Source organism: Nonomuraea sp. NPDC052116 (genome assembly GCF_040680035.1).
Taxonomy (GTDB): Bacteria; Actinomycetota; Actinomycetes; order Streptosporangiales; family Streptosporangiaceae; genus Nonomuraea; species Nonomuraea angiospora_A.
Window position 1 is genome coordinate 55,538 of sequence record NZ_JBFAWA010000009.1, and the last position, 54,155, is coordinate 109,692.

Here is a 54,155-nt window from a genome sequence, read left to right on the forward strand (position 1 = left end):
AAGAAGGAGTGACCCGGGCTTTTGTCAGGACGCGTCGCGCGGGTCAGCACGGGCGACTCCGCGCGCCTGCTCCCAGCCTGGCCCACTGGTTCCCATCGCTCCGAACGGCGTGAGCGCCGGGCTCAGCGGGGGATCGGCAGCGTGCGATCGGGGCGATCCGCCCGGTACGCCTCGCCGTCCGGGTAGACGCGCCACGAATCGCCCCGCCGCAGCAGGATCGGGCTCGTCCACGCCTCGTCCGGCGCCGGGAGGTGGAGGTGCCGGACGCGTTCCGCCGTGTCCCAGATCAGCAGCCCGCGAACGTCGCCGAGGAGATCCATCTTGACGGGGTCGTACAGAGGATGGCTCCACAGACCGCCCACCTCGGCGTGCACGAAGCGGTCGTCCAGCCACGTGACGTGCTCCTCGCACAACGGACCCCAGTCCCGCTCACACGGCACGGGCACCGGCTCGCCGTCGACCCACAACTGCGCGCCGATCCAGTCGGGAGCGCGGATCGTCAGGGCCTGGCGCCGTAGGCCGGGCGCGAAGGCGACGCGGACCACGCCCTTGCCCGCGGTGTCGAGGAAGTTGTACGCGCACCGCTCGTCCGTGAACTCCCAGCCGATCTCCCCGTACTCGGCGGGCGTCACCCCGGTGGGCGGAGCCGGGTAGGTCCGCCCGCACCTGTCACCGTCCCGCGCGGCGACCCGGCGGTGCCCGTCACCGCCGTGGCCGAGGCGGCGGCCAGGTCGGCCGGCGTCAAGGAGACGGCCGAGCCCTGGCCGTTCGAGGAGGCCGCGCGGGAGCTCGGGGAGGGCTTCGCCCAGGCTCTGGCGATCAGCCAGCGCGTCAGCGCGACCCGTACCCGCGAATTGCTCGGCTGGCAGCCCTCCTGCCCCGGCATCGTCGCCGATCTCGTCGAGGGTTCCTACGCCTGACGCGTCCTCCCATCCCGGACCGGCCGGACGAACCGACGGCCCGGTGGGGCGCCGTCGGGAACGAGGATCGGCCGAAAGTGCCGTCGCGCGACCGCGAGCCCCTACCGGTGGTCGATGTCCGCACCGGGCTCCGTCCCCAGGATGAGGTGCATGCCCTATCGAGATCACGCTCCGGGACCGGTCCGAGGTCCCGGAGCCCCTTCCACCCGCGCCGGGACGACGGCCTCCCCCGGCCGGCCGCGTATCGCCGCGCTCGACGTCCTGCGCGGGTTCACGCTGTGCGAGATCCTGCTCGCCAACATCCAGTTGATAGCCAACGGCGGCAGAGCCGTCACGACGCAGCCCATGGGCGACTGGGACCCGTGGCTCGGGCTCCCGATCTTCTCCCTGCTGTTCGGCATCGGGTTCTCGCTGCTGCTGGACTCCGCCGCGAACCGCGTCCCCCGCCCGCGGCTCGTCCTGCTGCGCCGGCTTCTGGCGCTGCTCGCGATCGGCCTCGCGCATTCGCTGCTGTGGCGGGGCGAAATCCTGACCTCGTACGCCATCGTCGGCCTGCTGGTGCTGCTGCCCTCCACCTGGCTGCCGCGGTGGGCCGTGGCCGGTCTCGCCCCGGCGCTCGTGGCGGCGGCGCTGATCGGCGGCGGGGGCGGCGGGCCCCTGATGATCGCCGGGCTGTTCCTGCTGGGCTCGGCGCTGGTCCGGTACGGGATGATCGAGAAGATCGAGCGGTCCACCCGGGGGCCGCTCCTGCTGGGGCTGGCCTTGGCGGCGGGCGCGGCCTCAGCCCTGTGGGCGCGGACCGGGACGGGCACGCCGTCCTTCGTGTCCGGCCTGGCCGATCTGCTGCTCGCCGGCGTGTACGTGTGCACCCTGCTGGTCCTGCTCAGAACGCCGCTGCGACCGGCGCTGGCGGTCCTCTTCGCACCACTGGGCCGGATGGCGCTGACCAATTACCTGACCGCCACACTCCTCGTGCTGGCGGCCGGTCACCTCCTCGGCCTGCCGATCGGCCGATCCCTGACGGCGGCGTACACGACCGCGGGAGTCATCCTCGCCGCCCAGTGGCTGTTCGCCACCCTCTGGCTGCGCCGCCACCGCCAGGGTCCCGTCGAGTGGCTCTGGCGCTGGGTCACCTGGGCCCACCGCTCAGCCCTGCGCATCCCCGCGAACCGAGCCCACTAGCCCGCGATGAGGGCGTTGGCCTCCGTGATGAGTTTCTGAGCGGCCTCGTCAGGCGTCATCCGGCCGAACAGGACCTCATTCGTGTACCGCGTGAGGATGGCCTCGATGGCGCTGGCGCGCTTCGGCGGGGCGGCGGGCGAGTCCGTGAGCTCGCCCTTGACCTTGTCGAGGAAGGCCAGCGTCTTCTTGTCGGTCTCCGGAAGCTTGTCCCTGACCGCCGCCAGCACCTTGGAACTGGCCGGCAGGCCGCGGTCGCTGAGGATGATCCCGCCCGCCTCCGGGTCGTTGATCATGAAGTCGATGAACTTGGCCGCCGCGGCCTGATGCTCGGACTTCGCCGAGGCGGTGTAGAACATCGCGGGCTGCAGGAACATGCCGCCCGCGGTGGCGCCCTGCGCCTTCGGCATCCGCAGCAGGTCCACCTCCTTGCCGCCGGACGCCTTGTTGATCGAGCCGAGCTGGTTGCTCCACCACATCCCCATCGCGCCGTTGCGGGTGGCGAACAGCGACCGGTCCTCGCTCTGGGTCGCGAGCTCGATGCTCTTGGCGGCGTCAGGAGAGCCCTTGCTCCTGATCAGCTTCTGGTGGACCGCCCACCACGCCTTGAGCGTCCCGGGCGAGACGCCGATCTTGTTGCCCTTGTAGAGGGACTCGCCCCGCTGGGCGGCGAAGATCTGCAGGAACGCCGGGTTGAAGGCCTGCTGCGTGCCGTAGACCTTGCCGCCGGTGCTCGCGGTGATCTTCGCCGCCAGGTCGACGTATTCGTCCCAGGTCCACGTGGTGTCGTCGGGCAGGTTCTGCCCCGCGTCCTTGATCGCCTTCGGGTCCACGACCAGGGACCAGGCGTTGACGCCGGTGGGGATGGCGAACTGCTTCTCGTCGATGGCGCCGGTGGCCAGCACCTTGGCGTCGATGTCGGCGGTGTCGACCGCGCTGGACAGATCGGCGAGCGTGCCGCGTTCGGCGTATTCCCGCAGGCCGCGGATCTCGAGGGTGATGACGTCAGGCGTCTCGTCGCTCGCGACCTTCGTGGCCAGCGTGTCGTAGTAGGTGCCGAAGCCGGAGAACTCTTCCTCGATGTCGATGTCCGGGTTCTTCGCCTCGAACCTCTTGATCGCCTCTTGCGTCATCTTCTGCCGCGCGTCACTGCCCCAGTAGGAGAAACGTAACGTGATCGCGCCGTCGGCGCCTTCGCTGCCGCAGGCCGCGGTGATCGCCAGCACAGCAGTGGCCAGCAACGCTGCCGTCCACGTCTTCTTGCCAGAGCCCACGGCTCTACCTCCTGGGGGGTTGAGGGGTGCAGGACCTGCAGCGGCCCTAGGGCGGTCACTCCACGGGTCCGGCCGGGAAGAAGTCGAAGCCCAGCCTGAGCGCGCTGATCGGCATGGCGAGCACCGGAGCTCACGACGACCCTCCACCGGAGTCAGAGAATCACGCAAGATTACCGGCGCGGTGAAGCCGCCGGAAGTTGTTGAGGAGGAGGAAGTGGCCGAGGTGGTCGTTCTGTAACACGTTCCATGCCGGGGCGGTGAGTTAGGGTGACTCGCGTGAGCCCGCGTGAGGTGGCCGCCGGCCGATTATCGCGCCTGGTGGCGCGCGCCCGCTCGGTCGCACTCGCCGGGAGAGTGAGCGGACGCCCGGCCCCGCTGGTCGAAGTGGCCGGCCTGCTGCTCGTGATCCTGCTCTTCGCACGGCTTCACGCCGCCGCCGGGAACGACACGGCGGCCGCCACCGCCAACGCTCTGGCCCTGCAGTCCATGGAACGGGCCCTCCACCTGGACATCGCGCTGAGGGCGAACCAGTGGCTGACCGAGCATCCCGCCCTCATCCAGCCGGCGGTGTACTACTACCGCCTGTACTACCTCGTGGTCATCGGCGTGCTGGTGTGGGTCTTCGTCCGGCACGCCGCCGTCTACGCCAAGGTCCGCTGGACCCTCGTCGCGATGCTCGTCCTCGTGCTGCCCGTCTACTGGGCGGTGCCCATGTCGCCCCCACGGTTCGCCCTGCCAGGCGTCGTCGACATCATCGCCGAGCACGACCTCCTGGGCGGCCACGCCTCACGCGAGATCGGGAACGGCCAGAACCTGACGGCGATGCCGAGCATGCACGTGGGATGGTCGTTGTGGTGCGCGTACGCCGTGTGGTCCGCGCTGCGGGCCTCCCACCCAGGGCCGGCGTTGCTGGCGTGGATCTTTCCGCTGGGTATGGTCGCCGTCGTGCTCACCACGGGCAACCACTACGTGCTCGACATCGCCGGGAGCGTCGTGCTGCTGATCGTCTCCATCGCGGTCGTATCGGCATGGGGCCGCCTGGCCGAGCGCCGGCGGACAGCCGCGACGGACGCCGCTCAACCATGAGAAAGGGTGTCACCCTGACGAGTGACACCCTCATCGACCAGCGAAATCTGGTCGGGACGACAGGATTTGAACCTGCGACCCCTTGACCCCCAGTCAAGTGCGCTACCAAGCTGCGCTACGTCCCGGTCGTGTCGGCCGCTCCCTGCGGAGCGGGACGTCATAACCTTAGCGCACATCGGAGGTGCACGCGTACACGGAGAGCTGGGGCGGAGGGGGCCGAGTGGGGCGGAAACCGACCATCGATCGGCGGGAGCTGGCCAGGTTGGCGGCCGAGGGGATGAACGTGCAGGAGCTGGCCGCGCACTTCGGGGTCAGCGAGTCCGGGGTGCTGCAGGCCAAGCGGGCCGCCGGGCTGGCCAAGCCGATGCTCGACCACAGCCGGGCCGTGCCGTGGAAGCTGGCCCGCGAGCACTCCCAGTCCGGGCCCGCCACCAATCTGCGCAATCTGTCGGCGGCCGCGCAGGGGAAGCCGCCCGCGGCCGAGCGGCTGAACACGGCTCTGCGGTGGGCTCAGCGGCTCGTCGACGCGGGGCTCGACGTGCGGTACGACGCGGCCGAAGGGTTCAGCGAGATCCCCGCCGCACCAACGGGCTCACATGTCGCAACCGTGCTGGCCGCGGCCAGGGAGGCGCTGGAAGCCCGCTGAGGCGGGGAGTTTCGACCCACCTGTTCGAGGGCAGTCGCTGGTCTCAAGACAGAGACCGGAGGCGAACAACATGACCACCTTAATCTGGGTGGCCGTCGTCGCGGTCGTGGTGGTGGCGCTCGTCGCAGTGGGCTACGCCGTGCTGCAGCAGAGGCGCCGCGACCATCTCCGCGAACGTTTCGGACCGGAGTACGAACGCATAGTCGCCGAGCACGACACCCGCCGCGACGCCGAGCAGGAGCTGCTCGACCGGGAGCGCCGGCATGCGGAGCTCGGCATCCATCCCCTGACGGAAGAGTCGCGCGACACCTACGCGAACCAGTGGACCGAGGTGCAGGAGCGCTTCGTCGACGCGCCCGGGTTCGCGGTGACCGAGGCCGATCAGCTGGTCACCGCGGTCATGGCGGAACGGGGTTACCCGACGGAGGACTTCGAGGCGCGCCTGTCCACGCTGTCGGTGGGGCACGGGAAGACCCTCGACCACTACCGGACGGCCCACGAGATCAGCGGGCGCGCGGCCAGGAAGGAGGCTTCCACGGAGGACCTGCGGCAGGCCATGGTGCACTATCGCGCGCTGTTCGAGGAACTGCTGCAGGAGACCACACGAGGACGGTGAACGAGGATCATGAGCACCCCCAGCACCCCCAGGAGCGGCAGCGGGGAGGAGCGCGCTCAGCGCGATGAGCACCTCCAAGCCGACGAGCTCCCCGATGAGAACCCCGGCGAGCGCGCCGATGAGTACGCGGACGATCGCAAGCTCGCCGACGACGGCTCGGACGACGTCCGTGTCGCGGGCGATGACCGTGTTCCGGGCGACGTTCCGGGCGACGTCCGTGTCGCGGGCGACGGCGAGCCGGAGAGGCACAGTCCGCGTGCCGGCGACGAGTACGCCGCCGCCGTGCCCGGCGCCGTGACGCCGCCCACAGCCGAGTACGACGCCGAGTACGACGACGGCACGTACCGCGACCCCTACGCCAGGACCGGCGGGGACACAACGGCCGGACCGGACACCAAGCCGGGCGAGATCCCGGCGCACGCCGCCCCCGAGGACGTCGTCCTGTTCGACCAGGACCCGGACCAGGTGCAGGCCCGCTGGCGCGACCTGCAGGCGTCGTTCGTCGACGACCCCGGCGAGGCCGTGCGGCGCGCCGACGGGCTGGTCGGCGAGGTCGTCGACGCCCTCACCAGCAGCCTCGCCACCCGTACGAACGGTCTGCGCGACCGCTGGAAGGACACCGAGGCCGCCGACACCGAGCAGATGCGCCTGGCGCTGCGCGACTACAGGAGCGTCCTGGAACGCCTGCTCGCTCTCTCCGGCCGACAAACCCAGCCCCAAACCCATATCCAGACGACCCGGACCCAGCTCCAGACCTGGGGAAAGAGGTGACGACATGCTCGCGGTAGTCGCAGCGATCATCTTCGGACTGGGGTTCCTGCTCGACCTGGTCGGCGCCCGGATCCCCGGCGGGTTCTCCGGCATGACGTTCGTCCTGCTCGGCCTGACACTGCTGGCCCTGCATCAGGCAGGGGTCGGCACGGCCGGAATCCGTACCGGTTACAGCAACTGGCGTGGCCGGGCGCGCAGGTAGGAGCCGGCCAAGGGCCCAGCCGGTCAAAGGCCCCAGCCGGTGAGGCCCAGAAAAGCGGGAGGTCGCCGAGGACGGCGGCCTCCCGTCACTCCTTGCCGGGGAAGCGCATGATGACGGTGCTGCCGCCGTTCCCGACCCGCAAGGTCAGGTCCGCCGACACCAGGCGGGCCACCCACAGCCCCATCCCGCCCACCGCGCCCGGTCTGGGCCCGGGTTTCCAGGCGCCCCCGTCGTGCACCTCCACGATGAGGTCGCCGTTCACCGTCCAGGTACGCATGGAGGCCCGGTCGGCCCCGTGGGTGACGGCGTTGGTGGCGACCTCGTTGACCGCGATGACGAAGTCCTCGATGACGTCCTCGTGCATGCCGGCGTCGCGGGCCTCGTCCTCAGCGAACTGCCGGACCTGCGGCAGGTCCGGCAGTCGGAAGCGGAGCTCCTTCACGGGCGCGCCGGGCGGCGGGCTCGTGTAGCCCGACTGAGGCTCTCCGTCCTCGTTCACCCGGCGACCTTCTTCTCAGCCGACCAGCTCGGAGCGCAGCTGGTCGAGAACCTTGCGGAGGATACGTGAGACGTGCATCTGGGAGATCCCGAACTCGGCGGCGATCTCGGCCTGCGTCATGTTGCCGAAGAACCGCAGCAGCAGGATGTGCTTCTCGCGGGAGGGCAGCGCGTCGATGAGCGGCTTGACGGCCTCCCGGTCGACCATGGTGCTCAGCGTGTCGTCGTCCTCGGGGATGACGTCGCCGAGGGAGGCGGCGTCGTCGTCGGTGCCGAGCGGCGCGTCGAGCGACAGGGTGCTGTAGGCGGCGGAGGCGTCGAGGGTCAGCAGGACGTCCTCCTCGGTGATGTTCATCTTGGCGGCCAGTTCGGCCACGGTGGGCGACCTGCCGAGGTCCTGGCTGAGGTCGGCGACCAGGCGGTTGAGCTCCGAGCGGCGCTCCTGGTAGAGCCGCGGCACCCGGATGGCCCAGGTGCGGTCGCGGAAGTGGCGCTTGACCTCGCCGGTCATCGTGACGACCGCGTAGCCCCGGAACGCGTGGCCGAGGGTCGGGTCGAAGCCGTTGACGGCTTTCATCAGGCCGACGTACGCGGCCTGGAGGAGATCCTCCAAAGGCTCGCCGCGGTAGCGGTAGCGCCGGGCGATCTCCATGGCGAGCGGCCGGTGCATCTCGACGATGCGCTCTCGCAGTCGCTCTCTGTGACTGTCGGGGGTCTCTTCCCTGACCATTTCGGCCAGGAGCTCTTCCGCTGTCATCTCCTCGAGGACGTATTCCTGCACAGCCATCGCTGCTCCTCATATGGGTCGCAGGCGCCCTCCACCAGCAAAAAAGCCCAGGCAGAGGCACGCCTCGCTCAACTCTCGAGACGAAAGCCCGCTGCTGGACTCCGCATCAAGTGTCCCCCGTATCGCGGGAAGTATTCCTCCCTCCTGTGGTGACAGTAGGGTTGCTCCGTGACAATGCCGGATAACGGTGAGGGCCCTGTGGCGGCCCTGACCCTGACGTCGTCGACGGTGGACGAGATCACCGTGATCAAGGTCGACGGCGTCCTCGATGCCACGACCCGCGAGCAGTTCGCCGACTACCTGTCCCTGGCGGGGTCGGACCTGATTCTTGACCTGGCCGGGGTCACGTTCATGGACTCTCGCGCGCTCGGGCTGATCGTCCACCACTGGCAGACGAGCCTGGCGTCGGGCGCCAGGTTCGCGCTCATCGGGGTCGAATACTCCAAGTCCAAGGTGATGTGGATCACCGGGCTGGCGCAGCGGCTGCCCCTCTACGACACGCTCGACGACGCGCTGGCGGCCATCGGCTGAGGGCGGGGGCAGGGCGGCGGCAGGGCCGCGGAGGTCAGCGCCTCGACTTGCGCTGGTGCTCGTCGACCAGAAGCCTGGCGAGGTCGGCCACCTTGACCTGGTGGTGCTGGGAGATCTTGCGCAGTTCCTCGAACGCGGCCTCGGCGGTGCATCCGCTGGTCTGCATGATGATGCCCTTGGCCTGGTCGATCACCGCCCGTCCGGCGAGGGCCTCCTGGAGCTGCGCGGCGTCCGTACGCACCTCCTCGAACTCCCACATGTTGGCCATGGCCACCCCGACCTGCTCGGTCAGCATGTCGGCCAGCGAGTGGGCGCTCTGGGGGGAGAACGCCCCGGGGCGTACCGAATAGAGGCCGACCAGCAGCAGGGCGGGCGCCACGTCGATGGGGACGACCAGCACGGAACGCACGCCCCAGCGGCTGGCCAGCGCGTCGTAGCGGGGCCAGCGGGGCTCGTTGAGCACGTCGGCCACGCCGGCGCGGCCGCCGCTCTGCCGGGCCTCGACGGACGGGCCCTCGCCGAGCGCGCGTTCGCCCTCGACGAGCATGATCAGCTCGCTGTGGGAGCCGGACACCAGCACCCGGTGGTCACGCCAGTGCTCGGCCGAGGCTCCCGAGCAGCCCGGTACGCCGGCGGCCAGCGCCGTGGTGAGGTCGCGCAGCACGCGTTCCGTGGAGGTGTCCTCGCCCAGCCGGCCCAGTGCGGCGAGGTCGCGGGCGAGACCGGGGGTGATCATCGCAGTTGATTTCATAGCAGCAAGCCCCTACCCGATATGGCCTCCCATATCCCTTGTGACGTAGCGTCAGAGGGTGACCATGCCGGACCTCGAACAAGCGCTGGACGCGCTGGCCGGACGCGTGTCGTCGCTTCGCGAGGCGCGGACCGCCTATCCCGCCGACCTCGCGCCCACGCTCGACGCCGCCCTCGCCGAGCTCGACACCGCAGCCGAGCTGCTGGCCGAGGCCCGCGAGGCGCTGCAGAAGGCGCCCAAGCGGGCGGGCGGCAAGAAGGACGGCGCGCAGCGGGAGCTGAAGCTGCTGCGCCAGGTGTTCCGGGCCTTTCCGGTGCCGGTCATCGTGCTGGACAGCGGCGGCGTGGTCAGGCGGATCAACCCCGAGACCTCGCAGATGCTCGGCAGCCCCGACGGCTACCTCGTGGGCCGGTCGTTCCCGCTGCTGGTGGACGTGTCGCGGCGGGCGGCGTTCCGGTCACATCTGACGGCGGTGCTGCAGACGGGCCAGCCGTCGGCGTTCGAGACGCGGCTGGCGCATCAGGGGCGCACGCACACCGTCCAGCTGGCGCTGACCAGGATGACCATGCCGGGCGAGCCGCAGCAGATGGTGGCGGCGGTGGCGCTGCCGACCGAGGTGCAGCTGTCCGAGCCGGGCGCTGGGCGGCCCGAGCAGTCCGACGGGGCGCTGCTGCTGGCGGCGGCCAAGCGGCAGGACCTGCTGGTCAAGATGGCCAATCTGCTGCTCGATGAGGAGGCGCTGCTGCGCCCGGTCGCGCTGCCGAGGGCGACGCGGCTGCTGGCGGCCGAGTGGGCCGACTGGGTGATCGCGGACATGGTGCGCGGCGGGGTGCCGCGCCGCTCGGTCGTGGTGGCGCCGAAAAACCATCCACTGGGCGATCTGGTCCGCCAAGTGGAATCCGCGGATCCGGCGGGCAGCCAGGTCGTGATGCAGGTGCTGGAGCGCGGCTCCGGCGTGGTGCAGGAGATGCTGGACGACGACGGCCTGCTCGGGTTCTGCGCGGACGGGCCGCTGCTGACGGCGATGGGCGCGGGCTCGATGCTGTGCGTGCCGATCGGCTCCGGAGACGGCGTGCTCACGCTGGTGCGCGCGCACGACCGGCGTCCGTTCGCGCTGGCCGACCTGGCCGTCATGCAGGAGGTGGGGCTGCAGCTCGGGCTGGCGGTACGGGCCCAGACCAGCTTCCAGACCCGGTCGCGGGCGGCGGACGCGCTGTCGGCGAGCGTGGCCCCCCGCAAGCTGCCCGACGTGCCCGGCTACGAGGCGGCGGCCGTCTACCATCCCGGGGCGTCGGTGGGCGCCGAGTTCTACGACGTGTTCCCGGTGTCCTGCGGGTGGGGGTTCGCGCTGGGCGGCGCCGTCGGCAAGGGCGAGGAGGCCGCGTCGGTCAGCGCGATGGTACGCGGCGGCCTGCGCGTGCTCGGCGTCTGGGAGTCCGACCCCGACCTGGTGATGCGCAAGGTCAACGAGGCCCTGGTCGCTCAGGGCACCGGCATGTTCGTGATGGCCGTGGCGGGCTTCGTGAAAGGGCGCGAGATCAGGCTGTCGTCGGCCGGGCACCATCCCGCCGCGCTGCTGCAGGCCGACGGCGGCGTGCGCTTCGCCGCGGGCGGCGGCGTGCCGCTGGGCCTCGCGCCGGAGGCGGAGACCGCCGTGGAGCGGCTGACGGTGGCCGCGGGCGAGACGCTGGTGCTGTATTCGGAGGGGCTGATCTCCTCCAGGAGCGACCAGGGGGAGCCGTACGGCGAGGAGCGGCTGGCCGACGTGCTCGGCCGGTGCGCGGGGCAGTCGCCGTCCACCGTGGTCAAGGCGCTGGAGGCCGACAGGCACGCGTTCTCGGGCGGTCAGGTGTGGGACGAGATCGTGATCGTCGCGCTCCGGGGCGTCTGACCTGCGAAGTCAAGATGTCTGTTTTTGGGGGGTTTCCGAGCGAGTCAAACCTGGGTATGGTCAGAAGCGTAGACATGTGCCTAAGACGCAGGCGCACCTTTCAGTCTTTCTTCGCTGAGGTGTGCCATGAATATCGCGATCGTAGCTTCCGCCGAGAGCAACCGGCGTGACCGCATCCTTTCCGTCGCCCGTGAGCTCGGCCGCGAACATCACGTCACCGTCTACTCCCGTCGTGACAGCATTGAGGGCAAGCCCAAGACGCGGGTGGCCCCGGGGGTCACGTTGGAGCAGATCGACGTGGGCCCGGCTCAGGAGTTGTCGGCCCACGACATCGTGCCGTACCTGAACGACGTCGGCGAGCACCTGATGCGGCGGTGGAGCCAGGACAGGCCCGACGTGATCCACGCGCATTCGTGGACCGGTGGGCTGGTCGCGGTGGCGGGCGCCAACGGGCTGGGGGTGCCGGTCACGCAGACGTTCCACACGGTCGACGCCATGCACAAGGAGCTGGAGCTGGCCCTCGGCCGCCGGGCCAGCGCGGTCATCGCGGGCTCCGGGGACGAGGAGTCGGCGCTGATACGGCTGGGCGTGCCGCGCAACCACATCGCCGTCGTCCCGTACGGCGTCGACACCGAGCGCTTCCAGCGCCGCGGCGCGGTGGCCACGAAGGGCACGCGCAAGCGGCTCCTGCACGTCGGGCCGCTGACGGTGGATCGCGGCGCGGACACCATCGTGCGGGCGCTGCCGGGGCTCGGCGACGTCGAACTGGTCATCGCGGGCGGCCCCGAGCCCGAGGACCTCGACACCGACCAGGACGCCCGCCGGCTGCGCGCGCTGGCCGAGCAGCTCGAGGTCGCCGACCAGGTGACGCTGCTGGGCCAGGTCAAGCGGTCCACCGTGCCGAAGCTCATGCGCAGCGCGGACGCCGTGGTGTCGGTGCCGCGCGAGGCCGTGACGGGCATCGTCGCGCTGGAGGCGATGGCCTGCGGCGTACCGGTGATCGCCTCGGCCGTCGGCGCCCACCTGGACTCCGTCATCGACGGCGTCACCGGGCTGCTGGTGCCTCCGGACCGGCCCGCGCGCACCGCGCGGCTGGCCCGCGAGCTGCTGTGGGACCCCACCCTGCGGACCGCGCTGGGCTACGCCGGCGCCGACCGGGCGCGCTCGCGCTACTCCTGGGAGCGGGTGAGCCAGGAACTGGTACGGGTGTACGAGGCGGCCTGCGCCTGAAGCACCGAAACCCCGGCAGGCGGCAGCAGCCGCCTGCCGGCACCATGACCCGGCACCATGACCCGGCACCATGACCCGGCACCATGACATGGTCAGGATCCGCAGAGCCGGGCGGCCTTGAGCCCCAGGTGCACGGCCAGGCGGTCGTCGCCGTCCGAAAGATCCCGGTGGGTGAGGCGCTCGGCCTTGCCCAGCCGGTAGTAGAGCGTCTGGCGGTGGATGCCGAGCTCGGCGGCCGTCTTCTGGGCGTGGCCGCCGTGGTCGAGGTAGGCCTCCACGGTCTCGGCCAGCTCGCCGTCCAGGACCGCGGTCTCGGCCGCCAGCTCGCGCAGGTCCGCCTGGCCGAGCCTGGCCAGCAGGCGGTGCACGCCCAGGTCCTCCCAGCGGGCGACGGGCGCGTACCGGGGGAAGTGCTCGGCGACGCGCAGGGCGTGGCGGGCCTCGCGCCAGCTCAGCCAGGCGTCGGCCGGGTCCGCCCGGGGCGCGCCGATGCCGGCGGCGGTGCCGTACGCGCTCTGCAGGGTCTGCGCCACCTCGCCCGCGAGGTGGGCGGGGGCGAGCAGGGCGACGGGCGAGCCGGGGCGGGCCAGGACGCCGCGCGGCAGCGTCCAGAGGGCGGCGAGGCGCTCGGCCGACTCGCGTACGGCGATCGCCGCGACGGGGCCCGGCACCTCGATGGCCGCGCCCGCCCGCTCGGACGGGTCGGCAGAGAAGAGGGAGAGCAGGCCGCGGCCGAGGTCCTGCCGGCTCCTGGCCTCCTGGGCGAGGGCGGCGGCGGCCCTGGCCACCAGCGGCGCGACGGGTTCGAGCGCGGTGAGCGAGCCCGAGTCGAGCAGCCAGAGATAGCCGTAGGCGACCTCGCCGTGGCGCAGCGGCCAGCACACCCTGGCCAGGACCCCGAGCTCGGCGTCGGCGGGGATCCGGATCGGGCCGGGGGCCTTGGCGATGCCGTAGCGCTCGAAGTAGTCGCGCACCTCTCCGGTGGCGCGCCGGCGCAGGATCGACTCCTGGCGGACCGTGTCGATGTCGCCGTGCTGCGCCCCGTACGCCAGCAGCCGGAACGAGCGGTCCTCCAGCGTCGCGGACGCCCCCAGCCGGGCGGCGATCTCGTCGACGATCTCTTGCAGGTCTGCCGTGTTGTGCATTTGTATGACAGCCTGCCACATCGGCCGTTACGCACGTCGATGGCCCCCGCTGAGCTGCGTTTTTAGACTTGAGGCATGCTGGGTCAAGTGCTCCTCGCCGCGTCCGGGAGCGGCGTCGTACGTCGTGCCGTGTCGGCCTTCCCGCTCACCAGGAAGGTGGTCGATCGGTTCGTCGCGGGCGAGAGCGTCCAGGAGGCCCGCGACGCCATCGAGCGCCTGCGCGACATGAAACTCGCCGTCACCGTCGACCACCTCGGCGAGGAGACGCGCGACGCGCGGGCCGCCGAGGCCACCGCGGACGCCTACCTCACGCTGCTCGACGCCGTCAGGCCGCTCGACCTCGGCGTCCGGGGCGAGGTGTCGGTGAAGCTGTCGGCCGTGGGGCAGCGGCTCGACGACGCGATGGCGCTGGAACACGCCCGCGAGATCTGCGCCGCGGCGGCGCGCAACGGCTCGACCGTCACGCTCGACATGGAGGATCACACCACCGTCGACTCGACGCTGACCATCCTGCGCAAGCTGCGCGAGGACTACCCGTCGACCGGTGTGGCGATCCAGGCCTACCTGTTCCGCAGCGAGGCCGACTGCCGCGACCTGTCCGCCGAGGGCTCCCGGGTGCGCCTGGTCAAGGGCGCCTACCGCGAGCCCGCCTCCGTCGCCCACCAGGGCCGCGGCGCCGTGGACAAGGCGTACGTGCGATGCCTGCGGATCCTCATGGCGGGGAAGGGGTACCCCATGGTGGCGACGCACGACGATCGCATGATCGCGATCACGGAGGTGCTCGCCGACCGGTTCGGGCGGACGATCGGCGACCACGAGTTCCAGATGCTCTACGGAATCCGGACCGACCTGCAGGAGTCCCTGGCCGGGGCCGGCCACACGGTCCGCGTCTACGTCCCCTACGGCGACGACTGGTACGGCTACTTCATGCGCCGCCTCGCGGAGCGCCCCGCCAACGTCGCCTTCTTCCTTCGCGCCCTTGGGGGTAAGTAATGGATGCCATCAGCAACGTCCCCGTTCCTGCCAACGAGCGCATCTACGGGTACGCGCCGGGCAGCGCCGAGCGGTCGGCGCTGGAGGACCGCATCAAGGACCTGGCCGGGTCGTCGATCGACCTGACCATGACGATCGACGGCGAGCAGCGCCTCGGCGCGGGCGCTCCCATCGACGTGGTGCAACCGCACAACCACGCTGCCGTCCTGGGCCGTACCAACGACGCTACGGCCCGGGACGTGCGGGACGCCGTTGACGCGGCGCTGCGGGCGGCGCCGGCGTGGCGGGCCCTGTCGTTCGACGAGCGGGCGGCGATCTTCCTCAAGGCCGCCGACCTGCTGGCCGGGCCGTGGCGGGCCACGCTCAACGCGGCGACCGTGCTGGGCCAGTCGAAGTCGGTACAGCAGGCGGAGATCGACTCGGCCTGCGAGCTGATCGACTTCCTGCGCTTCAACGTGGCCTACGCGCGCCAGCTCTACGCCGACCAGCCGATCTCGTCGCCCGGCGTGTGGAACCGGATGGAGTACCGGCCGCTCGAAGGCTTCGTGCTGGCGATCACGCCGTTCAACTTCACCGCCATCGCCGGAAATCTGCCGACTTCTGCGGCTTTGATGGGGAATGTCGTCGTCTGGAAGCCGTCGCCCACCCAGCAGTTCGCCGCGCACTTCACGATGCGGCTGCTGGAGGCCGCCGGGCTGCCTCCCGGCGTGATCAACATGGTCACCGGCAACGGCCAGGCCGTCTCCGAGGTGGCGCTCGCGCACCCGGCCCTGGCCGGGATCCACTTCACCGGCTCCACGGCGACGTTCCAGCACCTGTGGAGCACCATCGGTCAGAACATCGCCTCCTACCACGGCTACCCGCGCCTCGTCGGCGAGACCGGCGGCAAGGACTTCGTGCTGGCCCACCCGTCCGCCGACCCGGCCGTCCTCTCGACGGCGCTGGTCAGGGGCGCCTTCGAGTACCAGGGGCAGAAGTGCTCGGCGGCCTCGCGGGCGTACGTGCCGCGCTCGGTCTGGAACCGGATGCGCGACGACTTCGTGGCCACCGCCGAGTCGCTGACCGTGGGCGACGTGTCGGGCGACCTGTCGACGTTCATGGGCGGGGTCATCGACGCCCGGGCCTTCGCCAAGCACAAGGAGGCCATCGACCGGGCGCGGGCGGCCGCGAACATCGACGTCCTCACCGGCTCGTACGACGACAGCGTCGGCTACTTCGTCAAGCCGACCATCCTGGAGTCGGCCGACCCCACCGACGAGATCTTCGTCAAGGAGTACTTCGGGCCCATCCTGGGCGTGCACGTCTACGAGGACCGCGACTTCGACACGGTGCTCGACCAGATGGAGGGCATCGCCCCGTACGCGCTGACCGGCTCGATCATCGCCCAGGACCGCTACGCCATCGCGTCGGCGTCCGACCGGCTGCGCTTCGCGGCGGGCAACTTCTACGTCAACGACAAGCCGACGGGCGCGGTCGTGGGCCAGCAGCCGTTCGGCGGCGCCCGCGCCTCGGGCACCAACGACAAGGCGGGCTCGATCTTCAACCTGATCCGCTGGGTGAACGCCCGCACGATCAAGGAGACGTTCGTCCCGCCCACCGACCATCGTTATCCGCACATGGGCTGATTTTTCAGCCCATCAAGCCCATGAGCCCCCCGGTCCTGCCCCGGGGGGCTCATGGCGTAATGTGCAATATTTGTGTCGTTGACGCCTTGACAGGCCCGCCACCAGCATGAAGACATGCAGCGACGGGTTCTCATGGTGGTCTTCCCCGGCTTCCAGCTGCTCGACCTGGCCGGGCCGTCCGACGTGTTCGCGACGGCGGCGCTGCTGGCGCCCCAGGACGGATACCAGGTCGAGGTGGCGGCCGTGCGGGCCGGTCCCGTGCCCTCGGGGAACGGGATCGCCGTCACGGCCCGCGCCCTCGGCGAGGTCACCGGGCCCGTCGACACGCTGATGGTCGTGGGCGGGATGTCGGTCCCCGAGCAGCTGGGCGACCGGGAGCTCGTCGAGGCCGTCGCCCGGCTGGCCGCGGGCGCGCGGCGGGTCGCGTCCGTGTGCAACGGGGCGTTCCTGCTGGCCGAGGCCGGGCTGCTGGACCACCGGCGGGCCACCACGCACTGGCTCGCCGCCGGCGAGCTGGACGCCCGCTACGCGTGCGTCGAGGTGGACGCCGACCCCCTCTACATCGAGGACGGCAACGTCTGGACCTCGGCGGGCGTGCTGTCCGGCGTGGACCTCGCGCTCGCGCTGGTGGCCAGGGACCACGGCCACGCGCTCGCCCGCGACGTCGCCCGCGGCCTCGTGGTGTACCTCCACCGGCCGGGCGGGCAGAGCCAGTTCAGCACCCCGATGCGGGCCATGACGCCGCGCAGCGAGCCGCTGAGGGAGCTGCAGGCCTACATCGACGCGAACCCCGCCGCCGACCTGAGCGTCCCCGCGCTCGCCGGCCGGGTGGGGATGAGCGAGCGCCACTTCTCCCGCGTCTTCACCGAGCAGACCGGCCTGTCACCCGGCCGGTACGTCGAACGCAGCCGCGCCGAGGCCGCCAGGCGGCTCCTGGAGGTCACCGCCCACCCGCTGGACCGGGTGGCCAGGGAGTCGGGGCTCGGCACGCCGGAGACCCTCTACCGCGTCTTCCGCCGCCACTGGCGGATCTCACCCGGCGACCACCGTCGCAGGTTCCGATCGAAGGAGAAGTAAGCGATGCATGTGGCGATCCTGCTCTATCCCCGTTTCACCGCGCTCGACGCGGTCGGGCCGTACACGGTGCTGGCCTTCGCGCCCGGCTGGACGGTCACGTTCGTCGCGGCCGAGCCCGGGCCGGTCACCGACGACCGGGGCACGCTCACCCTCACCGCCACGGCCTCCTACGAGGACCTGCCCCACCCCGACGTGATCGTGGTGCCGGGCGGCCCGGGGACGTTCGACGTCATGTCCGACGAGGCGCTGCTGGGCTGGCTGCGGGAGGCCCACGAGCACAGCCGGTGGACGACCTCGGTGTGCAGCGGCTCGTTCGTCCTGGCGGCCGCGGGGCTGCTGGAGGGGCTGACGGCGACCAGCCACTGGGCCCTGCTCGACATGCTGCCGCAGTACGGGGCCGAGCCGGTGAGCGAGCGCGTCGTCACCCAGGGCCGGATCGTGACCGCGGCGGGGGTGTCGGCGGGGATCGACATGGCGCTGACGCTGCTGGCGCAGGCCACCGACGAGACCACGGCGCAGTCGGTGCAGCTCGTGATCGAGTACGACCCGCATCCGCCGTTCGACGCCGGGTCGCCCAGGACGGCGCCGGAGGGCCTGACCGAACTGGCGCTCAAGCTCATCAGCTGACCCGCTACGACTGCACGGCCAGCTTCACCGGCGCCACGCCGTGGGTCGCCCAGTGGACCGCGATCTTCCGCACCACGGCCCGGGAGAGGTATGTCTCCTCGCCGTCCTCGATCCACAGCCGTTCGCCGGCCTTGTCGAGGATCACGTGGCCGAGGACGCATCCCGTGCCCTCGGAGTACTGATACCGGGCCTGGCCGGCGTCCTCGCCGACCTTCTCGATGAGAGCGTAGAGCGCCACGGCGGCCAGTGTACTGGTCCGCCTCAGGGCCGCCCGGGCTGTGGGCGGTCCTGAGGCGTGCCCTCCTCCGCCGGCCCCTGACCGGCTCTCACCGGCAGCACGTCGAAGTGGATGACCACGCGTCCCGTCGACGGATCGCGGGAGTCCGGCGACGCGATCTCCCTGCGGTCCGACAGCGCGCGATACCGCTCCAGCACCTCGAACACCTCGTCCCGCAGCGCCGCGCTCTCCTCCGGCGTGAGCCGCAGCGACCGCCGCCCGTAGCCGCTCGCGCGCACCCACTCCTCGGGCGCCCGCGCCTCCTCCTCGCGCCACCGGGCCAGCTCCGCGCCGCGCTGGCGCACCAGGTCGTCCAGCAGGAACTCCATCGCGCTGGCCGTCTCGGGGTCGGAGCCCGGCTCCCCGAAGGTGAACCCGCCGGGCGTGATGCGCCAGTACTTCTCCTTGCCGCGCCCCATCCCCGGCACGACCTCGATCATGCCGTGCCCGGCCAGCTCCCTCAGGTGGTAGCTCGTGGCGCCGGTGTTCTGCCCGAGCAGGGCGGCGAGCTTGGTGGCCGTGGAGGGGCCGTGCTCGTCCAGCAGCTCGTAGATCCGCAGCCGCAGCGGGTGGGCGAACGACTTCAGGGCGTTCGCGTCGAGCGTGCGGGCGGAGAAGCTCTTGCTCTGCATGCTATGCAAGCCTATCTTTGCAAAGAAAACTATGCACACTTTCCCTTACACACTATCGGAGTGAGCCGTGGGGCGTTCGTTCGGATTTCTCTTGTCCTCCACCGCGCTGTCGAACCTGGCCGACGGCGTGCTGAAGGTCGGGGCGCCGCTGCTGGCCGTGTCGATGACCCGTTCGCCCACGCTGGTGTCGCTGGCGGGGGCGGCCGCGACGGTGCCGTGGCTGCTCCTCGCGCTGCACGCCGGGGCCCTCGCCGACCGGCTCGACCGCCGCCGCATCATGGTCGTGGCCAACGTCGCCCGGGCCGCGATCCTCTCCCTCGCCGGGCTCGCGGCCCTGCTCGGCCTGCTCGACCTGTGGGTGCTGCTGGCGGCCGTGCTCCTGGCCGGGGTGGCCGAGGTCTTCGCCGACGTCTCGGCGCAGTCGATCCTGCCCATGACCGTGCCTCAGGGCCACCTGACCAGGGCGAACGGCCGTGTCTCCACCGCCCAGATGATCGGCAACGACTTCGTCGGGGCCCCGCTGGCGGGCCTGCTCGTCGTGACCCTCCCCGCCGTCGTCTTCGGCGCCCCGGCCCTCCTGTACGGCGCCGCGGGCCTGCTGTTGCTGGGCATGCGCGGCACGTACCGGATGGACGTCCCTCGCGCGCAGGGGCGGCGGCCGCTGCGGCGGGACATCGGCGAGGCGCTGCGGTACCTGTGGTCCCACCGGGTGCTGCGCAGCCTGGCCATCACGGCCGGGCTGCTCAACCTCGCCAACGCCGCCTACTTCGCCGTCTTCGTGCTGTGGGCCGTCGGCGACGGGTCGCGGATCGGGCTGGAGCCGGGCGAGTACGGCCTGATGACGACCGCGTTCGCCGTCGGGGCGCTCCCGGGGTCCCTGCTGTCGGGGTGGGTCGCGGGGCGCTTCGGGGAGTTCCGCGCGCTCGTGGGGTGCTGGCTGACGACCAGCCTCCTGCTCATCGTGCCGGTGGTCGTGCCCTCCCCGTGGACGCTCTACCCGACGGCGGTGCTGTGGGGCGTGGTGGGCGCGGCGGGCAACGTCCTGGTGATCTCGGCGCGGCAGCGGCTGATCCCGGCCGAATTGCTCGGAAGGGTCAATTCGGCATACCGCCTCGTCGGCATGGGCGGGATGCCGCTCGGGGCGGCTCTGGGAGGCGTCGTGGCCGAGTTCGCGGGGCTTGGCGCCGTCCTCGTGGGCGCCACTGGAGTATGTTTGGGGGGTGTCGGACTGGTGTGGCGCGCGTTGTCTGATCGAATTTCTAGGCCGTTGACCAGCGCACCCGCACTTTCCGACATATCAGGATCACGTTAGGCACCCTACGGCCTGTGCTGAAGTGACATGATTATCCCCGAGCAAGAGGGGATGGTATGCGGGAGATCGGCGGACGGTACCTCCTGAACGAGGAGGCCGGTCGTGGGGGTATGGGTGTCGTCTGGCGTGCGTTCGATCAGCTCCTCCACCGTACGGTGGCACTGAAGGAGCTGACCTTGGCCGGTGAGGCCGAGATGGTGCGCCGCCGGGTGCTGCGTGAGGCCAGGATGGCTGCCGGGCTGACGCACCCTAACATCGTCACGGTCCACGACCTGATCGAAGAGGGCGGCAAGCTCTGGATCGTGATGGAATACCTGGACGGGCTCTCGTTGCACCAGCTGCTCTCCCAGGTGGGCACCTTACCGGCCCAGTCGGTCGCCGCGATCGGGCAGCATCTGCTCGCCGCGCTACGGACCGCCCACCAGGCCGGAGTGCTGCATCGCGACGTGAAGCCCGCCAATGTGATGCTGACCGGCGACCGGGTGGTGCTGACCGACTTCGGCATAGCGACCGCCGAGGGCGACATCCGGATGACCAGGTCACGGCGGTTGCGGGGCACTCCGGCGTTCATGGCGCCCGAGCGGCTGCACGGGGGGCCGGCCAGCAAGGAGGCCGACATGTGGTCCTTCGGCGCCACCCTCTACAGCGCCGTCGAGGGCCAGCCACCCTACCCGGGCCAGGACGCGGCCACGGTGCTCGGCATGGCCCGCAGCGGCCCGTACCCACCGCCCCGGCGCGCCGGGGTGATGCGGCCGCTCATCGAGGGCCTGCTCCACCACGACCCGGTACGGCGCTACACGCCTGACCAGACGGCGGGCCTGCTGGCCGGCATGCGCGCCAGCTCGTTTCAGGCCGCCATCTGACCTGGATCATGGTCCCCTGCCGGGTCGCCTGCCCGGCAGAATCTCCAGGCGGATGTCGTCGTTCTCCGGCAGGACGTACGTACGGCCTCCGCCGTCCCGCCAGCCCTGCTCGCTCACCGGCGGCACGAGGTAGTACCGGTCGTCGCGGACGAGCAGGAGCCGCATTCCCGTGTAGGAGCGCCGGTATTTCCCGCTGCTGTATTTCTGGTGCTCGACGCCCGAAGGGTTGATTGACAGGTCGTCCTTCGGCCAGATCACCACCTGGGTCCGTTCGGGCAGATCGCGCACGGCCTGCTCGGCCGTCCTCGTACCCCGGCCGTTGGCGTACAGAGACGCGGCCCAGAGCAGCGAGAATATGGCCACGGCCACGCTGAAGGCGAAGGCGATCCTGCTGGACCTCCGGCCCGGCGACGGCCAGGTCAGCAACAGCAGGCCGAGGGCCGACAACGCGAGCAGCTGGTACGTGCCCGTCTGCCACCACCGGTTGAGGACGGCGACGGCGCAGACGAGCCCGGCGAGCGCGAGAACCCCTCCCACGACCCTGACGTCCGGCACGATCGGAACCCGGCTCCGCAGGCGCGTCCCGGTCTCTCGCAGCCGTCGCGGCAGGAACCTGCGGGGCGGAGGTGGTGGGCTGCGGCGACGGCTCCGGTGACGCCTCGGGCGGGGGCACGGGGGACGGCTCAGGATCCGAGCGTGTGGTCGTGGGCTGCGGGACCGTAATGGTGTAGGACGGGGTGTCGGGCGGTGCGATCAAGGAGCACGGCAACGGCGCCTCACCACTGCCGGTCGGACACGGCCTCCGCCTGGATTGCGTCGGTCGGAGAGTGCGCGTGCCGTGCTTCGCCGAGTTGTCCGGCGCCCTCGACCCTGACCTGGACGCGATCGGCGTCGTCGACGCTGGCGGGTTCACCTCCGCGTCGCCGCACGCGCAGACCGATCCCAGCAGGAACGCGGTGACGATGATCTCGGCCACCGAACTCCGCGGACATTCCGCCGGGTCCTCCTCGCGCGCGACGCCGTCACGGGAATCATCACCGCGCGCGAGCGGGGCGTTACAGCGTTACCGCCCATGATCCCGCACCTCGGAGTGTGCGCTATGGTTGTGACGTTCCGCCCCACGGGGCGGCCGGGACGTAGCGCAGCTTGGTAGCGCACTTGACTGGGGGTCAAGGGGTCGCAGGTTCAAATCCTGTCGTCCCGACGGTTGGGCAAGGCCCGTCATCCGGAAGGTTGCGGGCCTTTCGCATGCTCCCGCCCGCCCGGGTCAGTCCTCGTTCTCCGTGGCGAAGCGCATGCCCGGTGGGGCGATGCCGCGCCACAGGTATGTCGTGACCTCCCGGCCCGCGGCGGGTTCGCCGGCCGCGTCCGCGGGAGCGGGCCAGCCGAGTCCGCGGTAGACGCGGCGCCGGTGCAGGTCGAAGACGGACTGCATGAGCAGCCCGTACGCGCGGGCCTTGGCGAGCACGGCGCCGTAGTAGACGGCGGGGCAGCCGATGAGGGCGACCAGCGGGGCCCACCGGTTCCAGGGTGTCCAGACGGCGAAGAGCAGGCACCACAGCCACAGCCGGACGGCGTCGTCGAGGCCCTTGCGCGCCAGCGTGAGCTCCGCCTGGGTCTCCTTGTCCAGCGAGAGCCACAGGTGGGGCCAGCACAGGACGGGGTCGAGGCCGTACCGGACGCGGGGACGGTTCTCGGCGGCGCGCAGGATGTTGCCCAGGCGGGTGGGCATGGTGGACGAGTCCTCCGCCGGGAGGTCGAAGAGCTGCTGCTCGGCGACCGCGCGCAGGCGCTCGTCCTCGGGGTCCGCCTCGCCGTGGAACGCCTTGGCGGTCAGCTCCCGCAGGTTCTTCTCGATGCGCTCGCGGCGGCGTACGGTCTGCTCCCGCAGCGGAGCCGCGAGGAGCTCGGGCCAGTAGCCTTCCAGCAGGCGGAGTACGGGCAGCGTCAGGTGTTCGGCGAGGACCGCCGAGGCCGCGACGAGCATGAGCACGGCGGCGAGCAGGAGCAGCTGCAGCACCGTCGGGAGGGTGGCCAGGCCGGCGGCCCAGGTGCTGCCGTAGCCGGAGGTCCACAGGGCGAGCAGGCCGCCGGCCCAGAAGGCGAAGGCGGGGGTCAGCACGCGGGGGGCGAGCTGTTCGACGAGGCTGGTGCCGAGGCTCTGGCCGATCGGGTTCACGGGCTCGTCCCGCCCTCGTGGTCGCGGACCAGGGGAGCGCCGTCGTTGGGGCAGGTGGGAACGGGTTTGGCCAGGTCGAGGTGGAACCATTCGTAGCCGTCCTGCGGGCAGACGTACCTGGGCGGCATCGGCGCGCGGCCGAGGCCCGGGGGCGGTTGCACGCCGAGGCCGCTCTCGCTGCCGACCAGCTCGGCGGCGCGCTCGCGAAGGGATGGGTGGCGGCGCAGGAAGCCTAGGAACTCCTCCTCGACCGGCTCGCCGCCGCGTCCGCGTTCGATCAGGGCGGACAGCTCCTCGGCCGTGGCGGCGACTTCGCGGGGGGCCAGCAGCGTGGGCAGTTCGGCGAGCAGGCGGTCGGCGAGTTCGATCGTGGCGGCGTCCCCCATGGAGCCCTCCTCCCCTCAGCGTCCGATGCAGCAGCGGGCCGGTCGGGTGGTCTCCTGCTGCCGTGCAAGGCCCCCGCTGAACGTCGAGCGCATCCATCGTTGCGCGGCGCGCGGGGCGGCGGCGGGCGACAGGCCGTCGCGGCGACGATTTTCGTAAAAGGCGACCATGGGGAGAAGGGAGCGGCTGGGGTCAGCGTTCCGGTGGGCGTCCGCCCACGGCGTGGAGCGCGTCGATGTACCCGCCGCCGACGTCGAACCGCGTGATGTCCGCCGTCCTGGTCGTGGAGCGCGTACGCACCCAGTCCGCCGCCGGGCCGATCTCCTGGAGACGCAGCCGTTTCCCCCGGTCGATCCCTCGGGCGCGGCCGATGTAGCAGACGTGCGGGTCGACTCTCTCGACGTGCACGGCCATGAGGGGGAACGCCGTGGTCAGCGTTTGGATCAAGCCCTTGGTGTAGTCCAGGTCGGCGCCTGCCGGCAGCCGGGGGCGTTCCCCGCGCAGCACCAGGGCTCGATGGGCCACCATCGCGCCCTTCCAGCCGGAACGGGTGGCATGGGCGATGTCGCGCAGCCGCACGGCCGAGTAGCCGTCCAGCCGGTACGCGTCGGAGATGGTGTGCAGAAGCACCCATTTGCGGCCGATGCCCACCACATACGCGTCGAGCCGGTCGGCGCCGTCGATGTCACGGCTGACTCGCACCGGCTTGCCGGAATCTCTCGCCCTCGTCAGGGCCTCGAGGATCTTCTTCGCCATGAGCAGAGATCGTCCCATTCTGGATGCCTGGACAGCTAGAAGAGGGTCAGCGGGTCTGCGGGCTCGGGGTCGGGGAGCGGGGTCAGGCCGGGGAGGCGGGCGCGTACCGCCTCGTGGAAGTCGCGGGCCAGCTTCGGAGCGTCGGCGTTGTCCGGCGTGTGCACGAAGAACGTGGGGGAGCGGCCCTCCCGCAGCCAGTCGGTGACGACGTCCAGCCACGGCCCCCAGCCCTCGACGGTGCGGGCCTCGGCGTCCCGGCCCAGGTAGCGGACGATCGGGTGGCCGGTGAGGGCGCGCGTGCGGCGGGGCACGCGGGGCTTCTTGGTCCACGCGTCGCGCTCGGCGTCGCTGGTCGGCGGGCTCTGGAAGAGCGTCGTGGTGTCGAACGGGACCCACTCGGCGTCCGCGGCCGCCAGGACGCGCTCCAGGAGCCGTCCGGATCGCTCGTCCTCGAAGAAGGCGCGGTGGCGGACCTCGACGGCGTACCGGTGGGAGCGGGGGAGCCGGTGCAGGAAGGCCGCGAGCGTGCCGAGGTCGGTGGGGGAGAAGGAGCCGGGCAGCTGGATCCAGAGCGCGTGGGCTCGCGGGCCCAGCGGCTCGATGGCGTCCAGGAAGGCGTGGAGGTGCTCGTCGGCGCCGATCAGGCGGTGCTCGTGGGTGATGGGCTTGGGGAGCTTGACGACCATGCGGAAGTCGGGGGCGGTCTGGCCGGCCCACGACTCCACCGTGGCGCGCGTGGGGGTCGCGTAGAAGGTCGTGTTGCCCTCCACCGCGTCGCACCAGGTCGCGTACGAGCGCAGCCGCTCCCTGGGCGGGAGGTGGCCGGGGAGGAATCGACCTTGCCAGCGCGCATGAGTCCACATCGCGCATCCCACGTGAAGCCGCATGCTCTCGACGGTATCGGAGATCCGTTGAGACGCTGTCATGGTCATCGACGGGCGAAAGGAAGGGCAATCCATGCCTCGTGTCCGACTGCTTCTCGTGATCGTCCTCATCGCGGTGAGCGCCGTGGCCGCGCCCGCGGCGGCCGCGCAGGAGTTCCGCGTGCTGCAGCTCAACCTGTGCCACAGCGGCGTCAACACCTCCTGCTTCAACGGCGCCGCCACCCTCCAGGAGGCGAACGCGGTCATCGCCGCCAAGCAGCCCCACGTCGTCTCCCTCAACGAGATCTGCCGGAACGACCTGCCCCAGCTGGCCCCCGCCATGGGCAGTGGTTTCTCCACGTTCGCCCCGGCCCGCCGTCCCGACGGCACGCCCGTGCGCTGCACCAACGGGGACGAGTACGGCAACGGCCTGATCTTCCGCTCCCCGGCCGCCGGGACCGTCTTCTCCGGCCAGTACGCCACCCAGGACAGCGGCAGCGAGAAGCGCGTCTACGTGTGCGCCGAGTTCGCGGACCTCGTCGGGTGCAGCACCCACCTGTCGACCACCGGGAACGTCGCCATGGCCCAGTGCAAGGCGGCGATCGCCCTGCTGCGCGACCGGGCCGTCGCGGGCCGGCAGACGTTCCTGGCGGGCGACTTCAACCTCAAGTACGCCCCGCTGATCGGGCCCAACGTCCAGGACTGCAACGCGGCGCCGTTCTTCAGGAAGGGGGACGGCAGCGTGCAGCACGTCTTCGCGGCCAACCTGGGTTTCGTGCGGACGGAGGTGACCGGCATGACGTACACGGACCACCCCGCCCTGCTTGTCGTGCTGTCCCGGCCCTGAGACGGATCGAGGCTGACGGACTGCCCGGCGAAGGGCGCACGACAGGACCGCGAAACGTCGCCCCGCGAGGACTCGCCTCGCGGGGCGACGGCGATTTCGATCGGCCTACCCCTCGTCGCCGTCGTCCGGTGGGACGGGCTTGGGAGGGATGGGGATCGGAGGCTGCGCCACCGGGGTGGCAGCCTGGTGGACGGTGGCCGCGCCGGCGGACGGTGTGGCGAGCGAGGCCGAGGTGATGACGGTGGATGCCACCAAGGCAGCGGCGGCGAGGAGGCGTACGAGCATCAGAGATCACTCCGTGACATGTGGGCTGACGGAGGACTCCCCCGGGGAACGTCGGGTGCGGTGCATGAACCACTTTTCACGGTAGCGGGGGTGACCTGCGGAGTCTCCCGGCAAGAGGCAAAGCCTTTCCAGGCCCGAGCCCTGGATCGGCACAGCGCGTCGAGACCATCCCGGGTGAGCCGATCGCCGAGCGGTCGCGTGAACCTCGACGTCCATGCCGTCACCAGGTGACCGGCAGCTCGTGCTACGCCGAAGACCGGCACCCGCGGCCGGCGATGCCCATGCGAAAGTTGTCATACGAGTGATGGCTTCGTATGATGACTGACAACATCGCCGCCTACCCTCTTGGACCGCCCATGGCCGCCGACCGTATCCGCCACGTCTCGCTCTCCTCCGTCACCCTTCCGCTCGACGTCCCCATCAGCGACGCCAAGGTGCTCACCGGGCGGCAGAAGCCGATGACCGAGATCGCCTTCCTGTTCGCCGAGATCACGACCGAGGACGGTCACGAGGGCACCGGGTTCAGCTACTCCAAGAGGGCGGGCGGTCCCGCGCAGTACGCCCACGCCAAGGAGGTCGGGGCCAACCTGATCGGCCAGGACCCCTCCGACATCGGCAAGGTGTACGACACCCTGCTGTGGGCGGGCGCCTCGGTCGGCCGGTCCGGGGTCGCCACGCAGGCGCTGGCCGCGATCGACGTCGCGCTGTGGGACCTGAAGGCGAAGCGGGCGGGGCTGCCGCTGGCCAAGCTGCTGGGGTCCTATCGCGACTCGGTCCGGACGTACAACACCTCGGGCGGCTTCCTGCACGCGCCGATCGAGGAGGTCAAGGCCCGCGCCACCCAGTCGCTCAAGGACGGCATCGGCGGGATCAAGATCAAGGTCGGCCAGCCCGACACCAAGGAGGACCTGCGGCGGCTGGCCGCGGTGCGCGAGCACATCGGCGACGACGTGCCGCTCATGGTGGACGCCAACCAGCAGTGGGACCGGCCGACGGCGCTGCGGTTCGGGCGGGCGGTGGAGGAGCTCGGGCTCGTCTGGATCGAGGAGCCGCTGGACGCGTACGACGCCGAGGGGCACGCGCAGCTCGCCGCCGCCCTCGACACGCCCATCGCCACCGGCGAGATGCTCTCCAGCGTCGCCGAGCACGTCCGCCTCATCGAGGCCCGCGCCGCCGACATCATCCAGCCGGACGCCCCGCGCGTCGGCGGCATCACGCCCTTCCTGCGCCTGGCCACCCTCGCCGACCACGCGGGGCTGCAGCTGGCGCCGCATTTCGCCATGGAGATCCACCTTCACCTGGCCGCCGCCTACCCGCGCGAGCCCTGGGTCGAGCACTTCGAATGGCTCAACCCGCTGTTCAACGAGCGGCTCGAGACCCGCGACGGCCGCATGATCGTTCCTGACCGGCCGGGGCTCGGGTTCACGCTCAGCGAGCAGTGCCGCAAGTGGACCGTGGACAGCGTCGAGTTCGGGAAGGCCTGAGACCGATGGGTGACCGTGTCGCGTCGGTGCGGTTCGGGCATTACGCCGTGCCGCTGGCGCATCCGGTGAGCGACGCCAAGGTCGCGACGGGGCGCCAGCGGCCCCTGTCCCAGATCGACGTGCTGACCTGCGAGATCACGACGGACGACGGGCTCGAGGGGCTCGGGTTCTCGTACACGACGCGGGCGGGCTGCCGCGCGCAGTTCGCCCACGCGAAGGAGGTCGGGGAGAACCTCCTCGGCCGCGATCCGTCCGACATCGGCAGGCTGTACGACGTGCTGCTGTGGGCGGGGGCGTCGGTCGGGCGTTCGGGGGTGGCCACGCAGGCGCTGGCGGCCGTCGACGTCGCGCTGTGGGACCTGAAGGCGAAGCGGGCGGGGTTGCCGCTGGCCAAGCTGCTGGGGTCCTATCGCGACTCGGTCCGGACGTACAACACCTCGGGCGGCTATCTGCAGGCTCCGATCGAGGAGGTCAAGGAGCGGGCCCGGCAGTCGCTGAGCGACGGCATCGGCGGGATCAAGATCAAGGTGGGGCAGCCCGACACCCGGGAGGACCTGCGGAGGCTGACCGCGGTGCGCGAGCATCTCGGTGACGACGTGCCGCTGATGGTGGACGCCAACCAGCAGTGGGACCGGGCCACGGCGCTGCGGTTCGGGCGGGCGGTGGAGGAGCTCGGGCTGGTCTGGATCGAGGAGCCCCTGGACGCCTATGACGCCGAGGGGCACGCGCAGCTGGCCGCCGCGCTCGGCACGCCCATCGCCACCGGTGAGATGCTCTCCAGCGTTCCCGACCTCGTGCGGCTCATCGACCTTCGGGCCGTCGGCTTCCTGCAGCCCGACGTGCCGCGGGTGGGTGGCATCACGCCCTACCTCAAGGTCGCCGCGCTGGCCGATCACGCGCACCTGCAGGTCGCGCCGCACTTCGCGATGGAGATCCACGTCCACCTGGCCGCGGCTTACCCGCGCGAGTCCTGGGTGGAGCACATCGAGTGGCTGTCGCCGGTGTTCGAGGAGCGGCTGGAGATCGAGGGAGGACGCATGCGCGTCCCGGACCGTCCGGGGCTCGGCCTCAGCCTCGCCGACGCGGCGGTGGCCTGGCGGCTCGATCAGGTCGAGTTCGGCGTTGCCGGGGCTGGGTGGTCCGATCGAGGCGAGGTCGGTGCGGTTGCGGGCGGGCGGTCCGATCGGGGCGAGTTCGGTGCGGTTGCGGATGGGCGGTCCGGGCGGGTCGAGTTCCGTGCGGACGCCGGGTAGGTTGTCAGCCGTGCCGCCAGATCAGAGGCTCGACCGCGACAGCGGGCGCGGGCTCGCGCATGAGCTCGTCGAACGGCTCAAGGAACGCATCCTCGCCGGCGAGATCGAGCCCGGCCAGAAGTTGCCGACCGAGTCCTCGCTCGTCGAGGAGTTCGGCGTGAGCCGTACGGTGGTCCGTGAGGCCATCTCGCGGCTCCAGGCGGCCGGGCTGGTCGAGACGTTCCAGGGGCGGGGCTCGTTCGTGCTGGCGTTGCCCGCCTCCACGGCCTTCTCGGTGGAGCCGTCGCAGATCCGCAGCCATCGCGACGTCCTCGACATGATCGACTTCCGGATCGGCGTCGAGTCGGAGTCGGCGGGGCTGGCCGCAGAGCGCCGCACCGACCTGCAGCTGAAGGCCATCGAGCGGGCCCTGGTCGACCTCGGGCGCTCCGGCGAGCAGCCCAGCAGCGCCGTCGAGGCCGACTTCCAGTTCCATCTCAAGATCGCGCTGGCCTCGGGCAACCGGTTCTACTCCGACCTGCTGGCGTCCTTCGGGCCCATGGTGATCATGCTGCCGCGCACCCGGCTGGAGCACGCGTACACGGTGTCCAACGCCACCCACCTCACCCGGGTGACGCTGGAGCACGAGAACATCTACCGCGCCATCGCCGACCGGGACGCCGCGGCGGCGCGGGCCGCGATGCGGCTGCACCTGTCCAACTCCCGCGCCCGCCTCCAGGCCCCGTAGCGGGCGGTCGGGGGCGGGGTGAGGTGCGACCGCGTCTGTGCGAGCTCCAGCGCGCGGGCCTGCCCGCCCGGGGTGGGCGAGGCGCGTGGCCGGACCTGGCAGAGCACTGGCAGCGCCGCGTTCCCCGACCGGACCCGGCAGAGCGCCGGCTGCGCCGCGTTCACCGCCCGGAACCGACCGGCCCGGCGGCGCCGGACCGTGGGATACGTTTCGGGCCCGTGTCCAGGGTTTCTCCGCGCCCGTGAATTGATCACTCGTCTGGCACACTGAGTCCCATGAGTGGACGAGGTCGCCCACCGGACCCCGACCTGGAGGCGCGGGTGCACGCCGCCGCCCTCGAACTGTACGGCGAGGTCGGCTGGGCCGGGTTCAGCTTCGACGTACTCGCCCGCCGGGCCCGCGTGGGCAAGGCCGCTCTGTACAACAGGTGGGGGAGCAAGGAGAAGCTGATCGTCGACGCGCTGACCGCCGGGCTCCAGCAGGACCCGTTCGACACGCAGTCGGGATCGCTGCGCACGCAACTGATCCGGATGGCCACGGGGACCCTCAACGGCTATCTGACGCCGAGGGGCCTCGTCTACCTCAGGGCGCAGGTCGAGGCCAGGGTCTACCCCGAGCTGTTCGGGCAGGCGCTGGAGAGGTTCCAGCGCGAACGCATCAAGGTCGGCCGCGCCATCGTGCTCGACGCCATCGCCCGCGGCGAACTTCCGCCCGGCACCTCGCCCGCGCTCGTCCTCGACGCGGTCGCCGGCATGCTGACCAACCACTTCCTGTCGACGCCGATCAGCCAGATGCCGGCCCTGATCGCGCGCAAGGACAAGTACGTCGAGGAGACCGTGGACTTCGTGCTGTCCAGGGTCGATTACCGGGCGCCGGAGCAGGACGCCTGACTCCGGGCCGCCGCGGGCGCGCCCGACCCGCCATTGACAGGGATGGGGAGACGTCTTAGCTTGCTTATTGCAGACGTATTTCGTCTAAATTAACTACCGGTACCACCCACCTCGCCCAGGGCTTTCCCTTCTGGCCATCGCGGAGTTCTCTCGAAGCCGCTCACGCATCCCGGCGAAGCAGCGCGACCCCCCCAAGCACGAAGCCCGCATCGGCATTACTTCACCATCCCCCTTTTTGGCCTCCCGGGAGGAGCCGAGCTCATCATGGTGAACGAGCGTGTCACACCCGAACCGATCGCCGCGCACGGCACAGAAACCGCGAACCGTCCGGTTCTGGCCTGGGGCATGACCGCGATGCTGCTCGGCGTCATGCTGATCGCCTACCTGGACAAGGCGATCCTCGGCCTCGTCGCCCAGCCGGCCATGGCCGAGCTGGGGCTGTCGGCCGCCGAGTTCGGCGCCATCAGCAGCGCCGCGGGCCTGCTCGGCCCGCTGTCGGTGTTTCTCTACGCGCTGGTCGCCGACCGGCTGCCCGTCAAGGCGACCCTCTTCACCGCCGTCGTCATCTGGTCGCTGCTCCAGTTGCCCGTCTTCTTCGCCGCGTCGGGCGCGCTGCTCCTGGTCACGCGCTTCATGCTCGGCGCGGCCGAGGGTCCGGCGACGCCGGCGGCGTACACGACCGCCTATTCCTGGTGGCCGAACGAACGGCGCGGGCTGCCCACGGCGCTGCTGACGACGGGGGCGTCGTTCGGCAAGCTGATCTTCGCTCCGCCGCTGGCGCTCATCATCGCGGCCTTCGGCTGGGAAACGGGCTTCCTCGCGGTCGCGATCCTGGGCCTCGCCTGGGCCGTGGGCTGGCTGTTCCTCGGGCGGGAGGGACCCCACGGCCAGGCCGCCGCCGGGCGGGCCGCAGGGCCGGTCGCGGAGGCCGCATCGCGGGCGCCCATCCGCTCCATCCTCCTGACAGGCACCTTCGCCGGCTTCGTGGCCGCGAGCACCGCCTCGGCGATGCTCGCGATCGTGGTCCTCACCTGGCTGCCGTCCTACTTCCAGGTGGGCCTGGGCTTCTCCGCGGTGGCGGCGGGCTCGCTGTTCGGCGTGCCGAGCATCGCCGCCATGGTGTTCCTGTACGGGTTCGGCGCCTGGAGCGACCGGATGCTGAAGAGGGGGACGGCGGCCCGCCGCGCCCGCGGGTTGCTGGGCGGTGCGCTGCTCGCGCTGGGCGGTGTCTTCCTCGCCGCCCTGCCCCTCTCCTCCGGGGTGGCGGTCCCCATAGCCCTGCTGATGCTCGGCTACGGGCTGGCCATCAGCGTCAACGCCGTGCTCAACCCGGCTCTCGTCCAGATCGTGCCGGCCGGGCAGCAGCGCAGCGTCCTGTCGATCGGGCTGGCCGTGACCGGCGTCCTGGCGGCCGCAGGGCCGTTGATCACGGGCCACGTACTCGACGGCGCCCGTGCGACGGACACCCTCGCCGACGGCTACACCACGGTCTTCGTGCTGACGGGCGTCGTCGCCCTCGCGGGAGGGGCGCTGTTCGCCCTGCTGGTGAACCCCGAGCGGGACGCGGCGAAGGTGGAGGCGGCCCGGCTCGCACGCGGATCGAAGGGCGTCTGAACGTCTTTACAGACGACTTTCGTCTATATAAATTGCGGGTGCGAAAGGAGCGGAACATGTCGATGAACCTCGATGCCATCGGGCAGACCTGGGAGTCGGGCGAGCATACGTGGACCTCGAAAGACGCCATCCTGTACGCCTTGGGAGTCGGCGCCGGAGCGCAGGATCCCCTGGCCGAGCTCTCGTTCACCACCGAGAACTCACACGGGGTCACCCAGCAGGTGCTGCCCACGTTCGTCGTGGTGATCGGCGGAGGCGGCGGCAACCAGGGCCCCAAGCTGGGTGACTTCGACTTCTCGCAGGTGCTCCACGCCGAGCAGTCGATCCGGCTGGAAGGTCCCCTGCCCGCGAACGGCCGGGTGCGCTCGACCTCCCGCCTGGTGAACATCTACGACAAGGGCAGCGGCGCACTGGCCGTCCTGGAGTCCTCCATCGTCGCCGCGGACACCGGCCGGCCGGTCGCCGAGGTCAGCAACGGCATCTTCGTCCGCGGCGAGGGCGGGTTCGGCGGAGAGCGGGGCACGTCGGCCCCGTGGGAGCGGCCCGACCGCCCGGCCGATCACGTCCTCGTCTACCCGACCCGCTCCGACCAGGCGCTGCTGTACCGGTTGAGCGGGGATCGCAACCCGCTGCACTCCGACCCGTGGTTCGCCGCGCGCGCCGGCTTCGAACGTCCCATCCTGCACGGGCTGTGCACCTACGGGTTCACCGGCCGCGCCCTGCTGCACGCGCGGTGCGGCTCGGACCCGGCGGCGTTCGGCGGGATGTCGGCCCGCTTCGCCTCCCCGGTGGTGCCCGGCCAGGACCTCGCCGTGCACATCTGGGACGACGGCCGGTTCGTCACGAAGGTGGGCGACACCGTGGTGCTCGACCGCGGCGTCTTCACGGGGGTGAAGCGGTGAAGCCGCAGCCCACGCCGGAGACGGCGCCGTACTGGGAGGGCGCGCGCCAGGGGGAGTTGCGGGTGCAGCGCTGCGGGGAGTGCGGGCGTCACTACTTCTACCCCCGGCCGGCCTGCCGCTACTGCGCCTCGCGTGACGTGCGGTGGGTGACGGTGTCCGGCCGGGCGCGGCTCGTGTCGTACGTCATCAACCAGCGGCCGATGCCCGGCATGGAGGGACTGTCGCCCGTGATCGCGCTGGTCGAGCTGGACGAGGGGCCGCGCCTGATGACCAACATCGTGGGGGTCGAGCCCACCCCGGAGAACCTGCCGCTGGACCTGCGGCTGCGGGTCTGTTTCCAGGACGACACGCCGGTCTTCCGGCCCGAGGGGGCGGCCGTATGAGAATGCACGGAGGCGACGTCGCGATCGTCGGGGCGGCCGAGACCGAGGAGATCGGCGTGCTGCCCGACGTCTCGATGATCGAGTTGCACGCGGGGGCCGCGCGCCGCGCGATCGAGGACGCGGGCCTGACGGCGGCGGACGTGGACGGCGTGGCCACCGCCGGCCCGCCGGCCATGGAGGTCTCCCACCACCTCGGCATCACACCGCGGTGGCTGGACGGCACCATGGTCGGCGGGTGCAGCTTCATGCTGCACGTCCGGCACGCCGCCGCCGCGATCGCGGCCGGGGCCGCCGACGTCGTGCTCATCACGCACGGCGAGTCGGGCCGGTCACGCGTGGGCGTGCCGCAGTACGGCATGAACCCGGCCTCTCCGCAGGGCCAGTTCGAGATGCCGTACGGGGCGGTGCTTCCGTACGCCACGTTCACCCTGCCCGCGCTGCGGTTCCTGCACGAGCGCGGCATGGGACGGGAGGACCTGGCCCAGGTGGTGGTCGCCCAGCGGGAGTGGGCGGCGAAGAACCCGCGCGCCATGCGCCGCGACATCGTCACCGTGGACGAGGTGCTGGCCGCGCCGCTGATCGCCTACCCGTTCACCAAGGACATGTGCTGCGTGGTCACCGACGGCGGTGGCGCGCTGGTGCTGACCAGCGCCGAACGGGCGGCCGACCTGCCGTCGGGGGCGCGGGCGGTGTACCTGCTCGGGTCGGGAGAGTCGGCCGAGGGCACGATGGTCTCCCAGATGGAGGACCCGGGCTCCAGCCTGGCCTTCCGGCGCTCCAGCGCGGAGGCGTTCGCCACCGCGGGGGTGAGCCACTCCGACATCGACCACCTGATGTGCTACGACGCCTTCGCCCACGTGCCGCTGTACATGCTCGAAGACCTCGGCTTCGTCGGCCGCGGCGAGTCGGGTGCCTTCGTCGCCGGTGGCCACACCCGCCCGGGCGGCAGCCTGCCCATGAACACCAATGGTGGCGGGCTCAGCTACACCCACACCGGCATGTACGGCATGTTCGCCATCCAGGAGTCCGTCCGCCAGCTCAGAGGCGAGGCCGCCGCCCAGGTGCCCGACGTCGAGATCGGTTTCGTGCAGGGCGTGGGGATGTTCTTCGCCGCCTCGGGGAGCCTGGTGCTGTCAGCCCGCAGGCCCTGACCTTCTTCAAGCGACAGAAAGGCGTGACCCGATGAGCGGTATCTGTGAGGGCCGGGTGGCGATCGTGACCGGCGCGGGGCGCGGTCTCGGCCGCGCGCACGCGCTGGAACTGGCGCGGCAGGGCGCCCACGTGGTGGTCAACGACCTCGGCGGCGCCACCGACGGCACCGGCTCCGACGCCGGCGCGGCGCAACTCGTGGTGGAGGAGATCCTGGCGGCCGGTGGCAAGGCCGTGGCCAACACCGACGACGTCGCCGACTGGGCGGGCGCCAAGCGCCTCGTGGAGCAGGCGGTGAGCGAGTTCGGCGGGCTTGACGTGCTGGTCAACAACGCCGGCATCCTGCGTGACCAGACCATCGCGTCCATGACGGAGGAGAACTGGGACGCGGTGATCCGCGTGCACCTGCGCGGCACCGCGGGGCCGACCCGGTTCGCCGCCGAGTACTGGCGGGCGCGGGCCAAGGGGAGCGGGCGGCCGCTGGACGCCCGGCTCATCAACACCACCTCGGCCTCGGGCATCTACGGCAACTTCGGCCAGTCCAACTACGGCGCGGCCAAGGCCGGCATCGCCGCGTTCACCGTCATCACGGCCTTGGAACTCGGCCGCTACGGGGTCACCGTGAACGCCGTGGCGCCGGCCGCCTTCACCCGGCTCACCGAGAACCTGATGCCCGCCGAGCACGCCGCCGCGCTCGCCCCGGAGCACGTCTCGCCGCTGGTCGTCTGGCTGGCCAGTGCGGAGAGCGACGGCGTCACCGGGCGGGTGTTCGACGTCGGCGGCGGCCGGATTGGCGTCGCGGAGGGCTGGCGGCTCGGCCCGGAGGTGACCAGGCAGGACCTGTGGGACGCGGCGGAGCTCGGCCGCGTGATCCCCGGTCTGGTCGCCAAGGCCGCGCCCAACGTCGACATGCTCGGCAGGACGCCGGACGGCGACTGACCGGGAAACCCTGCTCCTCTGGGGCATCTTGGTCCAGTGCTCGCGAAAGGACCCAGGACACGTGACACCGACCGAAGCCGCCGCCACCGGATTCTTCACCGAGGCCCTCGCCCACCCCGACAGTCCCGCCCTGATCGGCCCAGGAGAGCGTCGGCTCACCTTCGGCGAGCTGCGCACGCGCGTCAACCAGGTGTCCAACGCCCTGCGCGACCTGGGCCTCGTGCGCGGCGACGTGGTCGCCGCGATGGTCGGGAACGACTCGACGTACTTCGAACTCGTCCTGGCCACCGGGCAGATCGGCCTCTACCTGGTGCCCGTCAACACCCATCTGGCGCCGGCCGAGGCGTCGTTCATCGTCCACGACAGCGCCGCCAAGGTCCTCGTCGCCCACGCCGACCTGGCCGCCGAGCTCGGCGTGCCCCTCCCGCACTGCCTGGCCGTCGGCGGCCGGGCGCCGGGGTGGTCGGCGTACGAGGACCTCGGCGGCTCGGCGGACGAGCCCGCGGACCGGACCGCCGGTCTGATCATGGGCTACACCTCGGGCACCACCGGACGGCCCCGGGGCGTCAAGCGGTCGCTGCCCGACATCACCCCCGAGCACCTGGCCGCGATGTCGTCAGGGTTGAGCCGCATGTGCGGCGTGGCCGGCGGCGAAGGGGTCCACCTGGTCACGTCGCCGCTGTACCACGCGGCGCCCGGCTCGTTCGCGATGTCGGCCCTGCATCAAGGCCACACCGTGGTCGTCCACGAGAGGTTCGACGCCGAGGCGACGCTGCGCGACATCGAGCGGTACCGGGTGACCACGAGCCACATGGTGCCCACCCACTTCCACCGCATGCTGCGCCTGCCCGCGGCCGTCCGGGAACGGTACGACCTGTCCAGCCTGCGTTCGCTGGTGCACGCGGGCGCCCCCTGCCCGGTCGAGGTCAAACGGCGGATGATCGACTGGGTGGGCCCGATCGTGTGGGAGTACCTCGGCGCCACCGAGGGGTTGGTGAGCATCGTCGGCTCGCGGGAGTGGCTGGAGCGGCCGGGCACGGTGGGCCGGCCCTTCCCCGGGTTCACGGTCCGGCTGCTCGACGAGAGCGGCGCCGAGGTGCCGGTCGGGGAGGCGGGCACGATCTACTTCGGCGGCTCCGGCACGTTCGAGTACCACAACGACCCGGACAAGACCCGCGCCAGCCGCACCCGGGGCCTGTTCACCGTCGGGGACATCGGCCGCTTCGACGCCGACGGCTACCTGTACCTCCTGGACCGGCGCACCGACCTCATCCTGTCCGGCGGCGTGAACGTCTACCCGGCGGAGATCGAGCAGCACCTGATCACCCACCCGGCGGTGGCCGACGTGGCCGTGATCGGCGTGCCCGACCCCGAGTGGGGGCAGAGCGTGCTGGCCGTCGTCCAACCCGCCGAGGGCGCCGCCCCCGGCGAGGAGCTCGCGAACGAGCTCGCCACGCACTGCAGGGACGGGCTGGCCTCCTACAAACGTCCACGCCGCTTCGTCTTCCGCTCCGACTTCCCGCGGTCGGCGGCCGGCAAGCTGCTGCGCCGCCGGCTGCGCGAGGAGTACGGCGGCACGTAGCCCGGTCGGGTTACCAGCGGGCCGTGTTGGGGGTGAAGCCGGGCTCGACTGTGCGCATGTACGCCGTGTCCTCGCGCCCGCGCTGCCCGCACCGCACGTACTGCTCGTGCAGCGCGCCCAGCGCGTCCTCGTCCAGCTCCACGCCGAGCCCCGGCCCGGCCGGTACGGCCACGCTGCCGTCGCGGAACTCCAGCGCCCCCGGCCTGATGACCTCCTCGGTCTTCCACGGGTAGTGGGTGTCGCAGGCGTAGGTGAGGTTCGGGGTCGCGGCGGCCAGGTGGGTCATCGCGGCGAGGCTCACGCCGAGGTGGGAGTTGGAGTGCATCGACAGCCCCATCCCGAACGTCTCGCAGATGCCCCCCAGCAGGGCCGAACGGCGCAGGCCGCCCCACAGGTGGTGGTCCGAGAGGACGACCTGCACGGCGTCCGCGGCGACGGCGGGCTTGAGGTGCTCGAAGGCGATGACGCACATGTTCGTGGCCAGGGGCAGGTCGGTGTGCTCGGCGACCCGCGCCATGCCGTCGATGCCGGGCGTCGGGTCCTCGAGGTACTCCAGGACCCCGGCCAGCCGGTGCGCCACCTTGATCGAGGTGTCCACGGTCCAGGCGCCGTTGGGGTCGATGCGCAGGGCGTGAGAGGGGAAGGCGGCGGCCAGCGCCTCGACGGTCTCCATCTCATGGCCGGGTTCGAAGACGCCGCCCTTGAGCTTGATGGCGGTGAAGCCGTACTCGTCGACCATCCGCCGGGCCTGGGCGACCATCTGCTCGGGCGTGACGCCCTCGCCCCACGAGTCCTCGTCCTGGCCCGGGTGACCGGCCCACTTGTAGAACAGGTACGCGGAGAACGGCACCCGGTCGCGTACGGCGCCGCCGAGCAGGTCGCTGACCGGGCGGCCGAGCGTCCTGCCCTGCAGGTCGAGCAGCGCCACCTCGAAGGGCGCGGCCACGGTGTCCACGGCGCTGGAGACCTCCAGCATGCCGCCGAAGCTCGCGCCCGCGCCGCCGGTGGAGCGGCCGAGCGTCTCCTCGACGACGCGGCGCAGCCCGTGGGCGTCGAACACGTCCAGACCGGGCAGCGCGGCGGCCACGGCGTCGAGCCGGTCGAGATGGGCCTGGTCGGCGTACGTCTCGCCCAGCCCCACCAGCCCCGAGTCGGTGTGCATCTGGACGATCGCGCGCAGCACGAACGGCTGGTGGACGCCGACGACGTTGAGGAGGGGCGGGTCGCGGAAGGCGACCGGCGTGACCGAGACGCGGCTGATCCGCCCGCCGTCAGGACTCATCGGGGCGCCTTCACCGTCAGCACCGGCACGCTGGCCTCCATGAGGATGCGCTGCGCCTCGCTGCCCAGGATGAACTTGCCCACCAGCGACCGGTGCCGCAGCCCGATGACGATGAGGGTGCCGCCCGTCTCCTTGACGAGCTCCTCGAACGTCTCCGGCAGGTCGTCGTCGTGGAGCGGCTGGCGTACCTCCGCGTCCACGCCGGCGGCCCGCGCCCGGGCGAGCAGCGCGGTCGAGGCGTCGTCGTCGATCTTGTGCTCGTCGACGGGCGCGCCGCGGCGCGGGGAGTTCACGATGATCACGCGCTCGGAGCGCAGCGCGCCCTCGCGCAGGCCCGCGTCGACCGCGGCCTCGCCCTCGGGGGTGGGCAGGTAACCGACGAGGATCGTCATGGCGTCTTCTCCTCAACTGGAACGCCGTCCGCGGCGGCGGTCTTGCGGCGTACGGCTTTGCGGATGAGCGGCAGGACGGCGACGAGCACCACCAGGGCGAGCACCGTGCCGGAGATCGGGCGGGTGAGGAAGCCGGTCGGGTCGCCGCCGAAGATGAGCAGCGCCTGGCGCGACGAGTTCTCGATCATCGAGCCGAGGACGAACGCGAGCACCAGCGGCCCGGGCTCGAACCCGAACTTCTTCATCAGGTAGCCCAGCAGGCCGAAGGCGATGACCAGGAAGATGTCGTACACGTTGTTGTTCACGGTGTACGCGCCGAGCAGCGTGATGAGCACCGTGATCGGGGCCAGGATGGCGGGGCGCACCCGCAGGATCTTCACGAAGACGCCGACCATCGGGATGCTCATGATGAGCAGCAGGATGTTGCCGATGTACATCGAGTTGATGACGCCCCAGAAGACGTCGGGGTGCTCGGTTACGAGCTGCGGCCCCGGCTGGATGCCCTGGATGAGCAGCGCCCCGAACATCAGCGCCATCGTCGCGTTCGCCGGGATGCCCAGCGTCAGCAGCGGGATGAACGACGACGTGGCGGCGGCGTTGTTGGCGGTCTCGGGGGCGGCCACGCCCTCGACGGCGCCCTTGCCGAAGCGTTCGGGCTGCTTGGCGCGGCGCTTCTCGAACGCGTACGCCGCCAGCGAGGACAGCACCGCGCCGCCGCCGGGCAGGACGCCCAGCACGAACCCGATGACCGAGCCGCGCCCGATGGCGCCCTTGGCCTGGCCGAGGTCCTGGCGCGACGGCCACACGTTGCCGACCTTGGCCGGCGCGTGCACCTGGTTGTGCCGCTCCTCGAGGTTGTAGAGGATCTCGCTGAGGCCGAACAGGCCCATGGCGATCGGGATGAAGTCGATGCCCTCGGCGAGGTTCAGGCTGTCGAAGGTGAACCGCTCGGCGCCGGTGAAGGTGTCGCGGCCGACGGTCGCGATGAGCAGGCCGACGCAGGCCGCGATGATCGCCTTGAGCTTGTTGCCGTTGCCGACCGAGGAGATCAGCAGCACGCCGAGCACGCCCAGCGCCGCGTACTCGGGCGGGCCGAAGTCGAGCGCGAAGCCGGCGACGACCGGGGCCAGGATCGTCAGGCCGATGATCGAGACGGTGCCGCCGACGAAGGAGCCGATGGCGGCGATGCCGAGCGCGGTGCCCGCCTTGCCCTGTCTGGCCAGGGCGAACCCGTCGAAGACGGTCACGACGGAGGACGCCTCGCCGGGGAGGCGGAGCAGGACCGAGGTGATGGTCCCGCCGTACTGGGCGCCGTAGAAGATGCCGGCCAGCATGATGATCGCGGAGACCGGCCCGATGCCGTACGTGATCGGCAGCAGGATGGCGATCGTCGCGCCGGGCCCGAGGCCGGGCAGCACGCCGATGAGCATGCCGATGATCACGCCGATGAGGCAGTAGAGCAGGTTGGTCGGCTCCATGACGACGCCGAAGCCGTTGAGGATGGGGGAGATGTCCATGGGGTCTTCTCAGATGAGGCGCGGGAGCGGGACCTGGAGCAGCACGACGAAGAGCAGGTAGAACGCCGCCACCGTCAGCACGCTGACCACGATGGAGGTGCGCCACGACTCCTTGCCCAGCCAGCGCAGCCAGACGAACACCAGCAGCAGGGAGGGGATCTCGAAGCCGATCAGCGGCAGCAGCCAGGCCAGCATGATGAGCGTCACCAGGCCGGCCGCGGTTAGCAGGCTCGCCTTCGAGAACCGCTCGGTGTCCTCGAGCTTGCGGCCGGTGACGACGAGCACCGCCGACAGCACGACGATGACGACGCTGATGGCGAACGGCCACAGGCCGGGGCCCGGCTGGGTCATGCGGCCGAGCCCGAGCGCGAGGGAGCCGATCGCCCCGGCGACGCCGACCGCCAGCGCCACCAGGGCCGCCGAGATCTGCGAGAGAGGGCCGGCGTGCGGTGGCCGGGTGTCGTCGGCGACCTCAGGGCCGGACTCGAGAGGGCCGGCCTCAAGAGGGTCAGACATGGACATGCTCGCTCCTAGGGGACTATCCGGCGAGGCTGATGCCGTACTTGGTCAGCTGCTCCTTGTACGTGGCGGTGTCCTTCTGCAGGGAAGAGAGCACCTCCTGCGGGGAGACCTCCATCGGGGTGAGCGAGTTGTCCTCGTTGAACTTCTTGTACTCCGGCGTGGCGAACGTCTTCTTCGCCGACTCCAGCAGGCGGGTCTTGACGTCCTCGGGCGTGCCCTTGGGCGCGGTCAGGAAGCGGTACTGCGTCACCAGGACGTCGAAGCCCTGCTCCTTGGCCGTCTTCACGTCCGGCAGGAAGGGGATGCGCTGGTCGGAGAAGACCGCGAGCGGGACGAGCTTGCCGGCCTTGATGTTCTCGATGGCCTCGCCGATCTGCATGGTGGAGACGTCCACCTGGTTGCCCAGCAGGGCGGTCAGCGCGGGGGCGCCGCCGTCGAAGGGCACGGCCGTGGCCTCGATGCCGGCGGTCTTGAAGGTCAGCGCGGAGGCGAGCTGGGCGCCCGTGCCGACGCCGGTCGTGCCGTAACGGATGGTCTTGCCGGCCTTCTTCATGTCCTCGATGGACTTGTAGCCGGACTGGGAGTTGGTCGCCATGACGTAGTCGTCACGCGAGACGCCGGTGATGACGTCGAACGAGTCGATCTTCGTGGCCTCGGCGGGGGAGACCGTGAGCGGCGTGATGGTGAACAGGGACGCGTTCTGGACGGCGATCTTGTAGCCGTCGGCCTTCGCGGCCTGGAGCTCCTTGGCGTTGAGCGCGCCGTTCGCGCCGGGCTTGTTGAGCACCGGGGCGGAGACGCCGAGCTCCTTGCCCATGCCCTGGGCCAGCGCCCGGGTGATGAGGTCGGTCGAGCCGCCCGCGGACGCGCCGACGCTGAACTCGATGTTGCCCGTCGGATATTTACCGTCACCGCCGCCGGAGGACGTGGTCTTGACGCCACCGCACGCCGTCAGCGCGAGCGCGGCGGCGCCGCCGATGACACCCGCGAGAATGCGGCGGCGGGTCGTCCGTGATGTCGGCATGGACTTCTCCTTATATGCGAGCGGCGTCTATGGAGGTTACGGGGTTGTTTCCGCTCTGTAGTCTCCGGAGACTAGGGACCTGCCTCGATGCCTGTCCAGGCTCAATTCGGTATCAGGTGATACTCTGCGGGCATCATGCTAACACTGGATCAGATCCGGGCATTCGTGGCGGTCGCCGAGGAGCTCCACTTCGGCCGGGCCGCCGATCGGCTACGCATGACGCAGCCGCCGCTCAGTCGCCACATCCAGAAGCTGGAGCGCGCGATCGGCGTGACCCTCCTGGAACGCGACAACCGGCGCGTCGTGCTCACCGACGCCGGGCGCGGCTTCCTGGAGGACGCGCGGCGCATGCTCTCCCTCGTCGACACCGCGGGTGACCGGGCCCGCCGCATCGCCAAGGGCGCCACGGGCACCGTACGGCTCGGCTTCACCGCCGTCTCGGCCATCAGCATGCTCGGCACGATCCTGCGCCGCCTCACGGAGCAACTGCCGGAGATCGACGTCATCCTCCACGAGCGGGTGACCGCCGGGCAGGTGGACGGCATCCTGCGCGGCGAGCTCGACCTGGGCCTGGCCCGCCCGCCCTTCGACATCGCCACGCTCGACTCCCGCGTGGTCTTCCGCGAGCCGCTGTGCGCCGTGGTCCCCATGGGCCATCCGCTGGCCGGCCTGGGCCGGCCGCTCGCGCCCGACGACTTCGACGGCATTCCGGTCATCAGCTACAACCCCGTGCAGTCGCGTTACTTCCATGAGCTGACCGTCCGCTTCCTCACCAACGCCCACCCCAGGATCGAGCAGCAGGTGCACCAGATCCTCACCGCCGCCCTGCTCGTGGCCGCCGGCCGGGGCGTGGCGCTGGCGCCGGCCAGCGCGCGCTCGCTCGGCATCGACGGCATCGTCTTCTGCGACCTGGTACGAGGGGGCGGCGATCCGCTCGACGAGGGGGCCAAAGAAAGGGCAGGCGTCGCGGGCAAGCCGGTCGAGCTGCACGTCATCTGGGACCACGGCTCCACCAACCCCGCCCTGTGGCGCGTCCTGGAGCTGCTGCCCGACCCCGGACGGGACGATGCTCGTTCGGTATCGCCAGATACAGAATCGGGCTTGGACAGGAATCCACCCTCCTTCCTAGCCTGACGGCATCAACCTTTACCGGCGGTGCGGGGGATCCCACGGGCCGCGTGTCAACAGAGGACGTTCATGCCGAATATCTCGCCCCAGGAGCTCGCCGCCCAGCTCAAGAGCGGCCTGCTGTCGTTCCCTGTCACCCATTTCACGCAGGAGCTGGAGTTCGACGAGGCGGGTTACCGGGACCACCTGTCCTGGTTGAGCGCGTACCCCGTGGCCGGACTGTTCGCCGCGGGCGGCACCGGCGAAGGCTTCTCGCTCACCCCCGCCGAGATCGACCGGGTGGTGCGGGCGGCGGTCGATGAGGTGAACGGCAGGCTGCCGGTCGTGGCCCCCGCCACCGGCGGCACCGCGAACGCCGTCGCGCAGGCCCAGGCCGCCGAGGCCGCCGGGGCCGACGGGCTGCTGCTCATGCCCCCCTACCTCACGGAGGCCGGGCAGGCGGGCCTGGTGGAGCACGTCTCCGCGGTGTGCCGCGCCACCAACCTCGGCGTGATCGTCTACAGCCGGGCCAACGCGATCCTGAACGACCGCTCCGTCGAGGCCCTGGCCGACCGCAACCCGAACCTCGTCGGGTTCAAGGACGGCGTCGGCAGCATCGAGCACCTCACCCGCATCTACGCCACCGTCGGCGACCGCCTGGCCTACATCGGCGGCCTGCCCACGGCCGAGACGTTCGCGCTGCCGCTGCTGCAGCTCGGCATGAGCACGTACTCCTCGGCGATCTTCAACTTCGTCCCGCAGTACGCGCTCGACTTCTACGCCGACGTCCGCGCCCAGAACCGGGACGCCGTCTACCGGCGGATCAAGGAGTTCGTGATCCCGTACCTGGACATCCGCGACCGGCAGAAGGGGTACGCCGTCTCGATCATCAAGGCGGGCCTGGCCGCCGTCGGGCGCCCGGCGGGCCCCGTCCGGCCGCCGCTGCAGAACCTCACCGACGGCGAGCTCGCCGAGCTGACCGCCCTCATCAACAAGATCAGCTAGGGCCCCATGTCTCCCACCATCCAGCGCGTCGAGGTCGTCCCGGTGGCCGGGTACGACAGCATGCTGCTCAACCTCAGCGGCGCCCACGGCCCTTTCTTCACCCGCAACGTCGTCATCACCACCGACTCCGACGGGCGCACCGGCCTCGGTGAGGTGCCCGGCGGCGAGGCGATCCGGAGGACCGTCGAGGAGGCGGGCGCGCTGCTGGCCGGCGAGCCCGTCGCCCGGTACCGCAGCCTGCTGCGGTCGGTGTCGGAGCGGTTCGCCGACCGGGACGCGGGCGGGCGCGGCGCCCAGACCTTCGACCTGCGCACCACCGTGCACGCGGTCACCGGCCTGGAGTCCACCCTGCTCGACCTGCACGGCCAGTACCTGGGCCTGCCGGTGGCCGACCTGCTCGGCGAGGGCCGTCAGCGGGACCGGGTGCCGATGCTGGGCTACCTCTTCTACGTCGGCGACCCGGGCAGGACCGACCTGCCCTACCGGGTGGACGACGCGGGCGAGGACCGTTGGTCGCGGCTGCGCCGCCAGGAGGCGCTCACGCCGGACGCGGTGGTCGCGCTGGCCGAGGCCGCCCAGGAGCGTTACGGCTTCGCCGACTTCAAGCTCAAGGGCGGGGTGCTGACGGGCGAGGAGGAGATCGAGGCGGTCACGGCGCTGGCCCGCCGCTTCCCCGAGGCGCGCGTCACCCTCGACCCCAACGGCGGCTGGCTGCTCGCCGACGCCGTACGGCTGTGCCGCGGGCTGGGGGGCGTCCTGGCCTACGCCGAGGACCCGTGCGGGGCCGAGGGCCGCTTCTCCAGCCGGGAGACGATGGCCGAGTTCAGGCGGGCCACCGGGCTGCCCACCGCGACGAACATGATCGCCACCGACTGGCGGGAGATGGCCCACGCTGTACGCGCAGGCGCGGTGGACATCCCGCTGGCCGACCCGCACTTCTGGACCATGGCCGGGTCGGTCCGCGTCGCCCAGCTCTGCCACGACTTCGGGCTGACCTGGGGCTCTCACTCCAACAACCACTTCGACATCTCGCTGGCGATGTTCACCCATGTCGGGGCGGCGGCCCCGGGGGAGATCACGGCGCTGGACACGCACTGGATCTGGCAGGACGGCCAAGCCCTGACGACCAGCCCGTTCCGGATCACGGACGGCGCGATCGAGGTGCCGACGACCCCCGGGCTCGGCGTCGAGCTCGACCGCGCGGCCCTGGCCGAGGCCCACGAGCTCTACCTGCGCCACGGCCTCGGCGCCCGCGACGATGCCGTGGCCATGCGGTATCTGGTGAAGGACTGGGTCTTCGACCCGAAGCGCCCCTGCCTCGTCCGCTGACGACTTCGGCAGGTCCATGCCGACAGGCCCATGGCGGCTGGCCTAGTGTTGGCCTCATGGGCATGGTCGGTACGGTCGGGCTGGTGCTGCATCCCCAGCGCGACTCCAAGAAGGCGATAGACACCATCCTGCGCTGGGCCGGTGACAAGGGCGCCACCGTGCTCGGGTTGCCCGAGGAAGTGGGGCGGATCGACTGCTCCGCCGTGGCCGTGGACGCCGAGGCCCTCGTCGAGCGGGCTGACCTGCTGGTCGGGCTGGGCGGCGACGGCACGATGCTGCGGACCATGCGGCTGCTGGCCGGCCGGCCCACCCCCATCCTGGGGGTCAACCTCGGCAAGCTCGGCTTCCTGGCCGAGATCGACGTGGACGAGCTGGCGGACACGCTGTCGGCCATCGATGACCACCGCTACACGATCGAGCCGCGCATGGCGATCAAGAGCCGGCTCGGCGGCACGGATGTGACCGCGTTCAACGACATCGCGCTGGTCCGGATCCCCGGGGAAGGGCTGGCCGCGATCGCCGTCACCCCGGCGGGCAGCGACTTCGTGCGCTTCGCGGCCGACGCGGTGATCGTGGCGACCTCCACGGGCTCGACCGCCTACAGCTTCTCGGCCGGCGGTCCCATCGTGTCGCCCCGGGTGGAGGCGGTGCTGGTGGTGCCCGCCGCCGCCCACTCCTCGTTCAACCGGGCGCTGGTGCTGCCCGCCGACGAGGAGGTCACGCTGGAGGTGCTGCCGACCAGCGGGCGGCTGGCGGTGGAGGTCGACGGGGCCGTGGTGACCCACCTGTGCCCCGGCGACACCGTCACCGTGGCCGCGTGGCCGGGGGCGGCGAAGGTCGTGCGGCTGGGGACCACGTTCTACGAGCGGGCCCGGCGGAAGCTGCGGGTGGACGGAAGCGCCGAGGCCCTCTGACGGGCGGCCGCGATCAGGTGCGCGTCCGCCGGCGGTGCCGGGCCGGGCGCTCGCCCGGGTGTTGGGCGGGGTCGTGCTGGTGGGCGTGCGGCGTGAAGAAGCTCTCCTGCGCGTCCCGCCCGGCGGGAGGCTCCTGGGCGTTCTCCTCCGGGTGGTGGCGGGAGGCCGTCAGGGCCGCCAGCGCCGTGGTGATGGGCACGGCGGCGATGAGCCCCAGCGTGCCGACGATGCTACGGACGATCTCCTGGGCGATGACCGGCGTCGTCAGCACGTCGCCCAGCGGCTGCTGCCCGATGCTGAACAGCAGCAGCAACGGCAGCGACGCTCCCGCGTACGCCAGGATGATCGTGTTGATCACCGAGGCGATGTGCGCGCGGCCGATGCGGCCGGCCGCCCGGTAGAGGCGGGCGAAGCCGTACGAGGGGTTGGCGTGCGCCAGCTCGGCCACCGTGACGGCCTGGGTGACCGTGACGTCGTCGAGCACCCCCAGCGCGCCGATGATGATGCTGGCCAGCAGCAGGCCCTGCGTGTCGATCTTCAGGCTCATGTCCAGCGCCAGCGCGCTGTCGTCGGTGATGCCGTTGAGCCGGGCGAAGCCCAGCGCCCCGTACGACAGCAGGCCGGTCAGCGCCAGGCTGGCCAGCGTGCCCAGCACGGCCATCGACGTGGCCAGCGAGAAGCCGTGCGTGAGGTAGAGGACCAGCAGCATGATCGCCGAGGCCCCCACGATGGCCACCAGCAGGGGCGGCTCGCCCTCCAGGATGCCGGGGATGACGAACGTCAGCAGCAGCACGAACGTCACCGCCAGCCCCACCAGCGCCGTCACCCCGCGCCAGCGGCCGAAGGCGATGACCGCCAGCGCGAAGGCCGCCCCGAACAGCCACAGCGGCGTCGACCGGTCGTGGTCGGAGATCTGGTGCTCGCCGTCCGCGTCGCGCAGCAGGATCACGTCGTCGCCCGCGGCGAAGTGCTGGGCCCCGGGCCCGCTGGGCAGCCGGAGCGTGACGATCTGGCCGCCCTCGACGCGGACGTCGGCGTCGCCGCAGGTGGCCGGGTCGGGCTGGGGCGCGCCTTCGGAGGCGGCGGGGCACTTCTTGAGCGTGACACCGGTGATCGTCCCGGTGACCCGCTGCACGCTGGACTGGGCGGTGCCGGTGCTCACCGTCCCGTCCGGCCAGAGCCACAGCAGGCCGGCGAGGGTGATGATCGCCAGCGGCACGAGCACGGCCAGACCGGCCATCACCGTACGCCGGGAGCCGGGGGGATGCCCGTGATTGGCGCCCATCGAAGTAAGTGTCCTCCTCGGCTGAAGACAGTACTGCACCCCGGCCCGCTGGGTAGGCGTAAAAGCATGTCGTGGCTGGTGGGCACTTCGGGGTGGCAGTACAAGGACTGGCGCGGGGTGCTCTATCCGCAGGACGTCCCGCAGCGGCTCTGGCTGGAGGAGTACGCGGCCGAGTTCCCGACCGTCGAGAGCAACAACGCGTTCTACCGGCTGCCGAGCCCCGAGACGTTCGCGGCCTGGCGGGACCGCACGCCGGACGGGTTCGTGATGGCGGTCAAGGCCAGCAGGTTCCTGACCCACATCAAGCGGCTGGCCGACCCCGAGGAGCCGGTGGGGCGCCTGATGAGCCGCGCGTCGGAGCTGAAGGACAAGCTCGGGCCGGTCCTGCTGCAGCTGCCGCCCACGCTGAAGGCCGACGCGGACCGGCTCGACCGGTGCCTGCGCTGCTTCCCGGCGGGCGTCCGGGTGGCCGTCGAGCCGCGGCACGAGTCGTGGTGGACGGAGGACATCCGCGGGCTCCTGACCGCGCACGGGGCCGCGCTGTGCTGGGCCGACCGGCTGGGCAAGCCGCAGAGCCCGCTCTGGCGCACGGCGGACTGGGGTTACGTGCGCCTGCACGAGGGGCCGTCCGGCTGGTCGTACGGCGACACCGCGCTGAGGACGTGGGCGAGACGCCTGCATGAGGCGGGCTGGCGGGACGTCTACGTCTACTTCAACAACGATCCTGGGGGAGCGGCTGTGCGTAACGCGAGACGATTTGCCAGACTCGGCTAGTGCACACACGTCTGTACAGGAACGGCACCCTCGAGAAGGAAGGCTTCCCGATCGAGGAGGTCTCCGACTATGTGGAGGATCCCGGCAACACGGTCTGGTTCGACCTGTGCTGCCCCTCGCCCGCCGACCTCGGCGTGATCAGTGAGGAACTGGGGCTGCACGAGCTGGCGGTCGAGGACGTGCTATCCGACCATCAGCGGCCGAAGGTCGATATATACGACAATCACTTGTTCATCACCGTTTACGGGGTGCACTTCGACGACGGGCAGCTCGACCCCGTCGAGGTGAACATCTTCGTCACCAGGAACGCCCTGGTCACCGTCCGCGAGAACGACCACTTCGACATCCGCGACGTGGTCAAGCGCTGGGACGCCAACACCCGGCTGGCCGGCCACGGCGTGTCGTTCCTGCTGCACGGGCTGCTCGACTACGTGGTCGACAGCCAGTTCGACCTGGTGCAGGACCTCGACGCGCAGGCGGAGGCGCTGGAGGAGTCGCTGTTCGACGAGGACGGGCCCCATGACGGCAGGGCCCTGCAGCGCAGGATGTACGAGCTGCGCAAGATCACCGCCCGGCTCCGCAAGATCTCGATGCCGATGCGCGAGGTGGTCGGCACCCTGATCCACCGCGACCAGGACTTCATCGCCGAGCCCGCCATGGTCCCCTACTACCAGGACGTCAACGACCACATCCAGCGGGTGGCGGAATGGGTGGAGACCATCCGCGACATGCTCGCGAACGCCCGCGAGACCCGCCTCGCCCAGCAGGGCTTCCGGCTGAACGAGATCATGAAGCGGCTCACCAGCTGGGCCGCGATCATCGCCGTGCCCACCGCGATCACCGGCTACTACGGGCAGAACGTGCCCTACCCGGGCGAAGGGCAGCCGTGGGGGTTCTGGATCTCCACGATGCTGGTGGCCGGCCTGTCGGTGACGCTGTACGTGGTGTTCAAGAAGAAGGACTGGCTGTGAGCGCCCGCGGGGCCCATCGCAGCGCGGCCAGGTCGTAGGGCGGGCCGCAGGGCCCGCTCCGCGCGTCCGGCCGCTCCTCCACGGCCAGCCGCACCCGCGCGGCGCCGGCCACCGGGAACAGGGGCAGGCAGCGGCCGCCCGAGATGAGGGTCCGGCGGCCGATCGACGTGGTGAGCAGGGACAGCTCCTCGTACGTGGCGGGCACGGCCAGGCGCAGCACCCACATGCCCTCAGGGGTGCGCACCCGGGTCCCGTCGAGCGCGTAGTACTCCAGCACGCTCTCGTTGGTCGAGACGACCGCCCGCATGGTGAACCGGCGGCCCTCCACGGTGAACACCTCCGCGGACGGCGCCCGGTAGATCGAGTGCACGTACCCGATCGAGAAGGCGCCCGCGACGACGGGCAGGCCGTTCACGGTGAGGAGGCCGGCGCTCCCGCCGGAGCAGAGCGCCGCCACCACGGTGAGCGCCGCCGCGAGGGCCGCGAGCAGCCTCGTCAGGCCTTTTCCTTGTAGTAGCGGGCCGCGCCCGGGTGCAGCTCGACCGGCGCCACCTGCTGGCCCAGCATGACGTCGAGCTTCTTGGCCTCCGGATGCACGGCCGCCAGCTCGGCCTTCTTCTCGAACAGGGTCCTGGTGATGTCGTAGGCGAGCTGGTCGCTCATCTTGTCGGGCACCAGCAGCACGTTCGCGATGCCGACGGTCTTGATCGAGCCGGACAGCTTGTAGAGGGACAGGTCCACGTCGAGGCCGACGTACTGCTGGCCGTACGTCGACTGCATGGTCGTCAGCACGTCGCTCGTGTCGAGCACCTTCACGTCCGGCTTGCTCGTGGCCAGGTCGGTGATGCCGGCCGTGGGCAGGCCGCCGACCCAGAAGAACGCGTCGATCGTGCCGTCCTTGACGGCCTGCACCGACTCGTTGATCGACAGCTGCTGCTTGGTGATGTCGTTGTCCGGGTTGATCCCGGCCGCCTGCAGGACCCGCCTGGCCACGACCTGGGTGCCGGAGTTGGCCGGGCCGAGCGAGACGCGCTTCCCCTTCAGGTCGGCCACCCTGGCGGCCCGGACGCCGGGTGCGACGACGAGTTGCGTGTAGTTGTCGTAGATGCGGGCGATGGCCTTGATGGGCTGCTTCGAGGTGAAGGTGTCCTTGCCGTTGACGGCGTCGGCCGCCGTGTCGGACTGGGAGAAGCCGATGTCGGCCTTGCCGGAGGCGAGCAGCTTGATGTTCTCGACGGAGGCCGAGGTGACCGAGGCCGTGGCCTGGGTGTTGGGGATGTTGGCCGACAGCAGCTTGGCCAGGCCGCCGCCGTACACGTAATAGACGCCCGTCGTGCCGCCCGTGGCGATCGACAGCCGGTTGCCGGATCCGCCCGCGCCACCTCCGCCGCAGCCGGCCGCGGTCAGGACGGCGACGGCCACTATCGCAAAGATCCGCTTCACGCTGGGTCCCTTCTCCTGCTTCTGACGAGGTGCACGGCTACGGCCACGGCCAGGACGGCCAGACCGGCGACGATGGGAACGGGTTCGAGGAAGAGCAGCAGCACCGCGGCGATCGCCGCGAGCACGCGCTCGGGCCAGCCGCTCATGCCGCCGGTCGCCAGCGCGAGGGCCGCCACGGCGACGGCCGAGACGGCCGTCATCAGCAGCACGGTGCCGATCGGCCCCTGCCCGAGCAGCGCCTGCCCGTTGGGCGTCAGCACGAAGGCGAACGGCACCAGGAACGCCGGCAGCGTGTAGCGCCAGGTCATCATCATCGTCTTGTACGTGTTGCCGCCGGTGATCGCCGCCGCCGCGACCGCGGACAGCGCCGTGGGCGGGCTCACCTCCGACAGGACCGCGTAGTAGAAGACGAACATGTAGGCCTCGGCCTGCGTCACCCCGAGCGTCGTGAGCGCCGGGCCGATGATCACCGCGGCGATGATGAAGCTCGCGGTCACCGGCACGGCCAGGCCCAGCAGCATGACCGCGATGCCGGACATGAGCGTGGTCAGCACGAGGTTGCCCGCGGCGAAGTCCACGATGATCGCGCTGAGGTTGAGGCCGAGGCCGGTCTGCGTGATGACGCCGACGATGATGCCCGCCGCCGCGCACACCGCGGTCACCGGCAGCACCTCCAGCGTGCCCTTGGCCAGCGCCTGCCCGACGCGCTTGGGGCCCATGCGGTGCTGCGGGTCGAGGAACGACAGCGCGAACGCGATGGCGGTGGCGATCACCACGGACTGGAACGCCGAGCGGTCCAGCGCCATCAGCACGATGATGAGGATGAGCGAGCTGAAGTGGTAGCCGAAGCGCAGCAGCAGCTTGCCGGCCTTGGGCGCGTCCACCTGCACGGCGTGGGTGCTGAAGCGGCGCGAGTCGATCTCGATGGCCAGGAAGATGCCCAGGTAGTACAGGAGCGTGGGGATCGTCGCGTACAGGAGCACCTCGAGGTAGCTGACCCTCAGGTACTCCGCGATGATGAACGCCGCCGCGCCCAGCGTGGGCGGCGACAGGATGGCGCCGATGCCGCCGGCCGCGAGGATGCCGCCCGCCGGCTCCTTCGGATAGCCGGCCCGCCGCAGCACCGGCCAGGCGACGCTGCCCAGGCTGACCGTGGTGGCCACGCCGGAGCCCGACACGGTGCCGAGCAGGAAGCCGGCCGTGGTCACGGTACGGCCGGGGGCGGCGCGGGACTTGCGGAAGGCGGCGAAGCTCAGGTCGATGAAGAACTTGCTCGCGCCCGAATAGTCGAGCACGGCGCCGTAAATCGTGAAAAGGATGATGTAACTGGCGGCCACTTGCATGGGGACGCCGAAGAAGCCCTCGGTGCCGGTGTAGAGCTGGGACACGATTTGGCCGAGGTCGAAGCCACGGTGCCCGATGGTCCAGTCAATCGGCAAATATGCGCCGTAATAGGCATAAATCAGGAAAATTACGCAGATGATGGTCAGGGACCAGCCGACGGTGCGCCGTACCGCCTCCAGGAGCAGCACCGTCAGCGCCAGGCCAGCCACGATGTCGAGGTCCGTCAGCGCGGCGCCGGAGCCCCGATCGCGGAACCCGTCGATGTCGAGCAGCGGATAGACCAGCACGGCCAGCGAGGCGGCGGCGAGCAGCCAGTCGGCCACGGACGGCCGCTCGGACCGCCGCGTCCCCTCCGCTCTCTGCACGCTTGCGGGTGGGTCGTCCTCCGCCGTCGTTTCAGGGGGCGGGCTCGCGGCGGCGCCGCGCCGGAACAGCCGCGGCAGGAATGACGACCAGCCCGACCGGTAGCAGAGGAAGACCAGCGGCAGCGCCACCGCAAGGAACGTCAGCCGGTGTTCCAGCGCCTCCACCGGCCGAAACACCACCACCAGCGAATAAACCGACAGCAGCCCGCCCACGATCCACACGCCGAGCCGCAGAGGCCCGCCGAGTTGCCGCGCCGGGCGTTCCTGTTCGTGCGCGGAGACAAGCTCGGCCTCACGGTCGCTCAGCTCGGTCAAGACACTTCCTTCCCCGACACGGCGTTGCAGCGGACTTTACGAGCCGGTTACGCGCGGAGGGAAGGGGCCGTTATCTATTCGATCTCCAAGCCCCGGAACAAAGGTCGCGAATCCGCTCGCCGCTCTGCGGCGAACCTGGGGCGCCCCGATCCCGGCGGCGGTGGGCCCCTCACCGGGGAGTCCGGGTGCTCGTGAAAAAAAGTTTCAAGAAGACCTCAAGGTTTGGCAAATGATATAAAGGCTCGGTGGCCGAGATCACCCTTGACGTCCGCCAGCTCCAGGCGTTCGCCGAGGTCGGCTACCAGGTCGCGGCCAGCGGCGGCGCCCACGCGGCGATGGCGGCGCTGCGCCGGGTGGTCCCGGTGGACGCCTACGAGTTCGTCGCGTTCGACCCGGCCACGGGGCGGCACCACAGCGTCGTGTCCGACGGCCACCGGCGCATCGACCACGACGCGGCCGAGGAATATGCCGGGCTGGAGGCGTGCCGCAGGGCCATCGCGACCCGCGCGCCGGTGATCATGCCGGAGCCGGGCACCGCCCGCTACTTCCGGCGCCACCTCGCCCCCTACGGCTGGCGGGCAGGGCTGACGGCGCCGCTGTTCCTGAGCGAGGGCCGCTACACGGGGCTGCTCCACCTGGCCACCAAGGACTGCTTCCCCCGGCTCACGGGCGCGCTGGTCGTCGCGATCAGCCCGATGCTCGCCCACGTCACCGACCTGACCAGGTGCGTCATCGACCCGGTCGGGCTGCCGGCGGACTTCCGGGCGGTGGCCTTCGACCGGGTGGGGACGCGGCGCCAGGTGCCGGGCCACGAGGCGTCGGCCGTGCTGCGGGAGGATCCGGCGATGGCGGCGTTCGCCCGGGCGTTCATCGACTCGCGGGAGCTGAGCAGGCACGGGCTCTGGCTCGACCGCAAGGGGTGCTGGCACGAGCTGCGGCTGCTCAGGGCCGGGGTCGGGTTCCAGGGGGCGCTCCAGGGCGCGGTGGTGGCCGAACGGCCGTGCCCGCTGCCGTACGACCTGACGGGGCGCGAGGTGGACGTGCTCACCCGCGTGGCGGCCGGCGACTCCAACCCGCAGATCGCCGCCGCGCTGGTGCTCAGCGTCCGCACGGTGACGACCCATCTGGAGCACATCTTCGCCAAGCTCGGCTGCGACAGCCGTACCCGCCTGACCACCAAGGCCCTCGCCGAGGGCCTGTGCCGCCTGGACGTCTAGTCAGACGGCCATCCCGGCCGAGAGGTGGGACCACAGGAGCTCGAACCAGACCGTCGTCGTGCCGTCCTCACGGGTGAAGCCCCAGCGGTGGCTGAGCGCCTCGATCAGCGGCAGGCCGCGCCCGCTGGTGGACTGCGCGCTCGTACGGCACACGCACGGCGGCCCGTCGGACCCGGCGT

At 71.1% G+C, this 54,155-nt stretch carries 59 protein-coding genes and 2 tRNA genes (2 of these 61 running past the window's edge); 36 read left to right on the forward strand and 25 right to left on the reverse strand.

Translation table 11 applies throughout. From position 1 onward, the window contains the following. A protein-coding gene (locus tag AB0L65_RS18815) for a lysophospholipid acyltransferase family protein (RefSeq protein WP_364246789.1) crosses the window boundary here: on the forward strand, positions 1–12 show its 3' end. 735 nt of this gene lie to the left of the window's left edge; 12 of the gene's 747 nt are visible here — the last part of the coding sequence; its start codon lies off the left edge, out of view; it ends in the stop codon at positions 10–12. A gap of 110 nt (positions 13–122) precedes the next feature. On the opposite strand, the gene AB0L65_RS18820 is transcribed toward AB0L65_RS18815, so the two are convergent. Beyond that, on the reverse strand, positions 123–632 hold the full coding sequence (locus tag AB0L65_RS18820; protein WP_364246792.1) for a hypothetical protein: 510 nt from the start codon (positions 630–632) through the stop codon (positions 123–125). Between the two features lie 63 nt (positions 633–695). On the opposite strand from AB0L65_RS18820, the gene AB0L65_RS18825 reads away from it, so the two are divergent. Both AB0L65_RS18825 and AB0L65_RS18830 read left to right on the forward strand, forming a co-directional pair. After that, positions 696–920: a hypothetical protein gene (locus AB0L65_RS18825; RefSeq protein WP_364246794.1), complete on the forward strand. Its 225-nt coding sequence runs from the start codon at positions 696–698 to the stop codon at positions 918–920. Between the two features lie 150 nt (positions 921–1,070). Then, entirely contained in the window at positions 1,071–2,102 is a 1,032-nt protein-coding gene (locus AB0L65_RS18830; RefSeq protein WP_364246797.1) for a DUF418 domain-containing protein, read from the forward strand. Here AB0L65_RS18830 and AB0L65_RS18835 read toward each other — a convergent pair. Beyond that, entirely contained in the window at positions 2,099–3,373 is a 1,275-nt protein-coding gene (locus tag AB0L65_RS18835; RefSeq protein ID WP_364246799.1) for a sugar ABC transporter substrate-binding protein, read from the reverse strand. The two genes, AB0L65_RS18830 and AB0L65_RS18835, sit on opposite strands and share 4 nt — an antisense overlap. A gap of 276 nt (positions 3,374–3,649) precedes the next feature. On the opposite strand from AB0L65_RS18835, the gene AB0L65_RS18840 reads away from it, so the two are divergent. Beyond that, complete coding sequence (locus AB0L65_RS18840; protein ID WP_364246802.1) at positions 3,650–4,459, forward strand: phosphatase PAP2 family protein; 810 nt, start codon at positions 3,650–3,652, stop codon at positions 4,457–4,459. Positions 4,460–4,507: 48 nt separating this feature from the next. Here the strand turns inward: AB0L65_RS18840 and AB0L65_RS18845 are convergent. Beyond that, positions 4,508–4,584: transfer RNA gene (locus AB0L65_RS18845), tRNA-Pro, on the reverse strand. Between the two features lie 95 nt (positions 4,585–4,679). On the opposite strand from AB0L65_RS18845, the gene AB0L65_RS18850 reads away from it, so the two are divergent. The 4 genes from AB0L65_RS18850 to AB0L65_RS18865 all read left to right on the forward strand — a co-directional run bounded on the left by AB0L65_RS18850 (position 4,680) and on the right by AB0L65_RS18865 (position 6,694). Continuing rightward, a complete protein-coding gene (locus AB0L65_RS18850; RefSeq protein ID WP_364246805.1) occupies positions 4,680–5,105 on the forward strand; it encodes a hypothetical protein in 426 nt (141 codons plus the stop codon). A 70-nt stretch (positions 5,106–5,175) separates the two neighbouring features. Next, a complete protein-coding gene (locus AB0L65_RS18855; RefSeq protein WP_364246807.1) occupies positions 5,176–5,721 on the forward strand; it encodes a hypothetical protein in 546 nt (181 codons plus the stop codon). A gap of 9 nt (positions 5,722–5,730) precedes the next feature. Continuing rightward, positions 5,731–6,492 (forward strand): hypothetical protein, encoded by a 762-nt coding sequence (locus AB0L65_RS18860; protein WP_364246809.1) that lies wholly within the window; start codon positions 5,731–5,733, stop codon positions 6,490–6,492. A gap of 4 nt (positions 6,493–6,496) precedes the next feature. Beyond that, positions 6,497–6,694 (forward strand): hypothetical protein, encoded by a 198-nt coding sequence (locus AB0L65_RS18865; protein ID WP_185073178.1) that lies wholly within the window; start codon positions 6,497–6,499, stop codon positions 6,692–6,694. Positions 6,695–6,779: 85 nt separating this feature from the next. Here the strand turns inward: AB0L65_RS18865 and AB0L65_RS18870 are convergent, their stop codons facing one another. Further along, positions 6,780–7,193 carry an ATP-binding protein gene (locus tag AB0L65_RS18870; protein WP_350726518.1) on the reverse strand — a complete coding sequence of 138 codons (414 nt, stop codon included), beginning with the start codon at positions 7,191–7,193 and terminating at the stop codon, positions 6,780–6,782. A gap of 15 nt (positions 7,194–7,208) precedes the next feature. Then, a complete protein-coding gene (locus AB0L65_RS18875) occupies positions 7,209–7,979 on the reverse strand; it encodes a SigB/SigF/SigG family RNA polymerase sigma factor (RefSeq protein WP_350726519.1) in 771 nt (256 codons plus the stop codon). Positions 7,980–8,153: 174 nt separating this feature from the next. Between AB0L65_RS18875 and AB0L65_RS18880 the strand changes: the two genes are divergently transcribed. Then, positions 8,154–8,510, forward strand: a complete 357-nt coding sequence (locus AB0L65_RS18880) for an STAS domain-containing protein (RefSeq protein WP_350726908.1) — start codon at positions 8,154–8,156, stop codon at positions 8,508–8,510. 34 nt (positions 8,511–8,544) lie between these two features. Here the strand turns inward: AB0L65_RS18880 and AB0L65_RS18885 are convergent, their stop codons facing one another. Continuing rightward, a complete protein-coding gene (locus AB0L65_RS18885; protein WP_364246812.1) occupies positions 8,545–9,246 on the reverse strand; it encodes a GAF and ANTAR domain-containing protein in 702 nt (233 codons plus the stop codon). Positions 9,247–9,325: 79 nt separating this feature from the next. On the opposite strand from AB0L65_RS18885, the gene AB0L65_RS18890 reads away from it, so the two are divergent. Both AB0L65_RS18890 and AB0L65_RS18895 read left to right on the forward strand, forming a co-directional pair. Then, a complete protein-coding gene (locus AB0L65_RS18890) occupies positions 9,326–11,152 on the forward strand; it encodes a SpoIIE family protein phosphatase (protein ID WP_364247457.1) in 1,827 nt (608 codons plus the stop codon). A 126-nt stretch (positions 11,153–11,278) separates the two neighbouring features. Continuing rightward, entirely contained in the window at positions 11,279–12,382 is a 1,104-nt protein-coding gene (locus tag AB0L65_RS18895; protein WP_364246814.1) for a glycosyltransferase, read from the forward strand. Positions 12,383–12,474: 92 nt separating this feature from the next. On the opposite strand, the gene AB0L65_RS18900 is transcribed toward AB0L65_RS18895, so the two are convergent. Continuing rightward, positions 12,475–13,527 (reverse strand): helix-turn-helix domain-containing protein, encoded by a 1,053-nt coding sequence (locus AB0L65_RS18900; protein WP_364246817.1) that lies wholly within the window; start codon positions 13,525–13,527, stop codon positions 12,475–12,477. A 75-nt stretch (positions 13,528–13,602) separates the two neighbouring features. Here AB0L65_RS18900 and AB0L65_RS18905 point away from each other — a divergent pair, with 75 nt between their 5' ends. The 4 genes from AB0L65_RS18905 (at position 13,603) to AB0L65_RS18920 (ending at position 17,849) form a co-directional block, all read left to right on the forward strand. Further along, positions 13,603–14,520 carry a proline dehydrogenase family protein gene (locus AB0L65_RS18905; protein WP_350726527.1) on the forward strand — a complete coding sequence of 306 codons (918 nt, stop codon included), beginning with the start codon at positions 13,603–13,605 and terminating at the stop codon, positions 14,518–14,520. Next, positions 14,520–16,145: an L-glutamate gamma-semialdehyde dehydrogenase gene (gene pruA, locus AB0L65_RS18910; protein WP_364246820.1), complete on the forward strand. Its 1,626-nt coding sequence runs from the start codon at positions 14,520–14,522 to the stop codon at positions 16,143–16,145. Before AB0L65_RS18905 ends, pruA begins: the two co-directional genes overlap by 1 nt. 114 nt (positions 16,146–16,259) lie before the next feature. Then, positions 16,260–17,222 (forward strand): GlxA family transcriptional regulator, encoded by a 963-nt coding sequence (locus AB0L65_RS18915; RefSeq protein WP_364246822.1) that lies wholly within the window; start codon positions 16,260–16,262, stop codon positions 17,220–17,222. A gap of 3 nt (positions 17,223–17,225) precedes the next feature. Further along, on the forward strand, positions 17,226–17,849 hold the full coding sequence (locus AB0L65_RS18920) for a DJ-1/PfpI family protein (protein ID WP_364246825.1): 624 nt from the start codon (positions 17,226–17,228) through the stop codon (positions 17,847–17,849). Between the two features lie 4 nt (positions 17,850–17,853). Here AB0L65_RS18920 and AB0L65_RS18925 read toward each other — a convergent pair whose 3' ends face one another. Together AB0L65_RS18925 and AB0L65_RS18930 are read right to left on the reverse strand one after the other, a co-directional pair. Beyond that, the gene (locus AB0L65_RS18925) at positions 17,854–18,087 is read right to left on the reverse strand and encodes a hypothetical protein (protein ID WP_364246828.1); all 234 of its coding nucleotides are present in this window, start codon (positions 18,085–18,087) and stop codon (positions 17,854–17,856) included. Between the two features lie 23 nt (positions 18,088–18,110). Beyond that, positions 18,111–18,758: a helix-turn-helix domain-containing protein gene (locus AB0L65_RS18930; RefSeq protein ID WP_364246831.1), complete on the reverse strand. Its 648-nt coding sequence runs from the start codon at positions 18,756–18,758 to the stop codon at positions 18,111–18,113. A gap of 91 nt (positions 18,759–18,849) precedes the next feature. On the opposite strand from AB0L65_RS18930, the gene AB0L65_RS18935 reads away from it, so the two are divergent. Both AB0L65_RS18935 and AB0L65_RS18940 read left to right on the forward strand, forming a co-directional pair. Beyond that, on the forward strand, positions 18,850–20,070 hold the full coding sequence (locus AB0L65_RS18935) for an MFS transporter (protein WP_364246834.1): 1,221 nt from the start codon (positions 18,850–18,852) through the stop codon (positions 20,068–20,070). Between the two features lie 56 nt (positions 20,071–20,126). Then, positions 20,127–20,933 carry a serine/threonine-protein kinase gene (locus tag AB0L65_RS18940; protein WP_350726540.1) on the forward strand — a complete coding sequence of 269 codons (807 nt, stop codon included), beginning with the start codon at positions 20,127–20,129 and terminating at the stop codon, positions 20,931–20,933. Positions 20,934–20,939: 6 nt separating this feature from the next. On the opposite strand, the gene AB0L65_RS18945 is transcribed toward AB0L65_RS18940, so the two are convergent. Beyond that, positions 20,940–21,488 carry a hypothetical protein gene (locus AB0L65_RS18945; RefSeq protein WP_364246837.1) on the reverse strand — a complete coding sequence of 183 codons (549 nt, stop codon included), beginning with the start codon at positions 21,486–21,488 and terminating at the stop codon, positions 20,940–20,942. Positions 21,489–22,063: 575 nt separating this feature from the next. Here AB0L65_RS18945 and AB0L65_RS18950 point away from each other — a divergent pair. Then, positions 22,064–22,137, forward strand: a tRNA-Pro gene (locus tag AB0L65_RS18950). Positions 22,138–22,200: 63 nt separating this feature from the next. On the opposite strand, the gene AB0L65_RS18955 is transcribed toward AB0L65_RS18950, so the two are convergent. The 4 genes from AB0L65_RS18955 to AB0L65_RS18970 all read right to left on the reverse strand — a co-directional run bounded on the left by AB0L65_RS18955 (position 22,201) and on the right by AB0L65_RS18970 (position 25,139). Beyond that, a complete protein-coding gene (locus AB0L65_RS18955; RefSeq protein ID WP_364246840.1) occupies positions 22,201–23,112 on the reverse strand; it encodes a hypothetical protein in 912 nt (303 codons plus the stop codon). Further along, positions 23,109–23,498, reverse strand: a complete 390-nt coding sequence (locus AB0L65_RS18960; RefSeq protein WP_364246843.1) for a hypothetical protein — start codon at positions 23,496–23,498, stop codon at positions 23,109–23,111. The genes AB0L65_RS18955 and AB0L65_RS18960 overlap by 4 nt, the downstream gene beginning before the upstream one ends. Before the next feature lie 190 nt (positions 23,499–23,688). Next, positions 23,689–24,252, reverse strand: coding sequence for a hypothetical protein (locus AB0L65_RS18965; protein ID WP_364246846.1), 564 nt, complete (start codon positions 24,250–24,252; stop codon positions 23,689–23,691). Between the two features lie 35 nt (positions 24,253–24,287). Continuing rightward, positions 24,288–25,139: a DUF72 domain-containing protein gene (locus AB0L65_RS18970; protein ID WP_364246849.1), complete on the reverse strand. Its 852-nt coding sequence runs from the start codon at positions 25,137–25,139 to the stop codon at positions 24,288–24,290. 70 nt (positions 25,140–25,209) lie between these two features. Between AB0L65_RS18970 and AB0L65_RS18975 the strand changes: the two genes are divergently transcribed. Continuing rightward, entirely contained in the window at positions 25,210–25,962 is a 753-nt protein-coding gene (locus AB0L65_RS18975; protein WP_364246852.1) for an endonuclease/exonuclease/phosphatase family protein, read from the forward strand. 105 nt (positions 25,963–26,067) lie between these two features. Here the strand turns inward: AB0L65_RS18975 and AB0L65_RS18980 are convergent, their stop codons facing one another. After that, on the reverse strand, positions 26,068–26,247 hold the full coding sequence (locus AB0L65_RS18980; RefSeq protein ID WP_364246855.1) for a hypothetical protein: 180 nt from the start codon (positions 26,245–26,247) through the stop codon (positions 26,068–26,070). Between the two features lie 356 nt (positions 26,248–26,603). Between AB0L65_RS18980 and AB0L65_RS18985 the strand changes: the two genes are divergently transcribed. The 10 genes from AB0L65_RS18985 to AB0L65_RS19030 all read left to right on the forward strand — a co-directional run bounded on the left by AB0L65_RS18985 (position 26,604) and on the right by AB0L65_RS19030 (position 37,170). Then, a complete protein-coding gene (locus AB0L65_RS18985) occupies positions 26,604–27,731 on the forward strand; it encodes a mandelate racemase/muconate lactonizing enzyme family protein (RefSeq protein ID WP_364247460.1) in 1,128 nt (375 codons plus the stop codon). A 5-nt stretch (positions 27,732–27,736) separates the two neighbouring features. After that, positions 27,737–28,984, forward strand: a complete 1,248-nt coding sequence (locus tag AB0L65_RS18990) for a mandelate racemase/muconate lactonizing enzyme family protein (protein WP_364246858.1) — start codon at positions 27,737–27,739, stop codon at positions 28,982–28,984. Positions 28,985–28,994: 10 nt separating this feature from the next. Next, on the forward strand, positions 28,995–29,711 hold the full coding sequence (locus AB0L65_RS18995; RefSeq protein WP_192792423.1) for a FadR/GntR family transcriptional regulator: 717 nt from the start codon (positions 28,995–28,997) through the stop codon (positions 29,709–29,711). A gap of 275 nt (positions 29,712–29,986) precedes the next feature. Beyond that, positions 29,987–30,601, forward strand: coding sequence for a TetR/AcrR family transcriptional regulator (locus AB0L65_RS19000; RefSeq protein ID WP_364246861.1), 615 nt, complete (start codon positions 29,987–29,989; stop codon positions 30,599–30,601). Positions 30,602–30,865: 264 nt separating this feature from the next. After that, on the forward strand, positions 30,866–32,215 hold the full coding sequence (locus tag AB0L65_RS19005; RefSeq protein ID WP_364246864.1) for an MFS transporter: 1,350 nt from the start codon (positions 30,866–30,868) through the stop codon (positions 32,213–32,215). A 56-nt stretch (positions 32,216–32,271) separates the two neighbouring features. After that, complete coding sequence (locus AB0L65_RS19010; RefSeq protein WP_364246867.1) at positions 32,272–33,117, forward strand: MaoC/PaaZ C-terminal domain-containing protein; 846 nt, start codon at positions 32,272–32,274, stop codon at positions 33,115–33,117. Beyond that, positions 33,114–33,500 (forward strand): OB-fold domain-containing protein, encoded by a 387-nt coding sequence (locus tag AB0L65_RS19015; protein WP_364246870.1) that lies wholly within the window; start codon positions 33,114–33,116, stop codon positions 33,498–33,500. The genes AB0L65_RS19010 and AB0L65_RS19015 overlap by 4 nt, the downstream gene beginning before the upstream one ends. Beyond that, positions 33,497–34,651: a thiolase gene (locus AB0L65_RS19020; RefSeq protein WP_364246873.1), complete on the forward strand. Its 1,155-nt coding sequence runs from the start codon at positions 33,497–33,499 to the stop codon at positions 34,649–34,651. Before AB0L65_RS19015 ends, AB0L65_RS19020 begins: the two co-directional genes overlap by 4 nt. Positions 34,652–34,682: 31 nt before the next feature. Then, the gene (locus AB0L65_RS19025; protein WP_364246876.1) at positions 34,683–35,588 is read left to right on the forward strand and encodes an SDR family oxidoreductase; all 906 of its coding nucleotides are present in this window, start codon (positions 34,683–34,685) and stop codon (positions 35,586–35,588) included. A gap of 61 nt (positions 35,589–35,649) precedes the next feature. Then, on the forward strand, positions 35,650–37,170 hold the full coding sequence (locus tag AB0L65_RS19030) for an AMP-binding protein (RefSeq protein ID WP_364246879.1): 1,521 nt from the start codon (positions 35,650–35,652) through the stop codon (positions 37,168–37,170). 10 nt (positions 37,171–37,180) lie between these two features. Here AB0L65_RS19030 and AB0L65_RS19035 read toward each other — a convergent pair whose 3' ends face one another. The 5 genes from AB0L65_RS19035 to AB0L65_RS19055 are packed head-to-tail and all read right to left on the reverse strand — an operon-like array spanning position 37,181 to position 41,907. Beyond that, positions 37,181–38,452, reverse strand: a complete 1,272-nt coding sequence (locus AB0L65_RS19035; protein ID WP_364246882.1) for a glucarate dehydratase family protein — start codon at positions 38,450–38,452, stop codon at positions 37,181–37,183. Continuing rightward, on the reverse strand, positions 38,449–38,844 hold the full coding sequence (locus tag AB0L65_RS19040) for a universal stress protein (protein ID WP_350726569.1): 396 nt from the start codon (positions 38,842–38,844) through the stop codon (positions 38,449–38,451). The genes AB0L65_RS19035 and AB0L65_RS19040 overlap by 4 nt, the downstream gene beginning before the upstream one ends. Continuing rightward, positions 38,841–40,361, reverse strand: a complete 1,521-nt coding sequence (locus AB0L65_RS19045) for a tripartite tricarboxylate transporter permease (protein WP_364246885.1) — start codon at positions 40,359–40,361, stop codon at positions 38,841–38,843. Before AB0L65_RS19045 ends, AB0L65_RS19040 begins: the two co-directional genes overlap by 4 nt. A 9-nt stretch (positions 40,362–40,370) precedes the next feature. Beyond that, entirely contained in the window at positions 40,371–40,877 is a 507-nt protein-coding gene (locus AB0L65_RS19050; protein ID WP_350726573.1) for a tripartite tricarboxylate transporter TctB family protein, read from the reverse strand. Positions 40,878–40,899: 22 nt separating this feature from the next. Then, a complete protein-coding gene (locus AB0L65_RS19055) occupies positions 40,900–41,907 on the reverse strand; it encodes a tripartite tricarboxylate transporter substrate binding protein (RefSeq protein ID WP_364246888.1) in 1,008 nt (335 codons plus the stop codon). Between the two features lie 135 nt (positions 41,908–42,042). On the opposite strand from AB0L65_RS19055, the gene AB0L65_RS19060 reads away from it, so the two are divergent. The 4 genes from AB0L65_RS19060 (at position 42,043) to AB0L65_RS19075 (ending at position 46,262) form a co-directional block, all read left to right on the forward strand. Beyond that, the gene (locus tag AB0L65_RS19060) at positions 42,043–43,041 is read left to right on the forward strand and encodes a LysR family transcriptional regulator (RefSeq protein WP_364246891.1); all 999 of its coding nucleotides are present in this window, start codon (positions 42,043–42,045) and stop codon (positions 43,039–43,041) included. Between the two features lie 63 nt (positions 43,042–43,104). Next, positions 43,105–44,019: a 5-dehydro-4-deoxyglucarate dehydratase gene (gene kdgD, locus AB0L65_RS19065; protein WP_364246893.1), complete on the forward strand. Its 915-nt coding sequence runs from the start codon at positions 43,105–43,107 to the stop codon at positions 44,017–44,019. A gap of 6 nt (positions 44,020–44,025) precedes the next feature. Next, positions 44,026–45,348, forward strand: coding sequence for an enolase C-terminal domain-like protein (locus AB0L65_RS19070; protein WP_357728084.1), 1,323 nt, complete (start codon positions 44,026–44,028; stop codon positions 45,346–45,348). A gap of 56 nt (positions 45,349–45,404) precedes the next feature. Beyond that, on the forward strand, positions 45,405–46,262 hold the full coding sequence (locus tag AB0L65_RS19075) for an NAD(+)/NADH kinase (RefSeq protein WP_364246896.1): 858 nt from the start codon (positions 45,405–45,407) through the stop codon (positions 46,260–46,262). Positions 46,263–46,275: 13 nt separating this feature from the next. Here AB0L65_RS19075 and AB0L65_RS19080 read toward each other — a convergent pair whose 3' ends face one another. Beyond that, positions 46,276–47,547, reverse strand: coding sequence for a YibE/F family protein (locus AB0L65_RS19080; protein WP_364246899.1), 1,272 nt, complete (start codon positions 47,545–47,547; stop codon positions 46,276–46,278). Positions 47,548–47,613: 66 nt separating this feature from the next. Here AB0L65_RS19080 and AB0L65_RS19085 point away from each other — a divergent pair, with 66 nt between their 5' ends. Both AB0L65_RS19085 and AB0L65_RS19090 read left to right on the forward strand, forming a co-directional pair. After that, the gene (locus tag AB0L65_RS19085) at positions 47,614–48,321 is read left to right on the forward strand and encodes a DUF72 domain-containing protein (RefSeq protein ID WP_364246901.1); all 708 of its coding nucleotides are present in this window, start codon (positions 47,614–47,616) and stop codon (positions 48,319–48,321) included. Next, complete coding sequence (locus AB0L65_RS19090) at positions 48,321–49,292, forward strand: magnesium transporter CorA family protein (protein ID WP_364246904.1); 972 nt, start codon at positions 48,321–48,323, stop codon at positions 49,290–49,292. Before AB0L65_RS19085 ends, AB0L65_RS19090 begins: the two co-directional genes overlap by 1 nt. On the opposite strand, the gene AB0L65_RS19095 is transcribed toward AB0L65_RS19090, so the two are convergent. From AB0L65_RS19095 to AB0L65_RS19105, 3 genes are read right to left on the reverse strand one after another with little or no spacing between them, the layout of a single operon-like run. Then, a complete protein-coding gene (locus AB0L65_RS19095; protein WP_364246906.1) occupies positions 49,270–49,749 on the reverse strand; it encodes a DUF1850 domain-containing protein in 480 nt (159 codons plus the stop codon). The two genes, AB0L65_RS19090 and AB0L65_RS19095, sit on opposite strands and share 23 nt — an antisense overlap. Before the next feature lie 38 nt (positions 49,750–49,787). After that, positions 49,788–50,735, reverse strand: coding sequence for a TAXI family TRAP transporter solute-binding subunit (locus AB0L65_RS19100; protein ID WP_364246909.1), 948 nt, complete (start codon positions 50,733–50,735; stop codon positions 49,788–49,790). Continuing rightward, positions 50,732–52,759 carry a TRAP transporter fused permease subunit gene (locus AB0L65_RS19105; protein WP_364246911.1) on the reverse strand — a complete coding sequence of 676 codons (2,028 nt, stop codon included), beginning with the start codon at positions 52,757–52,759 and terminating at the stop codon, positions 50,732–50,734. The genes AB0L65_RS19100 and AB0L65_RS19105 overlap by 4 nt, the downstream gene beginning before the upstream one ends. A gap of 245 nt (positions 52,760–53,004) precedes the next feature. On the opposite strand from AB0L65_RS19105, the gene AB0L65_RS19110 reads away from it, so the two are divergent. Then, entirely contained in the window at positions 53,005–53,976 is a 972-nt protein-coding gene (locus AB0L65_RS19110) for a LuxR C-terminal-related transcriptional regulator (protein WP_364246914.1), read from the forward strand. Here AB0L65_RS19110 and AB0L65_RS19115 read toward each other — a convergent pair whose 3' ends face one another. Next, on the reverse strand, positions 53,977–54,155 hold the 3' end of the coding sequence (locus AB0L65_RS19115) for an ATP-binding protein (protein ID WP_355192081.1). Its footprint extends 265 nt past the window's final position; the window shows 179 of its 444 coding nt (coding positions 266–444); its start codon lies off the right edge, out of view; the stop codon is at positions 53,977–53,979.

Coding starts and splice junctions, on each gene's coding strand:
- pruA (WP_364246820.1), top strand. CDS start 14,520: ATGGATGCCATCAGCAACGTCCCCGTTCCTGCCAACGAGCGCATCTAC.
- AB0L65_RS19035 (WP_364246882.1), bottom strand. CDS start 38,452: ATGAGTCCTGACGGCGGGCGGATCAGCCGCGTCTCGGTCACGCCGGTC.
- AB0L65_RS18920 (WP_364246825.1), top strand. CDS start 17,226: ATGCATGTGGCGATCCTGCTCTATCCCCGTTTCACCGCGCTCGACGCG.
- AB0L65_RS18965 (WP_364246846.1), bottom strand. CDS start 24,252: ATGGCGAAGAAGATCCTCGAGGCCCTGACGAGGGCGAGAGATTCCGGC.
- AB0L65_RS18940 (WP_350726540.1), top strand. CDS start 20,127: ATGCGGGAGATCGGCGGACGGTACCTCCTGAACGAGGAGGCCGGTCGT.
- AB0L65_RS19005 (WP_364246864.1), top strand. CDS start 30,866: ATGGTGAACGAGCGTGTCACACCCGAACCGATCGCCGCGCACGGCACA.
- AB0L65_RS19040 (WP_350726569.1), bottom strand. CDS start 38,844: ATGACGATCCTCGTCGGTTACCTGCCCACCCCCGAGGGCGAGGCCGCG.
- AB0L65_RS18875 (WP_350726519.1), bottom strand. CDS start 7,979: ATGGCTGTGCAGGAATACGTCCTCGAGGAGATGACAGCGGAAGAGCTC.
- AB0L65_RS19050 (WP_350726573.1), bottom strand. CDS start 40,877: ATGTCTGACCCTCTTGAGGCCGGCCCTCTCGAGTCCGGCCCTGAGGTC.
- AB0L65_RS18960 (WP_364246843.1), bottom strand. CDS start 23,498: ATGGGGGACGCCGCCACGATCGAACTCGCCGACCGCCTGCTCGCCGAA.
- AB0L65_RS18860 (WP_364246809.1), top strand. CDS start 5,731: ATGAGCACCCCCAGCACCCCCAGGAGCGGCAGCGGGGAGGAGCGCGCT.
- AB0L65_RS18980 (WP_364246855.1), bottom strand. CDS start 26,247: ATGCTCGTACGCCTCCTCGCCGCCGCTGCCTTGGTGGCATCCACCGTC.
- AB0L65_RS18970 (WP_364246849.1), bottom strand. CDS start 25,139: ATGCGGCTTCACGTGGGATGCGCGATGTGGACTCATGCGCGCTGGCAA.
- AB0L65_RS18895 (WP_364246814.1), top strand. CDS start 11,279: ATGAATATCGCGATCGTAGCTTCCGCCGAGAGCAACCGGCGTGACCGC.
- AB0L65_RS18865 (WP_185073178.1), top strand. CDS start 6,497: ATGCTCGCGGTAGTCGCAGCGATCATCTTCGGACTGGGGTTCCTGCTC.
- AB0L65_RS19080 (WP_364246899.1), bottom strand. CDS start 47,547: ATGGGCGCCAATCACGGGCATCCCCCCGGCTCCCGGCGTACGGTGATG.
- AB0L65_RS18990 (WP_364246858.1), top strand. CDS start 27,737: ATGGGTGACCGTGTCGCGTCGGTGCGGTTCGGGCATTACGCCGTGCCG.
- AB0L65_RS19070 (WP_357728084.1), top strand. CDS start 44,026: ATGTCTCCCACCATCCAGCGCGTCGAGGTCGTCCCGGTGGCCGGGTAC.
- AB0L65_RS18900 (WP_364246817.1), bottom strand. CDS start 13,527: ATGCACAACACGGCAGACCTGCAAGAGATCGTCGACGAGATCGCCGCC.
- AB0L65_RS18880 (WP_350726908.1), top strand. CDS start 8,154: ATGCCGGATAACGGTGAGGGCCCTGTGGCGGCCCTGACCCTGACGTCG.
- AB0L65_RS19020 (WP_364246873.1), top strand. CDS start 33,497: ATGAGAATGCACGGAGGCGACGTCGCGATCGTCGGGGCGGCCGAGACC.
- AB0L65_RS19010 (WP_364246867.1), top strand. CDS start 32,272: ATGTCGATGAACCTCGATGCCATCGGGCAGACCTGGGAGTCGGGCGAG.
- AB0L65_RS18930 (WP_364246831.1), bottom strand. CDS start 18,758: ATGCAGAGCAAGAGCTTCTCCGCCCGCACGCTCGACGCGAACGCCCTG.
- AB0L65_RS18830 (WP_364246797.1), top strand. CDS start 1,071: ATGCCCTATCGAGATCACGCTCCGGGACCGGTCCGAGGTCCCGGAGCC.
- AB0L65_RS19055 (WP_364246888.1), bottom strand. CDS start 41,907: ATGCCGACATCACGGACGACCCGCCGCCGCATTCTCGCGGGTGTCATC.
- AB0L65_RS18975 (WP_364246852.1), top strand. CDS start 25,210: ATGCCTCGTGTCCGACTGCTTCTCGTGATCGTCCTCATCGCGGTGAGC.
- AB0L65_RS19060 (WP_364246891.1), top strand. CDS start 42,043: ATGCTAACACTGGATCAGATCCGGGCATTCGTGGCGGTCGCCGAGGAG.
- AB0L65_RS18855 (WP_364246807.1), top strand. CDS start 5,176: ATGACCACCTTAATCTGGGTGGCCGTCGTCGCGGTCGTGGTGGTGGCG.
- AB0L65_RS19045 (WP_364246885.1), bottom strand. CDS start 40,361: ATGGACATCTCCCCCATCCTCAACGGCTTCGGCGTCGTCATGGAGCCG.
- AB0L65_RS19075 (WP_364246896.1), top strand. CDS start 45,405: ATGGGCATGGTCGGTACGGTCGGGCTGGTGCTGCATCCCCAGCGCGAC.
- AB0L65_RS18885 (WP_364246812.1), bottom strand. CDS start 9,246: ATGATCACCCCCGGTCTCGCCCGCGACCTCGCCGCACTGGGCCGGCTG.
- AB0L65_RS19000 (WP_364246861.1), top strand. CDS start 29,987: ATGAGTGGACGAGGTCGCCCACCGGACCCCGACCTGGAGGCGCGGGTG.
- AB0L65_RS18985 (WP_364247460.1), top strand. CDS start 26,604: ATGGCCGCCGACCGTATCCGCCACGTCTCGCTCTCCTCCGTCACCCTT.
- kdgD (WP_364246893.1), top strand. CDS start 43,105: ATGCCGAATATCTCGCCCCAGGAGCTCGCCGCCCAGCTCAAGAGCGGC.
- AB0L65_RS19025 (WP_364246876.1), top strand. CDS start 34,683: ATGAGCGGTATCTGTGAGGGCCGGGTGGCGATCGTGACCGGCGCGGGG.
- AB0L65_RS19085 (WP_364246901.1), top strand. CDS start 47,614: ATGTCGTGGCTGGTGGGCACTTCGGGGTGGCAGTACAAGGACTGGCGC.
- AB0L65_RS18915 (WP_364246822.1), top strand. CDS start 16,260: ATGCAGCGACGGGTTCTCATGGTGGTCTTCCCCGGCTTCCAGCTGCTC.
- AB0L65_RS18905 (WP_350726527.1), top strand. CDS start 13,603: ATGCTGGGTCAAGTGCTCCTCGCCGCGTCCGGGAGCGGCGTCGTACGT.
- AB0L65_RS18890 (WP_364247457.1), top strand. CDS start 9,326: ATGCCGGACCTCGAACAAGCGCTGGACGCGCTGGCCGGACGCGTGTCG.